The sequence below is a fragment of the Pseudomonadota bacterium genome (assembly GCA_041395565.1).
Lineage (GTDB): Bacteria > Pseudomonadota > Gammaproteobacteria > UBA9214 > UBA9214 > UBA9214.
In genome coordinates, this window is sequence record JAWLAI010000007.1 from 1 (window position 1) to 57,671 (window position 57,671).

Below are 57,671 nucleotides of genomic sequence, written 5' to 3' on the forward strand. Positions count from 1 at the left end.
CTGCATCCCATCTCACAAGAAAGGGGCCTGATGGCCCCTTTCTTGTGAGATGGCGGAGAGGGAGGGATTACTCGCCCCTGCGGGGCTCACCCTCCGGGCCGGCCTGCGGCCGTTCCCTCGCCTGCACTGCAGGCTCGGGTCGAACCCGTCCTGATCGATATCGAGGGTTCGAATCCGCTGCATCCCGTCTCACAAGAAAGGGGCCTGATGGCCCCTTTCTTGTGAGATGGCGGAGAGGGAGGGATTCGAACCCTCGATGGGCTTTTGACCCATACTCCCTTAGCAGGGGAGCGCCTTCGGCCTCTCGGCCACCTCTCCAGGATGTATGTTCGCGCATACTCGCATATTCCGGTGCGGGACGTGCCTTTCGGTCAGCGACCGGATACCACACCGGCGGTCGGCAGCAACAGCCCGATCCGCAGCCGGGATTATAACGATATTCAGGCGCCCGTGTTCAAATCATTCGGTCCGGGCTGCGCTGGCGCCAATGCGGCTGCTCCACCGCGGTCACTGCAGGCGCCTTGCCGCACACGTCTTCGCTGCGGGTAACGCACGGCCCCGGTTTGCGCAGTGCTGACGGCACGGCAGAACCGCCGTGATGTCCGCAGGCGGTCATTGCACTTGTGACTGGGAATCGAACGCATGCAGCAGATGCACGGCGGCTGGATGCCGCATATCAGCAGGAAAATCCCGTTTGCAGCGGACCGGGACCGACCGATCAGCGTACTGCCGGTATCCGGCCCGGCAACTCAGTTGGTCCCGTCTTTCTTGCTCTGCTCGTCCTTGATCCGGGTATAGATCTCCTCGCGATGGACGGCGACGTTCTTGGGGGCGTTCACCCCGATCCTGACCTGGTTTCCCTTCACACCCAGGACCGTGATCGAGATGTCGTCACCGACCATCAGGGTTTCTCCAACTCTGCGCGTAAGTATCAACATCTTCTCAACCTCTTGTTATCGTGTTTCCCTGTCAAGGCTTGTGCAATTCGTGAATTGTTATTATGACTTCCGGCCGGAGTGGTTGATGCACCGGCGTCGTCAGCGGCTGCCTGAGCAGCACACTGCTTTAGGAGTATATATGAAAGTCGCGCCGTGAGAATATCCTTGAAACTGTTTTAGTTTCCAATTGCATCACAATGATTTTTACTATTTCTTTACCGTGGGCGCCTGGTCCAGGTGGAAGGCGTCGTGCAGCGCCCGCACACCCAGCTCCAGATATTTCTCATCGACCACCACGGAAATCTTGATCTCCGAGGTCGAAATCATGCGGATGTTGATACCCTCGCGCGCCAGGGCCTCGAACATGGTCGAGGCGATGCCGGCATGCGAGCGCATGCCCACACCCACCAGCGAGATCTTGACGATCTTGTTGTCCCCGGTCACCTCGCGCGCACCCAGCTCGCGCGCCGTGCTCTGCAGGGTCGACATCGCACGCTTGTAGTCGTTACGGTGCACGGTGAAGGTGAAATCCGTGGTGGCACCGTCCGGGGCGATGTTCTGCACGATCATATCGACCTCGATATTGGACTCCGCGATCGGCCCCAGGAGCTTGTAGGCGACACCCGGCGTATCCGGTACGCCGAGTACCGTCAGTTTCGCTTCGTCCCGGTTGAACGCGATGCCGGAAATCAGTACGTCTTCCATCTCTTCTTCCTCGTAGGTAATCAACGTGCCCTCGCCTTCCTCGAACGAGGACAGCACGCGTAGCGGAACATTGTAGCGGCCGGCAAAGCTGACCGAACGGATCTGCAGCACCTTCGACCCGAGGCTGGCCATTTCCAGCATTTCCTCGAAGGTGATGCGATCGAGCCGGCGCGCGTTCGGCACCACGCGCGGATCCGTGGTGTAGACGCCGTCCACGTCGGTATAGATCTGGCATTCGTCCGCCTTCAGCGCGGCGGCCAGCGCCACCGCCGTGGTGTCCGAGCCGCCGCGGCCCAGCGTGGTGATATTGCCGTGTTCGTCGGCGCCCTGGAAACCCGCCACCACCACGACGCGCCCGCCCGCCAGATCCTCGCGGATCCGCCGGTCGTCGATCTCGCGGATGCGCGCCTTGTTGTGCGCGCTGTCGGTCAGGATGTGCACCTGCGATCCGGTATAGGAACGCGCGCTGCAGCCACGCTGCTCCAGCGCCATGCTGAGCAACGCGATCGTCACCTGCTCGCCGGTCGCCAGCAGCACGTCGAGCTCGCGCGGACTGGGCGTTGCGCTGACCTGGCCGGCCAGGTCGATCAGCCGGTTGGTCTCGCCGCTCATCGCGGACACCACCACGACCAGGTCATTGCCACGGTCGCGCCAGTCGAGGACCTTGTCGGCGACGTGGCCGATACGCTCGGGAGAGCCGACCGAAGTGCCGCCATATTTCTGAACGATAAGTGCCATATCGGGAATATTCCTGAGGTAATACCTGAAGTGCCGGGCCGCTACTGCAGTCGTTCGCGCACCCACTCCGGCACGGCCTGCAGCGCCGCATCCAGCTGTGCCGGCTGGTTGCCGCCGGCCTGGGCCATGTCGGGGCGGCCGCCGCCCTTGCCGCCGACCCGGCTCGCGACCATGTTGACCAGCTCACCGGCCTTGATCTGGCCGGTGCGGTCCTTGGTCACGCCGGCCACCAGACTGACCCGGTCGCCGTCCACCGCCGCCAGCACCACCGCGGCGGAACCGAGCTTGTTCTTGAGCTGGTCCAGCGTCTCGCGCAGCACCTTGCTGTCGGCACCGTCCAGGCGGGCCGCCAGCACCTTCACCCCGTCGATCTCGACGGCTGCGGCGGCGAGGTCGCTGCCCTGACTGCTGGCGAGTTTGCCCTTGAGCTGCGCCAGCTCCTTCTCCAGCGCGCGGGTCTTCTCCAGCAGCGCGCCCACACGCTCGTCGGCGTCGTCGCGGCCGCCCTTGACCAGCTCGGCGATACGACCCAGGCGCTGCTCGTTGTCCCGGACCCAGGCCAACGCGCGGGCGCCGGTCACGGCCTCGATCCGGCGCACGCCGGAGGCGATGCCGGTCTCCGCGGTGATCCGGAACAGGCCGATATCGCCGGCGTGGTCGACATGGGTGCCGCCGCAGAGCTCGACCGAGAAGTCGCCGATCGCCAGCACCCGCACCTCGTCGCCGTATTTCTCGCCGAACAGTGCCATGGCGCCGGACTTGATCGCATCGTCCATCTGCATCAGGCGTGTCGTCGCTGCCGCATTGGCGCGGATCTGTGCATTGACCAGATCCTCGATCTCGGCAAGCTGCGCGGGCGTGACCGGCTCGTAATGCGCAAAATCGAACCGCAGCCGCTCCGGCTCGACCAGCGAGCCCTTCTGCTGCACGTGCGTACCGAGCACCTGGCGCAACGCGGCATGCAGCAGGTGGGTCGCCGAATGGTTCAGCACGGTGGCCTGCCGGCGTTGCGTATCGACCAGGGCATTGACCCGGTCGCCCTTGCGCAGCACGCCCTGGGTCACGGTGCCGACGTGCGCGCAGGCCGTACCGCTGTGCTTGCGCGTGTCCTCGACCTCGAAGCGCGCATTGGCGCTCTCCAGGCGGCCGCGGTCGCCGACCTGGCCGCCGGACTCGGCATAGAACGGCGTCGTGTCCAGGAACACCATGCCGCTCTGCCCGCTCTCCAGCGCCGCCACCGGCTTGCCTTCCTGCAGCAACGCGGTGACGGTGGCCGCGCCGTCCAGCCGTTCGTAACCAGTGAACACGGTGACCGCATCGATCCGGGCATCGCCCGAGTAGTCGGCGGCAAACTGGCTGGCCGAACGCGCCCGGGCGCGCTGCGCCTCCATCGCGGCCTGGAAACCGGCGCTGTCGACGGTCAGGCCGCGCTCGCGCGCGATATCCGCGGTCAGATCGACCGGAAAGCCGTAGGTGTCGTAAAGCTTGAATACGGTATTGCCCGGGATGACCGTGGCCTGCAGGCCCGCCAGGTCCTCCTCCAGGATGCGCATACCCTGCTCCAGCGTTTCGGCGAAGCGCTCCTCCTCCAGGCGCAGGATGCGCTCGACGTGCGCGCGCGCCGCCGGCAGCTCGGGGTAGGCATCGCCCATGACCTCGGCCAGCGGGCCGACCAGGCGGTGGAAGAACGGTTCGTTGAGGCCGAGCTGGTAGCCGTGGCGCACCGCGCGCCGGATGATGCGCCGCAGCACGTAGCCGCGCCCCTCGTTCGAGGGCAGCACGCCGTCGACGATCAGGAAGGCGCAGGAACGGATATGGTCGGCGATGACGCGCAGCGAGGTGTGCGTGAGATCAGCCACCCCGGCGATGCGCGCGGCCGCCTCGAGCAGGTGGCGGAACAGGTCGATCTCGTAGTTCGAGTGCACGCCCTGCATGACCGCGGCCAGGCGCTCCAGCCCCATGCCGGTATCCACCGACGGCTTGGGCAAGGGCTTGAGGTTCCCGGCCGTGTCGCGGTCGTACTGCATGAACACCAGGTTCCAGATCTCGACATAGCGGTCGCCGTCTTCCTCCGGCGTCCCGGGCGGGCCGCCGGGTATCTCGGGGCCATGGTCGTAGAAGATCTCGGTGCACGGTCCGCACGGGCCGGTATCGCCCATGGACCAGAAGTTGTCGGACTTGTACTGCTCGCCGCCCGGCTTGTCGCCGATCCGGGAGAAGCGCGCCGGATCGACACCGACCTCCTCGAGCCAGATGCCGGCGGCCTCCTCGTCGTCACTGTAGACCGTCACCCACAGCCGCTCCGGCGGCAGCGCCATCACGCCGGTCAGGAATTCCCAGGCGTAATGGATTGCCTCGCGCTTGAAATAATCGCCGAAGCTGAAGTTGCCAAGCATCTCGAAGAAGGTGTGGTGACGCGCGGTATAGCCGACGTTTTCCAGATCGTTGTGCTTGCCGCCGGCACGCACGCAGCGCTGGCTGCTGGCGGCGCGCGGGCAGGCGCGTTGCTCGTTGCCGAGGAACACGTCCTTGAACTGCACCATGCCGGCATTGACGAACAGCAGGGTCGGGTCGTGCTGCGGCACGAGCGGGGCCGAGGCCACGACCTCGTGGTCGCGCGCCCGGAAGAAGTCCAGGAAGGCCCGGCGGAGTTGTGCGCTGGTATGCTTCAAGTTGATTCTGACCCGGATGGATTGGGGACGTTATTATTCAGGGATTTGGGGACGATTGGAAGATGCCGCTGCTGTGGCGGTGACTGATCCTGGCAAACCGGTCACAGCCGCCCGTTCCCGAACCGGCCGGCCCGTCAGCCTTCGTCGTCGCGGAACACCCGCCCGATCTGTTCCGCGGTGAAGCCGCGCTGCTGCAGAAACCGCATCTGCCGGCTGCGCTCGCGCAAATCGCGCGGGACGGCCGCACCGAACCGCTTCTCGCGCACCGCGCGCAGCAGCGCCAGCCAGTCTTCCGCCAGGGCCGCGATGTTGTGCTCGATCAGCCCCTCGCCTATCCCCCGTTCGCGCAGCTCGGCGCGGATCTTCTGCGGCCCGGACCCGCGCTGGTAACGCGACCAGACGAACTGCTCGGCGAAGCGTGCATCGCTTTGCAGCCCTTCCGCCGCCAGGGCCGCGACGGCGTCAGCGACCGCATCCCCGTCGAAGCCGCGCGCCGCCAGCTTGCGGGCCAGCTCCTGCGTGCCGTGCTCGCGGCGCGCCAGCAGGTCCAGCGCCGCGCGCCGGATGGCGCCGTCGTCCGCCGCCTGCTCAGGCCTCGGCTTCAAGCGCCTCCGCTTCCTCCGCTGCCGCCCTGGCCGGCTTGGCCAGCAGCAGCGCCCGCAGCTTGCCCTCGATCTCGCCGGCGATGTCCGGGTTCTGCTTCAGGAACTCGCGCACGTTGTCCTTGCCCTGGCCGATGCGGTCCTTGCCGTAGCTGTACCAGGCCCCGGACTTCTCGACGATGTCGTGCTGCACGCCGAGGTCGATCAGTTCGGCCTCGCGCGAAATGCCCTCGCCGTACAGGATCTGGAACTCGGCCTGCTTGAACGGCGGCGCCATCTTGTTCTTGACCACCTTGACGCGGGTCTCGTTGCCGATGACCTCGTCGCCCTTCTTGATGGAACCGATGCGGCGGATGTCCATGCGCACGGAAGCATAGAACTTGAGCGCGTTGCCGCCGGTGGTCGTTTCCGGGTTGCCGAACATGACGCCGATCTTCATGCGGATCTGGTTGATGAAGATCACCATGGTGTTGGAACGCTTGATGTTGGCGGTCAGCTTGCGCAGCGCCTGCGACATGAGGCGCGCCTGCAGGCCCATGTGCGAGTCGCCCATGTCGCCCTCGATCTCGGCCTTGGGCGTCAGCGCCGCCACCGAGTCGACCACCACCACGTCGATGGAACCGGAGCGCACCAGCATGTCGGTGATCTCCAGCGCCTGCTCGCCGGTGTCCGGCTGCGACACCAGCAGTTCGTCGACGTTGACGCCGAGCTTCTCGGCATAGATCGGATCGAGCGCATGCTCGGCGTCGATGAAGGCGGCCGTACCCCCCGCCTTCTGTGCCTCCGCGATCACCTGCAGCGTCAGCGTGGTCTTGCCGGACGACTCCGGGCCGTAGATCTCGATCACCCGACCGCGCGGCAGTCCGCCGATGCCGAGCGCGATATCCAGTCCGAGCGAGCCGGTCGAGATGACCTCCGCCTCGCGCACGGCGCTGACGTCCCCCATGCGCATCACGGCGCCCTTGCCGAACTGCTTCTCGATCTGCCCGAGCGCCGCGCTCAGGGCCTTGCGCTTGTTGTCGTCCATCAATCTCCTCCGCATCCGGTTCGTGGCATGCCGCTCCCTGGCGCGCCGGTGCCGCGGATTATCACACAGAAGTCAGCCACCCTCTAGCGGCCAGCAGGCGAGCGGACGATAGCTGCTGCCGTTTTCGGCAGGCACCGACTCCACCAGACAGAAATCGCTGACAGGCCAGTTCACGACAGGAAAATCCGGCACTGCCGCAGGCTGGCTGCAGCGCCGCGCGACGGTGATGTGGGCCTGGAAAGCGCGCGCCTCCGGCACCAGCCCGCAACCGGCAAGACAAACGCGCAGCGCGCCGGCCAGTTCCCACAACGGCGGCGGCATGTGAGCCGGGCCGAGCCAAAGTATGCGCGGCCGCGGCCAGTAACCGGCGTGATCGATGCAGAGTTCGAACGGCGCGGCGCGGACGGCGCCGGCGTTGCGCGCCAGACAGGCGGCCACCTCCGCCGTGACCGGACCCGCGAAAGCCAGGGTCAGGTGCAGATTGTCCGCGGGCACGCGCTTGATGCGCTTGCCGGCCAGCGCCTGGCCCGCAGCCGCCAGCGCCGCCCGCACAGCGGCATCCGGCCACAACGCGAAAAACAGCCGGCGCCTGGCTTCAGGCATCGGCGCTGAGTTCGATCAGCCGGGTGATGCCATGGATCACCGCGGCCCGCCGCACCTGTTCGCGCCCCCCGGCGAACAGCCGCGTCTCGATACGGGTAGCGCCGCGCCGGGTTGCCCAGGCGAAACACACCGTGCCCACCGGCTTGCCCGGCACTGCGCCGCCCGGCCCGGCGATACCGCTGATCGCCAGCGCCAGATCGGCTGGACTGTGCCCCAGCACGCCGGCGGCCATGGCCGCGACCGTCGGCTCGCTGACCGCGCCATGCTGTTGCAGGGTCGCCGCCGGCACGCCGAGCATCTCCTGCTTGGCCGCATTGCTGTAGGTCACGAAGCCGCGCTCGAACCAGCGCGAGCTGCCGGGTACGTCGGTCAGGCATTTCGCGACCCAGCCGCCGGTACAGGACTCGGCCACGGCCAGCCACATGCCGCGCGCCTGCAGCTGCGTTCCCAGACGCTCGGAGAGTTTGAACAGGTCGGACATGCTGCAGTCATTGTAACGGGAACCAAAATGGGGTCAGTACCCTTTTTCGTGCACCGGACGCGCTGCAAGGGGGCGGCGCGCACCCGGGTGGCAGCGCCTGTGGCTGCACCGCCGCACGCGCAAGGGGCGGCGCCCAGGCCGACAAGAACCGATCTCACGAATGCATTACAGGAACATGTTTTTCCTTGAGTTGTTATCGAGCCCGATCTCCGTCCGCGGCGCGCTGCGCAAATCACGCACAATCGGGTAGACTTGCCCGCCATGACCGCCGCCCCGTCCGCCCATACCCCGATGATGCAGCAGTATCTCGGCATCAAGTCGGAGCATCCGGATATCCTGCTGTTCTACCGCATGGGCGACTTCTACGAGCTGTTCTACGACGACGCCAAACGCGCCGCCCGCCTGCTCGATATCACCCTGACCGCCCGCGGCAAGTCGGCCGGCGAGGCCATCCCGATGGCCGGTGTGCCGGTGCACGCCGTCGACCAGTACCTGGGCCGGCTGGTGCGCCAGGGCGTTGCGGTCGCCATCTGCGAGCAGGTCGGCGATCCTGCCGCCAGCAAGGGTCCGGTCGAGCGCAAGGTGGTGCGCATCGTGACGCCGGGCACGCTGACCGACGAAGCCCTGCTCAGCGAGCGCCAGGACAACCTGCTGGTCGCGGTCAACCCGCTTGGCGGGGACTGGGGCATCGCCGTGCTCGACCTGGCCGGCGGCCGTTTCACGGTCCAGGAATGCCGGGGTGACGAGGCCCTGCTCGGCGAGATCACCCGGATCGACCCGGCCGAACTCATCACCGGCGAGGACGTCAGGCTGCCCCCCGAACTGGCGGGCCATCCGCGCCTGCGCCGCCAGCCGCCGTGGCTGTTCGAAACCGACAGCGCCACGCGCCAGCTCAACGCACAGTTCGGCACCCGTGACCTGTCCGGATTCGGCTGCGCGCGCATGACGGCGGCGATCGGCGCGGCCGGCGGTCTGCTCGAGTATGTCAGGAACACCCAGCGCACGGCCCTGCCGCACCTGCGCGGACTGCGCGTCGAGTCGCGCGCGGACAGCCTGGTACTGGACGCCGCCACCCGCCGCAACCTGGAGCTGGAAAGCGCCGGTTCGGGACAGCGCGAACACACCGTGGTCGGCGTGCTCGACCGGACCGCCACGGCGATGGGCGGCCGCCAGCTGCGCCGCTGGCTGCACCGCCCACTGCGCGACCGCGCCGCGCTCGAGCAACGCCACCAGTGCGTCGCCGCGCTGGGCGAGAGCGCGCTGCACGAATCCCTGCACGAACTGCTGCGCGGCTGCGCGGATATCGAGCGCATCCTGGCGCGCGTCGCGCTGAAGTCGGCGCGCCCGCGCGACCTGTCCGGGCTGCGCGACAGCCTCGCGCTGCTGCCGGCGCTGCAGGCGGCGCTGGCGCGCACCGACGACCCGCTGGCGCGCGACCTGGCGGCGCGCATCGGTGTGCATGCGGCTACCCACGAGCTGCTGGCGCGCGCCATCCGGGAACTGCCGCCGCAGCTGCTGCGCGACGGCGGTGTCCTGGCCGCCGGCTATCACGCGGAACTCGACGCCCTGCGCGAGCTGAGCGAGCACGGCGATGCCTGCCTGCTGGACATGGAGGCGCGCGAGCGCGAGCGCACCGGCATCGCGAACCTGAAGATCCGTTACAACAAGGTGCACGGCTACTACATCGAGGTCAGCCGCCTGCAGGCCGACAACGTGCCGGACGACTACCAGCGCCGCCAGACCCTCAAGGGCGTGGAACGCTACATCACGCCGGAGCTGAAAACGCACGAGGACCGGGTGCTGAGCGCGCACGAACGCGCGCTGGCGCTGGAGAAGGCGCTGTACGACGCGCTGCTCGATGCGCTGATCGAGCGGCTGGATCCGCTGTCGCGCACGGCCGAGGCCATCGCCGAACTCGACGTGCTGGCCAATTTCGCGGAACGCAGCCGCACCCTGGGCCTGTGCCGGCCGCAACTCGCGGCGCGCAGCGGCATCGATATCAGCGGCGGCCGCCACCTGGTGGTGGAATCGCTGCTGGACGCGCCGTTCATCCCCAACGACGCCCGGCTCAACGACCGCCAGCGCATGCTGATCATCACCGGGCCGAACATGGGCGGCAAATCGACCTATATGCGCCAGACCGCGCTGATCGTCTTGCTCGCGCACATCGGCTGCTTCGTGCCCGCCGACAGCGCGGTGATCGGCCCGGTCGACCGCATCTTCACGCGCATCGGCGCGGCCGACGACCTCGCCGGCGGTCGCTCCACCTTCATGGTCGAGATGACCGAGACGGCGAATATCCTGCACAATGCGACGGCACACAGCCTGGTGCTGATGGACGAGATCGGCCGCGGCACCAGCACCTACGACGGGCTCGCGCTGGCCTGGGCCTGCGCCGTGGACCTGGCCGTACGCATCAAGGCCTATACCCTGTTCGCGACCCATTATTTCGAGCTCACCGCCCTGCCGGAGCAGTATGACGGCATTGCCAACGTGCACCTCGACGCCACCGAGCACGCCGACCGCATCGTCTTCCTGCACAGCGTGCGCGCGGGCGCCGCGGACCGCAGCTACGGCCTGCACGTCGCCGCGCTGGCCGGCGTGCCCCGGGCGGTCATCCGCCAGGCGCAGGCGCGGCTGGCGGACCTGGAACGGCGGCAGCAGGCTGCCGCGCCTGCTTCGCCGCAGATGCCGCTGTTCCAGGCCGCGGCCGAACACCCGGCGCTGACCGCGCTGGACGCGCTCGATCCGGACAGCCTGTCGCCGCGCGAAGCCCTCGCGCAACTGTACGCGCTCAAGGCGCTGGTACAGCCGGAACCCGTCTCATAATCGAACCGTTTTGCGGGTATACTGGCGCGGTGCACGTTTCCCCGCGCCGGTCGATGACATGGAGCTGCGCGGTGCGTACCCTGCATGTGCTAGAGCAGTGGCCTGAAACTGGAAACATGGCGGCGCCGATTGCGCCGCCGCAGACAGACTGGAGCGTGGTATGACATTCGTGGTGACCGAAAACTGTATCAAGTGCAAATACACGGACTGCGTGGAGGTGTGTCCGGTCGACTGTTTTCACGAAGGGCCCAACTTCCTCGTTATCGATCCGGACGAGTGCATCGACTGTACGCTGTGCGAGCCGGAATGCCCGATCGGCGCCATCTTCGACGAGGGCGACCTCCCCGCCGGCCAGGAGCAGTTCCTGGAACTCAATGCCGAACTGGCGAAGGCATGGCCGGTCATCACGCAGATGAAATCCGCGCCGCCCGACGCCGACGAATGGAAGGACAAGCCGAACAAGCTGCAGTACCTGGAGCGCTGAGGATGCCCCGGCGCACCCTCCGGGATGGAGCCGACAGCCCCCGTCATCCTGTATCCGTGCCGGGCTGACCTGCTGGCGGCCGCCGCCCGCCAGATCCTTGCACACGCCGCCACCGAGCTGCCGGACCTGACCGGCAGCGTGGTGCTGCTGCCCGATCTCCTGTTCGCCGCCGACCTGCGCCGGCACCTGCTGGCGGCGGCCTCCAGTCAGGGGCACGATGCCCTGCTAGGTCCGCTCATCACCACACCGGAACAATGGCTCAACGAGCAGGTCCCCGTCGGCACGCGCGTGCCCGGACGCGCCCGGCGTGAACTGCTGCTGGTCGAGGCCATACTGGAACACCGCGCCGTGTTCGGCACGGATGCGGACCCCTGGACACTGGCCGCCAGCCTGCTCACGTTGTTCGACGAACTGACCCTGCACCGCGTACCGGTCGACGCCGATCCCGCCACCTTCCGCGCACGGCTGCAGTCCGCCTACGGACTGGCTGGCACGCCGCCGCAGCCATTCGACCGCGAGGCGCGTATCGTGCAGACCCTGTGGCAGGCCTGGCACCAGCAACTGCAGGCCCACGCCTTGCTCGATCCGGCCGCGGCCCAGCTGCAGCAACTGGCCACCCTGCGCGAGCACCCCGACCGGCGCATGCTGTTCTTCGTCGGGATCGATGCACCCGCGCCGGCCATGGCCGAATGGATCGGCGCGGTCACAGCCGGCGGCGGCGGCCGGCTGCTGCTGCATCGTCCCCTGCCCGGCAGCACGCTGCCGCAGTCGCTCGCCGGATTGCTGCACGGTGCGCCGCAGCCGGACACGACGGCGCATCCGCTCGGCGACACGCTCGACGGCATGCTGGGCGCTGCTGCGCAGCCGCTGCAGCAGCGCGCCGGGGCGATCCGGGAGCGCATAACTGCATCCCCGCTGCGGGAGCGGATCTCTGTCTGCAGCGCCGCCTCGCCGGAACAGGAGGCGCATGCCATCGAACTGCAGGTGCGCCGCTGGTTGCTGGACGGTATCAGCCCGATCGCCGTGGTCACCGAAGACCGTCGTCTTGGCCGGCGCGTGCGTGCACTGCTCGAGCGTGCCGGCATCGTCCTGCAGGACCCGGGCGGCTGGGCCCTGTCCACCACACGCGCGGCAGCCGCGCTGGAACGCTGGCTGCAGACGGTCGAAGAGGACTTCGCGCACGAACCGCTGCTGGACACACTGAAATCCCCCTTCACACTGCCCGACGAGGACCGCGAGCGGCTCGAACGCAGCGTGTTCCGCTTCGAGACCGACATCGTGCGCCGCGAACAGATCGCCAGCGGGCTGCAGCGCTACCGCCGCCAGATCGATGCCCGTCAGCGCCGCCACAGCAATCCATGGAGCAGCGCAACGGCGACACACCTGCATACGCTGCTCGACCTGCTCGACCGGGCGGCCGCGCCACTGCGTGGCTGTCTGCGCGGTACGCACCGTCCCGGCATGCTGCTGGAACGGCTGCAACAGAGTCTCGCAACAATCGGCATCTGGCAGGCCTTCGACGCCGACCCCGCGGGACAGCGGATCCAGCACGAATGGCGCCTGCTGCATGACGCTGCACGCGAGAGCACGCTGGCCATGGACTGGAACACCTTCCGCGCCTGGTTCGGCAGTGCGCTCGAACAGCATGATTTCCGCCCCGCCCTCAACCGTAGCCCGGTCTGGCTGCTGAACCTGGCACAGGCCCAGCTCGGCCGCTTTGCCGGCATCGTCATCGGCGCCTGCGACAGCGCCCATCTGCCGGCCATGCCGGCACGGGCACCGTTCTTCAACGACAGGGTGCGCAGTGCGCTCGGCCTGCCCGGCTGGCCGCAGCAGCATGCCCGTCAGCTCCGGCAGTTCCGCATCCTGCTGGAGAGTGCGCCGCACATCCTGCTTGCCTGGCACCGCGAGGAGAATGGCGAACCGCGTACCCCGGCAAGCTGGCTGGCGCAAATCGAGGTGTTTCACCAGCTGGCCTGGCAGCACGGCCTGCAGGACCCGGAACTCAGCACACTGCTGGATCACCCCGGCACCCGCGTGAACGGCCGTCATCCCCTGCCCGCACCGCGGCCCTGCGCACAACCCCGCCCGACGCTGCCGGCCGGGACGCTGCCCGGGGAACTGTCGGTCAGCGCGCATGGCACACTGATCGACTGCCCTTACCGTTTCTACGCCGGCAGCGCCCCGCAGCTGCGCGCGAGGAAGTCAGGCAGGCCCTGGAAAAGGCCGAGTTCGGCAGCCTGGTGCACCGCGCGCTGGAAATCTTCCAGCGCGGCGGGGACGGCTATGCCGCACCGCTGCCGCAACCCATCACCGCCGCGCAGCGCGCGGCCGCCATCGAACAGCTCGAGGCCGTCTCCCGGCAGGTCTTCGCACAGGAACTGGATGACAACTTCGAGCACCGCGCCTGGTTGCGGCGCTGGCTGGCGCTGGTGGCGCCCTATATCGACTGGCTGATCGGCCACCAGGCGACCTGGCGTTTCGTGGACAGCGAAGTCGACGGCCGGCTGGAGCTGGCAGGCGGACGCATGCTGGGCGGGCGCATCGACCGGATCGATCAGGGGCCGTCCGGCACGCTGATCATCGACTACAAGACCGGCCGGGCGCCGCAGCAGGCGGACGTCGACAGCGGCGAGGCCGTGCAGCTGCCGAGCTACGCCCTGTTGTCGCGGCAACCGCCGCAGGCCGTCGAATACGTGCTGATCGGCAGGATCAACAACCGCAACACGGTCAGACCCGGCAGCCGGCTGGAAGGCGCCGCGCTGGCGTCCCTGGCCAGTGCAGTGCGGACCCGGCTGGAAACCGTGCTGGCGGAAATCGCCGCAGGAACGCCGCTGCCGGCCTGGGGCGACGAAGACACTTGTCAATACTGCGACATGGACGGTCTGTGCCGCAGACAGGCCTGGCCGCAGTCATGAGCGAGCACCCGTCACTCGCGGCCACCGACCCCCGCCGGGATGCCAGCGTGCATGCCTCGGCCGGCACCGGCAAGACCTGGCTGCTGGTCACGCGCGTGCTGCGCCTGCTGCTGGCCGGCGCACGCATCGACGGACTGCTGGCCATCACCTTCACGCGCAAGGCCGCCGCGGAAATGGAACAGCGCATCATGGAACGGCTGCTGGATCTGGCCGTGGCCGATGACCATGCCCGGACCGGCCTGCTGGAACAGGCCGGGATCGCGCCGGACAGAACGACCTGTGACCGCGCCGCACAGCTTTACGAAACCGTGCTGCGCGCACCGCAGCGGCTGCGCTGCACCACCTTTCATGCCTTCTGCCAGGACCTGCTGGCACGTTTCCCGCTCGAGGCCGAAATCGCGCCGGGCATGGAGCTCCGGGAGGCCACCGGCCAGCTCGAACAGGCCGCCTACGATGCCCTGCTCGCCGACAGCATCCGCCAGCCGCAGGCGGCACTCACACAGGCGCTGGACGCACTCACCGTCGCCTGCGACAGCCTGGACAGCGCCCAGAAGTCGCTGCGCGCCTTCCTGAACCAACGCAGCGACTGGTGGTCCTGGACCGACGGCGCGGACGATCCGGTCGCCTTTGCCGGGGACGCGCTCGCGGGATTCCTCGGGATCGATCCGGGCGCGGACCCGCTGGCCGGTTATCCGGACGCCAGCGCGCGCGCGCGTCACCGGTCGTTCGCGGAACTGCTGCGCGCCAATACCGCCACCGATGTAAAACTCGCCGCGCCTATCGATCGTGCACTGGAACAGCAACTGACCGGCCAGGCCTTTCTCGAGCGCATAGTGCCCGCCTATCTCACCGGCGCGCACGAACCGCGCAAACGCAAGGCATCCCCTACCCTGGCAAAACGGCTCGGTCAGGCGCGCGCGGCGCAATACCTCGACCTGCATGCCCGGGGCTGCGACGAGGTACAGGAACGGCTCGATCGCCTGGCGCGTCACCAGTCCTATTCGCTCAACTGTGCGTGGTACCGTTCCGGCCAGGCGCTGCTGGACCATTACCAGCGCATCAAACGCGAACAGCGCGTGCTGGATTTCACCGACCTGGAGTGGCTGGCCTGCCGCCTGCTCAACCGCAGCGCGCACGCGAGCTGGGTGCAGTACAAGCTCGACGCGCGCATCGATCACCTGCTGGTGGATGAATTCCAGGACACCAATCCCACGCAATGGCGCCTGCTGCTGCCGCTGCTCGAGGAAATGGCCGCCGGCGATGCCGGCAGGACCCGTTCCGTCTTCCTGGTCGGCGACCGCAAACAGTCCATCTACAGCTTCCGGCGCGCCAACCCGGCATTGCTGGAAAGCGCCGCAGTCTGGCTGGAACGGAAGCGCGCAGCCACACGCTATCCGCTCAACCGCTCGCGCCGTTCGGCACGCGCCGTCATGGAATGCGTCAACCGTGTGTTCCTGCATCCCGACATGGCCGGGCTGCTCGCCGACTTCGCCAGCCACGACACCCATCTCGATGCGGTCTATGGCCGCGTCGAGTTGCTGCCCCTGTGCAGCAGCCCGGACGAATCCGGCACACCGCCGCCGCTGGCGGACAGTGCACTGCGCAATCCCCTGCGCGCGCCCCGTATCTGCCGCAGCAACCGCCCCTTCCACGACGAGGGACGGCAGCTCGCCCGGACCATCCAGCGCCTGATCGCGGACGGTGCCACGACCGAACACCAGGGTGAGACCCGGCTGCTCGGTTACGGGGACATGATGATCCTGCTGCGCCAGCGTACCCACGCCGCCTTCTACGAGCAGGCACTGCGCGAGGCCGGCATTCCCTGCCTGGGCGCGAGCCGCGGCCTGCTGCTGGAGAATCTCGAGGTGCGTGACCTGATCGCCCTGCTCGAGATCCTGGTTACGCCGTTCGACAACCTGGCACTGGCGCAGGTACTGCGCTCGCCGCTGTTCGGCCTGGACACCGAAGCGCTGCTGGCGCTGACCGGCGCGGACGCCAGCCACTGGTATGCGCGCCTGGCACAACTGGCCAGCACCGGGAACGCCCCCTGGACGGACGTGCACACGCTGCTGACGCGCTGGCGCGGACTGGCCGGCCGCCTGCCGGTGCACGACCTGCTGGACCGCATCTTCCACGAAGGCGAACTCCTGCAACGCTATGAGCGCGCCTTTCCGGACGTCCTGCACCCGCGGGTGCGCGCCAGCTTCACCCGTTTCATCGAGCTGGCCCTGGAGCTGGACAACGGGCGTTACCCCAGCCTGCCGCGCTTCCTCGACCGGCTCGCGCGTCTGCGCCAATCCGATCAGGACCAGCCGGACGAAAGCCCGCCCGATGACGGCGCCGGCGGCCGCGTCCGCCTGCTGACCGTGCATGCCGCCAAGGGACTGGAGGCGCCGGTGGTGTTTCTCGCCGATGCCGCCACCGTGCCCCAGGACCGGAGCGCCTGGAGCAGCTGCATCGACTGGCCGCCCGAGCGCGACCGGCCACGCATGATCGTGCTCGCGCCCGGCAGCCGGCAGCGCGACAGCCGGACCCGGGGTCTGCTCGACCTGCAGGCCGGCGCCGCCCGCAGCGAGAATGCCAACCTGCTCTACGTGGCGCTGACCCGGGCACGCCAGTACCTGTTCGTCACAGGCAGCGTCACGGGTAACGGCAGTGACACCGGCTGGTACGGTCTCCTCGAACGTGCACTCGCGGACTGCCCGCGCAACAGTGCGGGCCACGCAGTGATCGAATCCGGTCGCTCGCAGCCCGCCGCAAGCGCGGCTGCTACGACCACGGAAACCCGCAGCGTCGATCCGCGCCTGTCGCAACCGGTTGCCTGTCCGGAACGGGACCTGCCGATCGCGCCCAGCCGGCTGGCACTGGCAGACGAGCATACCCACACCGACGCCGACGGCCGCGAGCGCGGTATCGCCCTGCACCTGATGCTCGAATACCTGACACGCACGCCGGCCGGCACCGCCAACGACGCACTCGTCGATATCGCCAACCGCCTGCAGCGTGATCCCGACGACGCGCAACTGCAGGCGTGGTGGCACGAAGCGCGCACCATCGTGACGCTGCCGGCATTCGCCCTGCTGTTCGACCCGCAGCGCGTTACCCAGGCGTGGAACGAAGTGCCGGTACAGTATCTCGAGGGTGAACACCTGGTGCATGGCGTCATCGACCGCCTGGTCATCAGCGACGGTGAAGTGCTGGTCATCGACTACAAGTCGCACCGGCATGCGAGCCCGGCGAGTATTCCGCAGCTGGCCGCGGAGTATCGCCCCCAGTTGTCCTGTTACGCCGAGGCCGCGCGCCGGCTCTGGCCGGGTCGCCGGCTGCGCGCCGGCCTGCTGTTCACGGCCTGCGCTGAACTCGTCTGGCTGGATGCGTTAGAATCACGGCCCTGATCCGTGCCCAACGCCGCCAGGCGGGCGCTGACAACCTGGGATGAATTGCATGAACAGCTTGCTAAAATGAATCAGTTACCAGACATTTCCGACGTAACATCCGACTCCTTCCCGGCCGCGGTGCTCGAACGCTCGCGCCAGGTGCCGGTACTGGTCGACTACTGGGCGGACTGGTGCGGCCCCTGCCAGATGCAGATGCCCGTATTGCAGAAACTGGTCGCGGATTACGCCGGCAAGTTCGCGCTCGCGAAGGTCAATACCGACGCGGAACGCGCGCTGGCCGCGCAGCACAACATCCGCAGTCTGCCTACCATGCGCCTGTTCAAGGACGGCGCCATGGTCGAGGAAATCCTCGGCGCCCAGACCGAATCGACCCTGCGCAATCTGCTCGACCGCTATGTCGAGCGGCCCAGCGACCAGGCACGCCGGCAGGCGCAGACCCTGCTGGACCAAGGCGAACACGGGCAGGCGCTGGCGCTGCTGGCGGCGACCCATGCCGGGGCACCGGATGATCATCAGGTCACCCTGGACTATGCCGAGGCCAGCCTGGCGGCCGGCGACACCGCGCAGGCGGAACAGCTGCTCGGCGCATTGCCGTTCGACGTACGCCAGGAACCCGGGGCGTTGCGGCTGGCCGCGCTGCTGGAATTCACGCGCGCGGCCGGCACGACGGACGATCTCGCCGTACTGGAACGCAGCGTGGCCGCGCATCCGGACGACAGCGCGCTGCGATACCGGCTCGGCGCCGCCTGTGCCGTGGCCGGCCGTCCCGAGACGGCGCTGGAGCAGTTCCTGTACCTGCTGCAGCACGACCGCAAGTTCCAGGACGACGCCGGCCGCAAGGCCATGCTCGCCGTGTTCGCATTGCTGGGCAACGAGGGCGAACTGGTCAATACCTACCGGCGGCGGCTGTCCGCGGCACTGCTGTAAGCGCGCCGCCTGCCTCGACGACCCTCACACCGGGGGTGACATGGATGGTTCGAACCCGGTTGCGGTCTAGCCCGACACGCCGGGTACCGCGCGGCATGGATGAGCCACTGGCCCGGTGTCCTCGGCCGCGACAGTTGCTGACTGGTGATTGTTGGCGCCGGCGCGCCAGTGGCGGATGGCGCCGACACCGCCCGCGACGTCTCCGCGCGCGGTGCTGGCGCCGGTTGCAGGATTGTTCAGCCAGTCACCGCGGCGCTCACAGCCCGTACTTTTCCAGCACCTGGGCCAGCTTCTTCGGCGGGACATAACCCGGCAGCAGCTGACCGTCTTCCAGGACCAGGGCCGGGGTACCGCTCACGCCGAGTTCGTGTCCGAGTTCCAGGCTGGTCAGCACCGGATTGTCGCAGGTGGTACGCGGGATGTCGGCGCCGGACTTGGCGCGCGTCAGCGCATCGCGACGGTCCTCACTGCACCAGACCGAGACCGCCTTGTAGTACGACGGGGTGTTGGGCCCGGTGCGCGGGAACGGCAGGTAGCGCACGGTGATGCCTTCCGCGTTGTAGCTGGCGATGTCGTTATGCAGCTTGCGGCAGTAGCCGCAGTCGATATCGGTGAACACCGTCAGGGTGTGACGCGGTTTGTCGGCGGGAAAGATGATCATGTCCTTCTCGCTCACCTTCTTCATCAACTCGTGACGGACACTGCTCAGGCGCTGGGCGCTCAGGTCGGTGCGGGTCGCGAGCTCGATCAGCGTGCCGTCGATGATGTACTTGCCGTCGTTGCTGACGTAATACAGCTTGGTGCCGAGCAGGACTTCCGAGATGCCGGGTATCGGCGCCGGCGTGATCGCATCGATGGTCGCATCCGGCAGCACGTTGCTGACCGCCTTGCGGATGGTGTCGTCGAGTCCAGTGCCGGCATTGACGAAATGCATCGCCAGCGCCCCCAGCGCCAGCAAGCCGGCTGCAGTGATCTGTCTTGTTTTCATAAGGATGGTTACCAGGTTCGATTTCAGGACAAGCGCAGGATAAGACAGCAAACCGGCTGGCAGGTTTCATACCGGTGCCGGATCCGGCAGCTGCTCCGCGGGCCGGTCAGCCCCGCGGGTGGTGTTGCGCATGCAGATCCTTGAGACGCTCGCGTGCCACATGAGTATAAATCTGCGTCGTCGACAGGTCACTATGGCCCAGCAGCATCTGCACCACGCGCAGGTCGGCGCCGTGGTTGAGGAGGTGCGTGGCGAAGGCATGCCGCAGGGTGTGTGGCGACAAGTGCTTGTTTATACTTGCTTTAATGGCATGCTGGCGGATGCGGTGCCAGAACGTCTGGCGCGTCATGCCCTGGCCGCGGCGGGACACGAACAGGTGCCGCGAGCCGCCCGCGGCCAGTTGCGCCCGCCCGTCCTCGAGGTAGCGCTGCAGCCAGTCCACGGCCTCCTCGCCCAGCGGCACCAGACGCTCCTTGCCCCCCTTGCCCCGCAGCCGCACGACACCCTGCACCAGGTTGACCTGGTCGAGGGCCAGGCCGACCAGTTCCGAGACGCGCAGCCCGCAGGCATAGAGCAGTTCCAGCATGGCGCGGTCACGCAGACCCAGCGCATCGCCCGTATCCGGGGCCTGCAGCAATGCCTCCACCTCCTGCTCGCTCAGGCTGTCCGGCAGCGGCCGGCCGATGCGCGGGGCGTCGATACGCACGCTGGGGTCTTCCTGCAGCCGGCCCTCGCGCACCTGGTGACGATAGAAGCGGCGCAGCGCGGACAGCAGCCGCGCCGTGGTGCGTGGCCTGGCGCCCTCCGTCACCCGTGCCGCCAGATAGTCGAGCAGATCCTGGCGCCGTGCCGTCAGCAGGGTACGCCCCTGCGCCAGCAGCCACCCAGCCAGACCGGCCAGATCGTTGCGGTAGGCCGCCAGGGTGTGTTCACTCAGGCCGCGCTCCAGCCACAGCGTGTCGGTGAAGCGCGCGATCTCGCGCAGTTCCGCCTGCAGCGCCGCAGCGGCGCTGTCAGACGCGTCCTCAACGGTGCGGGTTCGCTTCACGGCGGGGCGGGATCAGGATATTCTGCACCCGTGAACAATACGATCAGCGCTACCTGACCGCAACCATGACCGACCGACCCCTGCCAAGCGCAACCGGGCGCACGCCGCCGGAGATGAGTGCCCTGCTCGCGATCGTCCGTGACATGGTGGGCCAGGTGCATCCGAAGTGGCGGAACCTGCACTTCACGCCGGACACCCACCTGGAACGTGAGCTCGGTCTCGACAGTATCGCGCGCTCCGAATTGCACGTGCGGATCGAGCAGGCGCTCGACATCGCGCTGGCCGATGGCGCCGGCGTCTGCGCCGCCACGCCCGGCGACCTCATGCGGGCCGTGCGCGCCGCGTTTGCCGACGATGGCGGCTATCGGCCCTGTCCGCAACCGAACGGCAGCAATGCGGCCGCCGACCTGCTGATGGGGGATTTCGGCAACCCGGCAGCCGCCGCGACGAGCGGGACGGGCCACAGCCTCGGCGAGTGGCTGTATGCGATCTATACCTGGCCCGTGTTCACGGTCCTGGCGCTGCTGGCCTGGGTGCTCGTGGTCTGCACACCGTTCGAGCACGGCCGGCGCAAGCTGGCGCACTGGTGCGCCCGGATGCTGATGTACTGCACCTTCACGCCGCTGGAAGTCAGCGGCCACGAACACCTCGATCCCGACCGGGCGCAGATCATCGTCGCCAACCACGCCAGCTACCTGGACGGGTTCATCGTCACCGCGGCGCTGGACGTGCCCATCCACTTCATCGTCAAGGGCGAGCTGGCGCGCAACCTGCCGGTACGGCTGATCCTGCAGCGTTTCGGCGTGGAGTTCGTCGACCGCTTCAACGCCAACAAGGGCAGCAGCGACGTCGCGCGCATCGCCAACAAGTCGCGTAACGGCCAGTCCATCGTATTCTTCCCCGAAGGCACCTTCACGACCTTCGCGGGCCTGCAGCCGTTCCGCATGGGCGCCTTCGTCACCGCCGCGCGCGCGCGCGTACCGGTGGTGCCCGTGGCCATCAGCGGGGCCCGGGACATGGTGCGCGGCGATGACTGGTTCCCGCGCCGTGGTCGTCTCAAGGTCACGATCTGCCCGCCGATCGAGCCCCAGGGCGAAGGCTGGCAGGTCGCTCTGGACCTGCGCGACGCGGCCCGCCACGAGATCGCGAAATACTGCGGTGAGCCGGACCTGGTCGGGGAATAGCACCGCGCCAGCCAACCTGGTCACGCCGCGCGCACCCCGCTGCCGGGATCGACATTGCCTGCTACGGCTTGGCGTGGCCGCTGCCCCGCCCCAGCAACTCCATTGCCATGCCCGCCGCCTCGCGCATGTCGCGCGCATACTGCAGCACCCCGGGTGCGGGGCGCATGCCGGCCCGCCCCAGTTTCAGGATGATGCGCGGGAGCAGGTTGCTGATCACCAGCCCGATGCCCTTCTTCCTCAAGTACTCGGTAATGCTTTCCAGGGCGACGATCGCGCTCATGTCGAGCATGGTGACCTCGGTCATGTCGAGGATCACGACCCTGATATCGGGTGAAGCCGCCGCGACGATCCGGATCGCCTTCTGGGCGGAGCCGAAAAACAGCGGCCCGTTGATGTCATACACCGCGATCTGCGCGGGCAGATCGATGTCGTGACCGTAGCCCGAGGTGACCAGCCGGCTTTCGGTCAGGCTGATGCTGCGGCGAATGAACAGCACCGCGGCCAACCCCATACCGACTGCCACCGCGATGGTCATGTCGAACACGATGGTGAGCGTGAAACAGGTCAGCAGCGCGATGGTATCGTCCCGCGGCGCGATACGGATGATGCGCAGGAAGTGTTTGGCCTCGCTCATGTTCCAGGCCACCATCAGCAGCAGGGCCGCCAGCGATGCCATCGGGATGTACGCCAGCAGCGGCGCCAGGGCGATGATGGCGGTGAAGATGAACAGGCCATGCACGATGGCAGCCAGCGGCGAGGAGCCGCCGGCGCGCACATTGGCCGCCGTGCGCGCGATCGCCGCCGTTGCCGGGATTCCGCCGAACAGCGCCGCGACCATGTTGCCCAGACCCTGACCGATGAGTTCGTCATTCGGGCGGTGGTGCTTGCCCGACAGGCCGTCGGCGACCACCGCGCACAGCAGCGATTCGAGCGCGCCCAGCATCGCGATGGTGATGGCGGAGCCCAGCAGGGTATTGAGCAGCGCGAAGCTGAATCCGACCGGCTGGCCGTCTGCACCCGGCAGATTCCAGGGCCAGGCGAAGGCCGGCAGCAGCGGCGGGATCCCGTTGCCCGCGATGCCAGCGATATCATAGTGGAACCGGCTACCGATGGTCGCGATGCTGTAATCGCCGCCGAGCCGGCCCAGCAGCCAGGCGACCAGGCTGCCGGCCAGCAGCGCGACCAGGTGACCCGGGAAGCGCGTGCGCAACCGCGGCCACAGCAGCAGGATGGTCAGTGTCACCATGCTGACCAGCAGCTCGCGCCACGCGAGCGTCGGCAGGGAGCGGACGATCAGCGCCAGCTTGTCCAGGAAATGCCCGTCCAGCGACGGGATGTCCAGGCCCAGGAAGTCCTTGACCTGCAGCGTCGCGATCACCACCCCGATGCCGGCCGTGAAGCCGATAATGACGGGATACGGCACGACCTCGATCAGGCGCCCGAAGCGCGCCAGGCCCATCAGCACGAGGATGATCCCGGCAAGAAAGCCGCTCACCAGCAGGCCGCCAAGCCCGTACTGGTGCACGATGGGTAGCAGCACCACGACGAAAGCCGCCGTGGGCCCGGAGATATTGACCTGGGAGCCGCCGGTCAGGGCGATGACGCTGCCCGCGATCATGGCGGTGTAGAGGCCGTGCTGCGGCGGCACCCCGACCGCGATGGCCAGCGCCATCGACAGCGGCAGCGCGATCACGCCCACGGTCAGACCGGCCAGGATGTTCGAACGGATGCTCGCGAGCGAACGCTCGGTCTTCAGGGATTCGCTCAGCGCGGAGAACATGGGCAGCGGAACCGACAGGCAACCAGAACGCGACGTTTATAGCAGGAAACGGCGGCAACAGATACCGGTACTGCGGCTATCCGTACGGCCGGGCGCGCCGCCCTGGCCGGGAAGGATACGCTGCACGGCGGCACCGGCGCCTGTGAGGCTGCTGAATCAGCGGGCAATTCCCGTCATAGCGCACGGCGCGATGCAATCTCTGCATGGTATCGACCGCTAGGAGATCGCTGCGTCACCGCGCTTCCCGCAACGACAAGTTGAGCAGTGGTTCCCCGTCTCACGCTCCCGCGCGCGCCGCGCTGCAGCCGCACAGGCGCGTCCGCATACGGCAGCATGCCAGGGACAGCACCGCGCCGGTGGGCGGCCGTTACGGCAGCTCCAGTTCCACCGTACCGCTCACCGTCACCCTCACCTCGCTCTCCCCGCCTTCCACCGCAACCGGCGCGTCCGCGGCCTCCGTGGCCATGGCGGCGACACGTGCGCGGTACATGATCGGCGGCTGTTGCCCCGCGGTGCCGATCGTGATGGTGACGATCTTGTAACCGCCGGCCTTGAGGTTCGCGCTGACGATGCCCGCGCGGGTCTTGAATGCTTCCAGTGCCGTGTCGATGAGTCGGTTCTCGACCGCTGCGCGCTGCTCGTCGGACACGGTGAAGTTCATGGCATCGAGCTTCAGGCGTTGCTGCAGCTGCCCGACCAGCTGGCTGAGGACATCGCTGTCGCGGCTCTCCAGCGTCAGCGTCTGCTGGCCGCGCCAGCCCCGGGTGCTGAGCCCGTCCTTGGACGACAGCGGCCAGGTCTGGTACCCACCGGTGCTGACCTTGACCGCCTGGTACTGCCGTGCCAGTGCCAGCGCCCATTCCATGTCGCCGTTGATCTGCGCCGCCAACTGCGCCGCCTCACGGTGCTCGCCCCAGGTGTGCATGCTCACGTTCATGGTGTCATTGCTGACCTGTGCGACGGCCTGCGCGTCGAGGTTGACCTGGTGATAGCGCGGTTCCTCGGCGCCGAGGACCGCCGCGGCACCGCCCAGGCCGAACAGTAACAGCAGGATCACTGGCATCCGCTTCATGCCCGCCCGCCTTCCCCGGCAGACTGTTCCGCGATCTGGCGACGGACATCGTCCATGTCGAGCGCCTTCACCTTCTCGATGACGGAGGCCAGCGCCGCCGGCGGCAGCGCGCCTGGCTGCGCGAACACGATGATCTGCTGGCGGAACGCCATCAGCGTGGGTATGGACCGGATCTGGAAATGCGCCGCGAGTTCGCGCTCCTCCTCGGTATTGATCTTGGCGAATACGACATCCGCGTGGCTGTCCGACATGCTCTCGAACACCGGCGCGAACTGCCGGCAGGGACCGCACCAAGGGGCCCAGAAATCCAGCAGCACGATGTCGTTTCCGGTGATGGTGCTCTCGAAATTGTCTTTGCTGAGTTCGATCACTGCCATAACGGTTCTCCGCGACTGTCCTTGCGCCACAGTATATCGCAGTCACCATGAAAAACCCGGTACCGGGTTCAGGCCCCTCGCATGTGTCGCCCGGGTCGCGGCAAGGCTGCCGGCTCTGCCGGGTCGCGGCCGCGGGGAATGCAGAGACAGGTTCTAGTCTGAACTGCGACGTCGCGGAGTCACGTCGCTGCTTTCCTGCTGATAGGTCATGTCCAGCTCGATGCGGTTGCGGCCGAGCCGCTTGGCCCGGTACAGCGCCTTGTCGGCGCGTTCGATGAAGGCGCTCGCCGATTCGCCCGGCTTGTAGAGCGAGACGCCGGCCGAGAAGGTCGGCACATCACGTACCGTACCGTTGGTCTGCCAGCGCGTCTCGTTGGCGCGGCGCCGCACCTTGTTCAGCGCGCGGATGGTGCCGTCCGAATCGGTGTTCGGCAGCAGTACGGCGAATTCCTCGCCGCCGTAACGGGCGACCATGTCGTGATGACGGAAGATGGACAGGATGTTGCGCGAGTAGACGCGCAGCACCTCGTCGCCGGCGGCATGGCCGTGCTCGTCATTCACCGCCTTGAAGTGATCGAGATCGATCAGCACGAACGACAGCGGGAAACCATAACGCTGCACGCGTGCCACCTCGTCCTCCAGCCGGCGCATCAGGGCACGCCGGTTCGGCAGGCCGGTGAGTTCGTCGGTCAGACTGAGCAGGCGCACGCGCGTCAGCTCGTCGCTGAGCTTGCGGCTGTCGGATTCGTACAACTGCAGGTAGTGATGCGTGGTGTCGAGCTTGTCCGCCAGATCGTGATGGCCGCCGAGCGCCTTCTCCACCTCGCGGATCAGCTTCCAGCGCAGATTTTCCAGCTCCGCGCCCTCATCGACCTGGCGCAGTTCGTCGAGCGTCTTTTCCAGTACGATGCCGAACTCCTCGTTCTTGGAAATGGTATCGATCACCTGTTCGCCGAGGGTCGCCTGCAGCTTGGCGATATCCTCGCGCCGCGCCTCCAGCGCACTGCGATGCAGGCTCTGGAGATCCGATCCGGCCGGTATGTCGGTGCCGATCTCGGCGGTGTCAGCGGCAGCGCTGTCGGCTGGCGGCACCACGGCCTCCGGCGCCGGCGTGGCCGCGGCGGCGTCGCTCCCGGCCACGCCCTCGGCAGCCGCACCGATCCCGGATTCGATCCCGGCTGCCGTCTCCTCTGCCGGTGCCGGTGTGATCGGTGCGGGTGCCGCGATTGGCGCTTCCGCCTCGCCAGCCGCGGCCGCCTCGAATTCGGGCGGCCCTGCAGGCTCGGCTGCCGCCGGCGTCGATGCCGCTGCCAGCGGCTGCGCAGGCAGCTCGGCAAGATGTTCGACCACCTCCAGGGCGGCGTCGTCCTCCGGCTCCAGCCCGACATCCGGCTCCGGTGCACTGGCCGTTGGCTCCTGGACGAAGCTTTCCACTGCGGGGTAATGCTGCGGGGCCTCCGGCACGGCGTCGATGCCGAATGCGGCCAGCAGGGGGCGGATGGCATCGAGCATGGCAGCCGAATCGAACGCCGTGGCCGCATCCATGTCGCGGGCGCAGTCGTCGATGCTGGTGCGCAGCGTGGCGAGTTCGGTCGCCGTGAGCGGCGGTTGCAGGCGGGCCTGCAGGAGCTTGATCTGCAGATAGGCCGAGGTCCCGGGCGCATTGTGCGCGTTCCAGGCATCCAGCAGCACGTTCACGAAACCCGCGTAGGCCATCTCGGATGCGAGATGACTGGCCGCCATGTCCTCGAGCATGCCCTCGACCTGGCGGTAGATGACCGCGCCAGCGGGCGAATTGCGCAGCGACCCGAGCAGCTGCAGCAGCTTGCGCATGCCGCTGGGGTCGATTTCCTCCGGTCTGTCCAAACCCGCCATAAAGTCTCCTGCCTGTCCATGGGTCAGTGCAGGACACTCCCTGTCCTGTTTTATTCTTGGCCCAACCTTACAGGGTGTTCAGTTGCACGCCCAGCCCGTCATTTGCATTGTTCGTTTAAACAGGTGCTTAGCGTACTTTGCTACAACAGGATGTCATCTATTTGACGGTCAGAGTGTAACAGCTAAGGCAGGCCAAGGGACAGAGGTACGAAGGTACTAACCGCGCGCGCCGCGCCACGAAAAAAGGCCGGCATTGCCGGCCTCGTTTCGAGATAACTGACACAACTAGTTGTCCAGTCCCTTGAAAATGGCATCGCGGATCTGATCGACCTTGCCGATGCCGTTGATCTTGACGTACTTCGGCGCGCCGGCGCCGCCCGCCGCAGCCCACTTGGAGTAGTAGGCGATGAGCGGCTCGGTCTGATCGTGGTAGACCTTGAGGCGGGCGCGCACGGTCTCTTCCTTGTCGTCGTCGCGCTGGATCAGCGGTTCGCCGGTCTCGTCATCCTTGCCTTCCGCCTGCGGCGGGTTGAACACGACGTGGTAGGTACGGCCGGAGGCCAGGTGCACGCGGCGGCCGCTCATGCGCTTGATGATCTCGTTGTCATCGACGTCGATCTCGACCACGGCGTCGATGGCAACCCCCTTGTCCTTCAGCGCATCGGCCTGCGCCAGGGTGCGCGGGAAACCGTCGAAGAGGTAACCGTTCTTGCAGTCGTCGGCTTTCAGCCGCTCGTCGATCAGGCCGAGGATGATGTCGTCGGAGACCAGGCCGCCGGCGTCCATGACCTTCTTCGCCTCGATGCCCAGCGGGGTGCCGGCCTTGACCGCGGCGCGCAGCATGTCGCCGGTGGAAATCTGGGGAATGTTGTAGCGCTCTTTGATGTAATTGGCCTGTGTGCCCTTACCGGCGCCCGGCCCACCCAGCAAGATAACCCGCATAATGTTCTCCTTAGAGGTTCAGGAATTCGCGTTCGAAAAGTGGGCGTATTATCCCTGCCCGCCTGCGACATGACCAGTCAGCAGAATAAATGGGGGGATACATGGTATTCATGGAAATGGCGCCGCAGAATTCACATCCGGCGCGAGTGCACGAGATATTTATTACTTTATTACTAATACGATAGGTAATCTTTCTCGATCAGGCGTCACAATCAGCCGTATCCCTGCAGCGGTGCCGTGGCCGCCACGGAGCGTATCGGACAGCTGATCCACGTTACCGGGCCCCGGGGTGTGCGCCTCAATTCAGCTGGATGCGTTGCCCCCACGGCACCGTCGCGCGCCCCTTCACCAGCCAGAGCACCGGGAAGCCTGGCTCGCGGGCGGGAAACTCGCCCTCGGCATCGGTGAAGTACACCAGCAGGTCGGGGCAGCGCTGCCTTTCCTCCAGCCAGGCGAACGGCGGGGTGAAGCGGGTGCCGCCGCCCCCGCGGATGTCGGCCGGCAGCGTGAAGTTCTCCCAGGGCTCGAATACCCAGGGCCCCCCGGGCGAGAGCGCCGCGTCGCAGGCCAGCAGGGTGATGCGCGCCCGCACCTGCCCCTTGATGGCGTCCACCTCGGTGACGAACTCGCGCATCTCCTGGGCCCTGATCGATCCGCTGGTGTCGAGCACCACCACGATGTCTGCCTGTGCGCTGCGCAGGCTCGGGAATATCGCATCGCCCTCGCGGCGTGAAGGCCGCATGTAACTGTAATCGTCGCGCGCGGCGGCGGTCATGTAACGCGCCAGCAGCATCCGCCAGGGCAACTGCGGCTGCAGCAGGTGGTCGACCAGGCGGCGCAGCGAGCCGCCAAGCTTACCGGCCTGCATGGCCTGCTGCGCGGCGCCGGCCAGGCGCTGGCGCCACTGGACGGCCAGCTGTTCCTTCTCCGCCTCGCCGAGCGGTGCGGGTGCGCCGCTGTCGGCCTCCTCCGGCGCCGCGCCGGCACCGCCGTCACCGCCTTCCTCGCGCTCATCATCCGGTTGCCCGGCCCCGCCGCCCTGCCCCTGTTCCGGCTGCCGGCTCGCCTGCGAGTCCTTGCCGTAGAGGTGTTCGTCATGCGGCTCCTGCTCGGGATTCTCCTTGATCAGCGGGTAGATCTCCTCCGCCATCATGCCTTCGTAACCGATGTTGTACAGCGCGCCGGGCACCGCCGTCATGCCTTCCTTGATGAGGATCGGGTTGATGGCGAGGTCACAGGCGATGTCCCAGCGCTGCACGTCGCGGTGCTCGCGGCGCGCGAAATGCGACAGCGCGCAGTGCAGCGCCTCGTGCGCCAGCGCGAACTGGGTCTGTTCCAGGGTGAGGCTCTCTATGTAGGCCGGGTTGTAGTAGAACGCGCGCGCATCGGTACCGATGGTACTGCACCATTTCGGATCCGCGGCCTGCATCGGCATGCGCAGCACCAGCGCCCCCAGAAACGGCCGGTCGAGGATCAGGCGCGTACGCGCGGCGGAGAGCTTGGTTTCGATGTCATCGGGCATGAAAACATATTGCCACAGAGGGCACAGCGGACACAGAGACTATTTGAGTGGATGAAAACACTAGAACCAATCTCACAATCCCGATTCACGTAGCAGGAACAACTTATTGTCATTCCCGCGCAGGCGGTCATGACGGCTTCTAACTGAAAAACCAATTTTGAGATAGGTTCTAGTGATACAAGAAAAACCGGGGGTAGCTATGAGTGACAGTTAAACTGTTTACTACCGTCATTCCCGCGCAGGCGGGAATCCAGATTTGCACTATATTTACTGGATTCCGGCTCGCGCTCGCCAAGCTCGCTTGGCCGGAATGACGGTAAAAATCGTCAACCATTTATGTAATTCCCAGTAATCTTTGCGCCCTGGGGTCCTGGCGCGAAAAAATCATTACCCGTCGTACAGCATCACGTCCGCGACGATGTTCGCCCACTTCGAGAACTGCGGCACGGCGAAGATGTCCTGGCCGATGGCGCGGTACATGTCGGAGACCAGCATCACGCCCATCTCGCGATGGGGAAAGGTGCCGGCGTAGTCGAGGATGTTGCCGTATACCAAGGCGGCATCGTCCGCGCTGCGCGCCCGGATGGCGCGCCCGACCAGCGCCGCGGCGACCGCGTACTGCAGGTCGGTCTCCTTCGGTACGCGCACCTTCTCGCCGCGCACGATGGCGTCGATGTCGGGCAGCTTGTCGAGGTGTTCGATGAAGGCAGACAGCTCGATACCTGCGGCCTGACCGACGCATGCCTGCAGCGCCTCGGTGAGCAAGCCCGGCAGATCACCGAACTTGTGCAGCGCGCGGTGCGCGAATTCCCAGGAGCGCGGCGACGGAAACGCCACCGGGTTGTGCGCCGGGTCGAACTCGAACAGCAGCTCCGGTCGGAAGCGCAGAAAGGCGATCAGGCGCTCGTCGATGTCGTGCGCATAGGCCCAGGCCACCCAGTCGTCGAGGTTGACGTCGACCTCGAAATGCGAGAACCGGTTGGCCAGCGGCGCCGGCATGGTATAGGTGACGCCGCGATCGCCCTGGCGGTTGCCGGCCGCGAAGATCGCCCAGCCGTCCGGCACCGTGTAGGCACCGAGCCGGCGATCCAGGATCAGCTGGTAGGCGGCGGCCGAGACGCTCGGCGGCACCGAGGTGATCTCGTCGAGAAACAGGATGCCCTGGGCGCCGTGGCGCTGTGCATCCGGCAGCATGGCGGGCACCGCCCACTCCACGTGACCCTCGGCACGGAACGGGATGCCGCGCAGGTCGCTCGGCTCCATCTGCGACAGGCGGATGTCGATGACCGGCATGCCGTGACGCTCGGCGACCTGTGCCACCATCTGCGACTTGCCCACGCCCGGCGGCCCCCACAGCATGACCGGGGTGTGTTGACCGTGGACGGCGGCCTGAAACTCGCGTTCAAGCACGGTGAGCAGCTGGGCTGGACGCATGGAATTTCCTTGATACTGGCGTTTCGCAAACTCGTTCCGAACGCTGCATTCTACTGGCTTCGCGCCACAAAATCATGGCATCGCCGGACCCTGGCTGCCTGGCAGACTAGGCCTGTCCGCACAGGCGCGCGATGCCGTCGCGGAGCTGCCGGCTGACGTCGCCGGGTTCGTCGAGCAGCGACTGGACCAGCCGGAACAGGGGATACCGCCGCGTGTCGAGCAGCCGGAACCGGGCAACCATTTCGAGGGTGTGGATGCCTTCCCCCGCCAGCCGGCCGCATTCACCGTGCGCCAGCCGGCGTCCGAGCGCGCGGTGGTGGGAACCCGCGCTGGTGGCGGTGGTAATGAGATCGCCGAGCCCGGCCAGCTGCTGCGCGGTTGCCGCCTGCCCGCCCCTGTCCGCGACGATGGCCTGCATCTCGCGCAATGCCGCGACGGCGAGGAAGCCGCGCACGTTGTCACCCAGTCCGAGCTCGTCCGCGGCGCCGAACAGCATGGCGTAGACATTCTTCAGCACCGAGGACCAGGAAATCCCGGTGATGTCCGCGCTGTATTCCAGCGCCAGGCCGCTGCCGGCGAACAGGTCGGCGATCACGACGAAATCCGCCGCTGCCGCAAGCCCCGTCTGCGCGAAGGCGGGACGGCCGGCGCGGATCTCTTCCGCGATCATCGGACCGTACAGGACACCGTAACGGCGCGCGCCACCGTACACCTCGGCCAGGATCTGCGCCGCCGGTCGCGCCTGGTCATCCAGACCCTTCGCGACGCTGAGCGAGATGCTATGCGGCGCCAACGCCGGCAGCACGCGGGCCGCGAGGGCGCCGAGCGGCGTGACCGGCACGCAGTAGATGACGAAATCCGCGGCACCCGCGGCCGCCTCCAGTGCGACCGGGGGATGGCCCGCCGGCGGCCGGATGTCCCAGAACGAAAGCCGGTGGCGCTGGCCCAGCAGGGACTCCATGGCATGCCCCATCTCGCCATAGCCGATGACGAGCACGGCTTTACCGGCGGCGGCCACGTGCGCGTCCGGAATCCGGGGCGTTACCGGAGGAAACTGCAGATGTAGTCGGTGGGGGTATGGACCCGCACGGTGAACGCCGCGGCACCCGGCACGCTGAAGGATTCGCCGGCGCCGACAGCTTGCCATGCCGTGCTGCCCGGCAGCAGCACCTCGAGCTCACCCGACTGGATCTCCATGACCTCCGGATCCCCGGTATTGAATTCGTATTCGCCCGGCTGCATGAAACCGAGCGTTTTCAAGGAACCGTCGGGGAAATGCAGGGTACGGCTGGTCACCCTGCCGTCGAAGTAGATGTTGGCGCGTTTCACGACCGTGACGTTGTTGAATTCAGACATGCGCGTGTTCCTTGTTTGTGGCGTGGTCAGGCCCGGATAGTGTAGGGAATCGGCCGCGCGAACTCCATGCATGGCCGCCGCGTCAAGGCGTCCGGAACCGGTAGGAATAGGACGATGGCGAGGTCAGGCGCTCCTGTGCCAGGTAATTGGTCGTCGCCCACTCCGTCACCCGCTCCCGCCCGTCCAGATCGAACCGGGCGCGGACGGTCCAGAAATAGCGGCTGTCGGCCTGCAGGCCGTCCTGCACCGTGTGGGCCGCATCGAGCAGACCCTCGCGCCAGTACACGATCGCGGCCGGCGCCAGGTTGCGTTCGCGCGCGATCACCAGATCGTAACGCACGTTGCGGATGCGGCCAGCCAGGTCCGGCGCCTGTTCCAGGTCGCCCGCACGCGGAAAGGACTGCCAGCGCAGCGTCGGATGCAGGCTGTCGACGCGGGTCCACTCGAACGCGTCGCCGATCAGCGCCGTCCCGGTCAGCTGGCCGCGGGTGGCCGGCGCCAGCGGCGCCAGCCCGAAGGCACCCGCCAGTACGCCGGCGGCATGCATGGACCGGTCGGGAAAGGGATACAGCAGGAAGATGCTGTCGTGAATGTGGCTGCCCAGGGCCGCGTAGCCCGCCTCCAGGCCCGCCTGCAGCGCCCGTCCCCGGTCGGCCGACCAATCCTGCAGTTTCAGCGCCGGTCCCGCGTATTCGTAATCCGCACTGAAGCGCGCGCTGTTGTCCGCGGTGCGCACGACCCGTACCTGCGCCTGCATGACCAGCCTGACGGGGGCGTTGATACCGCCTCCCGCCGTACCCGCGCGGGTCAGCGCCACCTCCACCACCGTGTCCACGCCGGCAGCGGCCAGCACCCGGTAGTCCTGCCCGGCCCGGGCCTGCTCCAGCAGCGCGACCGGTGGTTGCGCCAGATTTCCACCCGCCGCCGTGACCCGCGTCGCGACCCGGTGCACCAGCGTGTCCTGGATCGTGGCAGGCTGCAGCATACCGGCCAGCAGCTGCTCGCGCTGCTGCACTGCGCCGGCGCCCTGCGCCGTGCCGGCACCCACGACGCCACCGATCACGCCGGCCGTTGTGCAGATGCCGAGCATGATGATCATGACCGCGCCGCAGAATTCTCCGGAACAGCTGCCGCCCTGCCCCAATCCGCCCATGCAGGCGAGGAACGTGGTTCCGGCACCCTGCGCGGCACCCTCGCCCCTGCCGTGCGCGAAACCCTCGAAGCGGATGTCCGCGGCATGTCCGGCGCTGACCACGGCCACGCGCCCGAGCGTATCCTGCCAGTCTGTGGTCGGCACGCGTACCTGCAGGCCGGCGCAGCCGCTGTGCAGGACAAATACCGGCAGCAGCAACCAGACGGCGATACGCCGCACCGGCAGCTGCAGCAATGTCATGCGTCGGTGCAAGGGCATGCGAACCGCGACCGGATCGTCGCGCTCAGCGCAGCGGCGCGACCCGGCCGGTTGCCAGGAACGCGAGGTAGTCCGCGATGATCAGACCGTGATCGAAGGCCAGCGGCGGACACGCGTGCGGATCGTACAGGGCGAGGTGACGGGCGTCATCAGCCGCGCGCGGATCACCGCGCGCCTCGGCGATGTAGACCGGACTGACGGTGTGTCCGCGTGGATCGCGATCCGGGGCCGAATAGTTGCCGAGCAACAGCCTGAGCGTGACCTCCAGCGAGGTTTCCTCGCGCGCCTCGCGCACGGCGGCTGTTTCCAGCGTCTCGCCAGGATCGACGAAGCCGCCCGGCAAGGCCCAGCCGTACGGCGGATTGCGCCGCCCGATGAGCACGATAGGACGGCCGGGCCGATCGGCCATCTCGATGATGATATCCACGGCCAGGGCCGGTGTGACAGGTCGTGTCATTCGCTACCGCGCTGCTTGAACCGGTGAATCAGGCGCCGCGTGCGCTTATCGGGGCGGCGCGCGCGCTGCACGGGATTATGCCCTTCCAGCCGGCGCTGCGCATACAGGTCGTGCCGCACCGCGGCGCTCCGCTCCGACTCCGAATACAGGGTACGCGCCTCCTCCGCCGGGCGGCGCTGGCTGGACAAGCGCACCACGCTGATCTCGAACCGGTAGGGTCCTTTCTGTATGGCGAGCACGTCACCCGCCTCGATCTGGCGCGAAGGCTTGATGCGGTTGCCGTTGACATGCACCTTGCCCCCGTTGATGGCCTCTGTGGCCAGCGCCCGGGTCTTGTAGAACCGCGCCGCCCACAGCCACTTGTCGATGCGCATGGTCGCGCGGTTGTTGTCCATATATACAGTTTCGCGCAAAGGCGCAAAGAAATACATCGCACCACAGCCAGCACAGGGTTGATTCACGGCGTACGGGGATGCGGTCCGCTGCCATGCCCCGTTTCCGCACGGGAGGTAGCGTTTGGAGCTCTCTGCTACCAACCGCCTGGGGCGCCAGCGCGCCCAAGCATTCGCGGTGTACCCTGCGACCTGCGCGGCATGCCAAGCTTTGCGCCCCGGCGCTTTGCGCGGGACCGCTGTTGCAGATTGGACCCAACGCCTATTGCTGCTGCGCCTGCTGCTGTTGCAGGGCATAACCCGCGCGGGCGGCCGCGACGAACCTGTCGTACGGCAGCGCGCCGTCCAGGCGCAGCTGCTCGCTGAAGAAAACGGTCGGTGTCGCCCGCACGCCGTACCGACCGGCCGCGACGAGGTTCTCTTGCAACCGCGCGGCATGGACGGGATCGGACCAGGCCTCCTCGACGACACCCGACGGCAGCCCGCAACCGGCCGCCAGCTCGCGCAGCACCCGTTCGTCGCCGATATTGCGGCCCTGTGCGAAATAGGCCTCGAACAGGCGGCGGTGCAAACGGTAGAACAGGTCGGCGCCGGCGTGCTTGGCGGCCTCGGCCAGCAACAGCGCCAGATGCGAATTCGCGTTGAACGGCGGCTGGCGCAGCGCTACGCCCTCCTCCGCCGCGAGCCGCGTCAGGTTGTCCAGCATCAGCCGCCAGCGTTCGTCACTGTAGCCGAGCGCGGCCACGGGCATCCCCGCCGCTGGAGTATCAGGATGAATTTCCAGCAGCATCCAGTTGATCTTCAGGTCGAAATGCTCACGCAGTCGATCGAGGCGCAGGTCACCGATGTAGCAGAACGGGCAGATGTAGTCGGAGAAGACGGTGACGAGAAGCGCGGGCTTGCCGGTGTCGGTCATGACAACCTCACAAAAAAACCCCCTCTCCCGTTACGGGAGAGGGTGACAGAGAGCGGCCATGTCACAGGGGAGAGATGGCCGGCTTTGCGGGGAGTCACGATGCCCGGGGGGACGGTATCACCCGCCGGACGCTGTATTAGTCATCGTCTCCAGCAAATGGTTCAAGCGGTTCACGAAGGCGACCGGGTCCTCGAGCTGGGCACCCTCGCTGAGCACGGCCTGATCGAGCAGGATATGCGACCAGTCGCCGAATCGGCCGTCGTCAGGCTCCGACTTGAGCCGGCTGACCAGCGCATGACCCGGGTTGATTTCCAGCACCGGTTTGCTCACCGGCACCTCGTGGCCGGCCTGGCGCAGCATCTGCTGCATGTGCACCGGCATGTCGTGCTCGCCCATGACCAGGCACGACGGCGACTCGGTCAGACGCTGGCTCACCCGCACCTCGCGGACGCGTTCTCCCAGGCTGTCCTGCATGCGCCGGACCAGGTCGGCATATTCCTCGCCGGTTTTGCGGGCCGCCGCCTTCTCCTCCTCGTCGGCCAGCCGGTCGAGGTCCAACTCGCCCTTGGCCACCGAGGCCAGCGGCTTGCCGGCGTATTCCTGCAGGTGCGAAACCAGCCATTCGTCGACACGGTCCGACAGCAGCAGTACCTCGATCCCCTTGCGCCGGAAGATCTGCAGATGCGGGCTGTGCTGCGCCGCGGCGAAGCTGTCCGCCGTGATGTAGTAGATCTTATCCTGGCCGTCCTTCATGCGCGCGATGTAGTCGTCCAGCGCGACCGTCTGTTCCGCGCCGTCGCTCGCGGTACTGGCAAAGCGCAGCAGCTTCCCGATCCGTTCGCGGTTGGCGTAGTCCTCGCCCGGACCTTCCTTCAGCACGCGGCCGAACTGCTGCCAGAACTGCGCGTAACGCTCGGGATCGTCCTGCGCCATGCTCTCCAGCATGCCGAGCACCTTCTTGACCGAGGCCGAGCGGATGGTATCGATCAGCCGGTTATGCTGCAGGATCTCGCGGGACACGTTCAGCGGCAGGTCGTCGGAGTCCACCAGCCCGCGCACGAAGCGCAGATAGTACGGCATGAGCTGCTCGGCGTCGTCCATGATGAATACGCGCCGCACGTAGAGCTTGATACCGTGCCGGCTGTCGCGGTCGTAGAGATCGAACGGTGCGCGCGCCGGCAGGTAGAACAGCGAGGTGTAGGACTGCCATGCCCTCGACGTGGCTGTGCACCCACTGCAGGGGATCCTCGAAATCGTGCGCAACGTGCTTGTAGAACTCCCGGTATTCCTCGTCCGCGATCTCGCTGCGCGGCGGCGTCCACAGCGCCAGGCCTTGTTGACCGCCTCGTATTCATCGCCATCCTCCTGCTTCATCTCGATCGGCAGCGGGATGTGGTCGGAATACTTGTGCACGATGCCGCGCAGCCGGTAGCCGTCGAGGAACTCGTCCTCGCCCTCGCGCAGGTGCAGCACCACCTCGGTGCCGCGCGCCGCCTGCTCGACCGTCTCCAGGGTGTAGCTGCCGTCTCGGCCGAGATCCAGCGCACGCCCTGCCCAGCCGGCAACCCGGCCCGGCGCGTAGTCCAGGGTGACCTTGTCGGCGATGAAGGCGGGTAGAAGCCGACGCCGAATTGTCCGATCAGCTGCGTGTCCTTCGCCTGGTCTCCGGTCAGCGATTCGAAGAACTGGCGGGTGCCGGACTTGGCGATGGTGCCGATATTCTCGACCACCTCGTCGCGTGTCATGCCGATGCCGCTGTCGCTCACGGTGACGGTACGAGCGTCCTTGTCGATGCTGATACGGATACCGAGCCGGGTATCACCGTCGTACAGCTTGTCGTTGGCGAGCGCCTCGAAGGCGCAGCTTGTCGCAGGCATCCGAGCCGTTGGACACAGTTCGCGCAGGAAGATCTCCTTGTTCGAGTACAGCGAGTGGATCATCAGCTGCAGCAGCTGCTTCACCTCGGTCTGGAATTCCAGGGTTGCTTTGTGCGTCAACCGTCATGCGTCTTCTCCTGAAAATGCTGTGGGTAGTCGCGCCTGGGGGCGATTCGGCGCGTTTCCAAGTCCTCAGGAAACGACACCCTCATGCGCCAGCAGCCAGCGCTTGCGGCGCAGCGGCGCGCCCGACATGTGGCCGGCATAACTTCCGGGGCCTGGTACTGACGACCCGGTGGCAGGGCACGACGACCGGTACCGGGTTGCGGCGGCGCAGGCATTGCCGACCGCGCGCGCGCCGCTGCCGAGCTGCCGGGCCAACTCGCCGTAGGTCCGCGTCTCGCCCGGCGGGATCGCCTGCAGCGCATGCCAGACCCGCTGCTGAAAGTCCGTGCCCGCGAGCGCCACCTCCAACCCGAAGCCGCTGCCGCCGTCGGCGAAATAGCGCGTGAGCGCCCGTGCCGCCCGGCGCGCGCCGGGGCTGCCGTCATCCGCAGTCGGGCGCGATGCCGGCAGATAGTCGATGCAGGTCACCGCCCCGCGCATCAGCCGGATCCCCAGCGGGCCCAGCGGCGAGGCGAACACGAGTGCATAATCACCAATCGGCTTGCTGCGTTTCGATGTCGTCACGGCGGAATCCTCCTCGCGTTACAGCGATTTTCAGGGACAGGCCCGCATTTCCGGACGGTCTCGCGCACAGGCGCAAAGACGCCAAGAATATGCATGTCACGAACATGGAGCCTGCACCAGATTCATTGACCCAACATGTTACAAAGCCTACACGCCAGTGATCCTGATTCAATGGATATCTGTCCAGGTAAAATCCGCTCGCATCCGATGATTCCGAGGGATCCACCAGATCGGGATAATCGCAGAACCCGGGCTGCAACTTGAGTCGCACTATTGCCGCCAGCGCAGATTCCCTGGCGTCGTAAATACCGATGACTTTGACATCTTCGCCGCCGTCATCAAAAGAGTGGACCTGCGGGAGCAGCCATACGCCTTCCATTTCAGAGCCTAACCGTTTCGTTCCTCTGCACGTACAACCCGGCGATTGGCCTGCGAAGTCGCGTTCCCGCCTCGGGACTGGATTCCCGCCTGCGCGGGAATGACATCAAAACCCGCTGTGATCTCCGTGGTGGGATCTTTTCGTGCCCGCGAACGCAAACGGGCATCCCGCAACCGGGATGCCCGTCAGTATAGACCGCGCGCGGCGCGCGCGGGACCTCGGCACAGGATCTAGAGCTTTTCCTTGATGCGGGCAGACTTGCCGGACAGCTCGCGCAGGTAGTACAGCTTGGCGCGGCGCACGTCGCCCTTGCGCTTGACCTTGATCGAGCCGATCGCGGCACTGTGGGTCTGGAACACGCGCTCCACGCCCTCGCCATGGGAGATCTTGCGTACCGTGAAGGCCGAGTTCATGCCACGGTTGCGCTTGGCGATACACACGCCTTCGAAGGCCTGGAGCCGCTCGCGGTCGCCTTCCTTTACCTTCACCTCGACCACCACGGTATCACCGGGACTGAAGTCCGGTATGTCCTTGCGCATCTGTTCCTGTTCCAGCTGTTCGATAATGTTGCTCATGGCTCGACCCTCGGTTTAAAGACGGCGATTGATCACTCAATTGCCCGATTCGTATTCACTGATAAATTCATCCAGCAGCCGCTGCTGCTCGTCACTCAGGCGCAGTTGCGCCAGCAGGTCCCGGCGTCGCAGCCAGGTCCGGCCCAGCGCCTGCCGGTGCCGCCAGCGCCGTATCGCGGCATGGTCACCGCTCAGCAGCACCGCCGGCACTTCCCGGCCGTCGACCAGTTCGGGCCGGGTGTAATGCGGATAGTCGAGCAGGCCATCCATGAAGGAGTCCTGCTGCGCGGAATCCGCCGCACCCAGCGCACCGGGCAGCAGGCGCGTCACGGCATCCATCACCAGCAAAGCCGGCAGCTCACCGCCGCTCAGGACGTAGTCGCCGACCGACAGCTCTGCATCCACCTCGAGCTCGATGAGGCGCTCGTCGATCCCCTCGTAGCGTCCCGCCACCAGGATCAGCCGTTCGCGCCCGGCCAGCTCGCGCACCCGTTGCTGATCGAGCCGCGCCCCCGCCGGCGAGAGGCAGATCACCGGTGCCGCCGGCCCCGCGGCACGCGCCGCGCGGATGGCGTCGCGCAGGGGCTGCACCTGCATCACCATCCCGGGACCGCCGCCGTAGGGGCGGTCGTCCACCGTGTGGTGCCGGTCGCCCGCGAAATCGCGCGGGTTCCACGTCGCCAGCTCCAGCAGGCCGCGCACGATCGCGCGCCCCCTGGACCCGCAGTCACTGCATGCCCGGATCATGTCCGGGAACAGGGTCACGACATCGATGCGCATAGCGTGCGCTCAGTAATCCGGATCCCAGTCGACCCGGATCACGCCCGCGGCGAGATCGACCGCCTTGACCACCTGGCCCGTTACGAACGGCACCAGTATCTCGCGCTCGCCCCGCACCACCAGCACGTCATGGGCGCCGGTCTCGATGAGGTGGTCCACACTGCCGAGTTCACGGCCTGCCTGCGTCACGACCTGCAAGCCGATCAGGTCGTTCCAGTAATATTCGTCGTCACCCGCCGCCGGCAGCTGGCTGCGGTGAACACCGATCTCGGTACCGGTCAGCGCCATCGCGGCATCGCGGTCCGCACACCCGGCCAGCTGCGCCACCAGGCCCTTGCCGTGCGCCCGCGCGTCGATCACCTCGGCTTCGTGCCAGTCACCGTTACGCCTCAGGAACCACGGCGCATAGTCCAGCAGGCCGTCGGGTTGCTCGGTGAACGCGGTGATGCGCACCCAGCCCCTGACGCCGTAGGCGCCGGCGATCCGCCCCATGACCAGCATCCTGTCATGCGCAGCGGCGTCGCGGTCGGCATTCCCGGGCATGACGGCCACCCGAGCCAGGAAGTTACTGGGCCCGCTGATCCTTCAGCAGTCGAGCCACGCGTTCGGACAGTACGGCACCCTGGCCGGTCCGAGTGGTCGGCGCGTTCGGCATCGATGTGAACGCACCTCGCCGCCGGTCGCAACCGGGTTGTAGAATCCGATACGCTCGATATAGCGTCCGTCGCGTCGGTTACGGCTGTCGGTCACCACGATGTGGTAGAAAGGGCGCTTCTTGGCGCCGCCGCGCGACATTCTGATCGTCACCATAAAAACCAGTCCTCTGCTTGAAAATCCGCCGCGGCAGCCTGCCCCAGCAGCGGCTGCCTAAAGCCGGGCAATTCTACGCGAATTCCGGGAAATGTGAAGGCTTGCAGGCAATTATCCCGGCACGGGCGCCCGCCGGGTGACGCTGCCCCGGGCAAGGTTCCGGCACGACCGCCCGCCGCCCCGTTCCCGCGTCCACTGCGGCACATCTGCCCCGCCCTGCGCCTGTCGAAAATGATTACAACACCGTCGGGTTTTACGCTTTCCCGGAGCCGGGCTTCCTATTCATTGTTTTTCATGAATTTTTCTGGCGGCGGCAGGCGCCGGCGGCGATCCCAGTCTGTCGGCATTCCTTACGCTGCGACGTGAAAGCCCCGTTGCCGCCACCGCCAGACCCGGCCAGACACCTGTTTTCGCTTGTCATTTCGGAATTGGCATGGCAATTGCCTTTATTACCTGCGAGCGCAGAACAAGAGAACAGAGAGGGGGGAGGTCGTTCTGACATCAGAAGAACAGAACAACAGGAGCTCAATAACATAACAATCACAATCCGGCTTGCGCAGCGGTATCTGCAACAGCAGTTGAAGAATAAAAAATTCTATACCCGTATCGCGCAAAGTTTGACGGTGGCCCAGGCCACCGTTTTATTTTGTCCCGCGGCAGGAGCAAACAGGATCTAGAACGGCAAGCCCATCGGTCCCTTGCCCTTGATACCGCGCAGCAGCTTGCCCATCCCGCCCTTCGACATCTTTTTCATCATCTTCTGCATCTGCATGTGCTGTTTCAGCAGGCGGTTCACATCCTGCACCTGGGTGCCGGAGCCGGCGGCGATCCGGCGCCGTCGCGAGCCATTGATGACGGCCGGGTAGCTGCGCTCGTGCGGCGTCATGGAATTGATGATCGCCTTCATATGATGAATCTGCCGGTCGTCGGCCATGGCGTTCTTCGGCAGCTTGTCCATGCCAGGCATCCCCGGCAGCTTGTCCATCAGACCGGCCAGACCGCCCATGTTCAGCATCTGGTCAAGCTGGTCCCGGAAATCGTTCATGTCGAAATTCTTGCCCTTGGTGATCTTCTTCGCCAGCTTGGCGACGGCTTCCCGGTCGACCTTCTGTTCGGCCTCCTCGACCAGGCTCAGTACGTCGCCCATGCCGAGGATGCGCGAGGCCACACGCTCGGGATAGAACGGCTCCAGTGCCGCGGTCTTCTCGCCCACGCCGATGAACTTGATCGGCTTGCCGGTGATGTGGCGTAGCGAGAGCGCCGCACCGCCGCGCGCATCGCCATCGGTCTTGGTCAGCACGACGCCGGTCAGCGGCAGCACCTCGTTGAAGGTGCGCGCGGTATTCGCCGCATCCTGGCCGGTCATGCTGTCGACCACGAACAGGGTCTCGATCGGGTTGATCGCGGCATGCACCCGCCGGATCTCGTCCATCATCGCATCGTCGATATGGAGCCGGCCGGCGGTATCGATGATCACCACGTCGATATGCTGCTTGCGTGCGTGGCTGACGGCATCGCGCGCGATGGTGACCGGGTCCTGGTCCGGGCGACTCGGGAAAAACACCGCGCCCACTTCGCCCGCCAGCGTCTGCAGCTGATCGATGGCGGCCGGGCGGTAGATGTCGCAACTGGCGAGCAGCACCGTCTTCTTCTCGCGCGTCATGAGCATGCGCGCCAGCTTGGCGCTACTGGTGGTCTTGCCGGAACCCTGCAGGCCGGCCATGAGGATCACCGCGGGGGGCTGCACGTTCAGGTTGAGCGCGTCGTTGGCGTCCCCCATTACGTGGATAAGCTCGTCGTTGACCACCTTGACCAGGACCTGGCCCGGGGTCAGGCTCTTCAGGACGTCCTGGCCGAGGGCACGCTCGCGCACCCGGTCGACGAATTCCTTCACCACCGGCAGGGCCACGTCCGCCTCCAGCAATGCCATGCGCACGTCGCGCAGGGCGTCGCGGATGTTGTCCTCACTCAGGCGGCCCTGTCCGCGCAGGTTGCGGATGGTTTTCGAGAGGCGTTCGGTAAGGTTGTCAAACATGGCGGTCTTCCCGGGTGGCGGCCGGCTGGCAGGAAGCGGATTATACCCGCATTTTCCGGCATATGCGGGCGAGCGACCGACTCTTCAATGCCTGCAGCAGTTATGCGATGATTCCGCCATGATCCCGATACTGCCCGGCCTGCTGTCCGTCATCCTGTACCTGGCGGCAAGTTCACTGCTCGTCATGCGCCTGGCGCGCGGCGGCGTTCAGTTCAGCTGCCGCCGCCATCAGATCCTCGCCGTCAGCGCGGGCGCCATCATCATCCACGCAGCCTTTCTCTACCCGCAGGTCATGCGCGCCGACGGCCTCAACCTGGGCTTCTTCTACGCGGCATCGCTGATCGCACTGACCACCGCCCTGCTGCTGGCGCTCGCCGACCTGTTCCAGCCGGTCGACAACCTCGGTATCGGCGTGTTTCCGCTCGCGGCGCTCAGCATCGTGCTGCTGCTGCTCAACCCGGCCGAACGCATCATCACGGATGCCTCGTCCTGGCAGCTGGACAGTCACATCCTGCTGTCGCTGCTCGCCTACAGCATCCTCGGGCTGGCCGTGGTGCAGGCGATACTGCTCACGATCCAGGACCGCCACCTTCACAACCGCCAGCCGGGTGGCTTCATCCGCGCCCTGCCCCCGCTGGCCGTCATGGAGACCCTGCTGTTCCAGATGATCGCCGCCGGTTTCGTCCTGCTGACCCTGGCACTGGTGACAGGCGCCCTGTTCCTGGAGGACATCTTCGCGCAGCACCTGGTGCACAAGACCATCCTGTCGATCGTGGCCTGGATCGTGTTCGCCATCCTGCTGTGGGGGCGCTGGCGCTTCGGCTGGCGCGGCCGCACGGCCCTGCGCTGGACCATAGGCGGCTTCATCTTCCTGATGCTGGCCTATCTGGGCAGCAAGTTCGTGCTCGAGCTGATCCTGCACCGCTGACCGGCCCGCCTGACACACCCCGCGCTTTTGCGTACACTTGAGCCACGTCAATCAACCTGAGGCTGTCCCCGTTTGGATGACACCCCGCTGAGCGTGCTGCTCGCAGCACTGTTTTTCCTGATCCTGTTGTCGGCCTTCTTCTCCGGCTCGGAAACCGGCCTGATGACGCTGAACCGCTATCGCCTGCGCCACCTCGCGGAGAAGAGTCATCCCGGCGCGCTGCGCGCGCAGCGGCTGCTGGAGCGCCAGGACCGCCTGATCGGCCTGATCCTGCTCGGCAACAACTTCGTCAACATCCTGGCCTCGATGCTGATGACCCTGATCGCACTGCGCATCAACGACGACGCCGGCTTCATCTTCGCGGCCGGCATGGTGCTGACCATCGTGGTCCTGCTGTTCGCCGAGGTCACCCCCAAGACGCTGGCCGCGCTGCAGCCCGAGCGCATCGCCTTCCCGGCGGCCTTCGTGTATATCCCGCTGCTGCGGCTGCTGTATCCGCTGGTGTGGGTGGTGAACGTGGTTGCCAACGGCCTGCTGAAATTGCTGGGGGTATCGCCCGAGGAAGGCGCCTCGCAGGCCCTGACCAAGGAGGAACTGCGTACCGTGGTGCTGGAAGCCGGCGCCATGATCCCGGAGCGTCACCAGTCGATGCTGCTGAACCTGATGGACCTGGAGCACGTCACCGTCGAGGACATCATGGTGCCGCGCAACGAGGTCACCGGCATCGACATCAACGACGATTGGGGCACCATCAGCAAAACGCTGAGCGACAGCCAGTACACACGCATGCCGCTGTACGACGAGAATATCGATCACGTCGTCGGCATCCTGCACATGCGCGACGTGTTGCCGCATCTCTACCGCGGCGAGCTCGACCACGCCGCCCTGAAACGCATCGCGCGCGAACCCTACTTCATCCCCGAGACCACCTCGCTCAACCGGCAGTTGCTCAATTTCCAGCGCGAGCGCCGCCGCATCGGCTTCGCGGTCGATGAATACGGCGATATCCAGGGCCTGGTGACGCTGGAGGATATCCTCGAGGAAATCGTCGGCGAGTTCACCTCGGATCCGTCCGCCCAGTTCGAGGATATCCGCCCCCAGGAAGACGGCACCTGGCTCGTGGACGGCACCGTCAGCATCCGCACGCTGAACACGGCGCTGAAGATGTCGCTGTCCACCACCGGGCCGAAGACACTGAACGGCCTCATCATGGAAGAACTCGAGATGATCCCCGAGGCCAACACCAGCCTGTTGCTCGACAACCACCCGGTCGACATCATTCAGATCAAGGACAACAGGGTGAAGACGGTACGTATTCATCCGCGCCTGGAACGCCCCAGCGCCAGCGAAGCGCAACCCGGGGCCTGAACTACCGCGCTGCAGCGATGTCACTCAGAAGTGACGGCACCGGCGCACGGCGGGTGCCCAGCCCTTGGGCCGCGCAGGAGGACAGACGATGAGCGACAAGATCCACAGAAGCGACGACGAGTGGCGCAGCCTGCTCACTCCGGAACAGTACCGGGTCACGCGCTGTCACGGCACGGAACGCCCGTTCACCGGCACCTACCTCGACTGCAAGGATGACGGCACCTACACCTGCGCCTGCTGTGGCGCGGAGCTGTTCCGCTCGCAGGACAAGTTCGATTCCGGCAGCGGCTGGCCCAGCTTCCTGCGCGCCGGCAACAATGCCAACCTGCGCACTCGCACCGATACCAGCCATGGCATGGTACGCACCGAGGTCCTGTGCGCACGCTGCGACGCGCATCTCGGCCATGTCTTCGAAGACGGCCCGGCGCCCACCGGCCTGCGCTACTGCATCAACTCGGTCTCCCTCGGCTTCGAGCAGGATCCGGACTGAGGCGGCCGGCACCGCCCGCACGGCATTGCCGCGCATCGATCCCTGGACACGGAACGGATGCCGCGCCCCCCGATCCGGTGTATGGTAGCCGTAGGCGGTCAGGAACCGCACGGACACCCGCCGGGGTTGTCCTGCAGCCGCAGGCCAGGCCGCCGCTCACCCGGCCCGGCGCGCGGCAGGGCCGCTGCCATTACCCGATGATGAGCGCTGCAGGAGGACATTCCATGCGCATAACAACACTCAGGAACTGCGGGCTTGTCGCAGCCAGCCTGTTGCTTGCCGGCACCGCGCAGGCATTCGATTTCGGCAACATGATGAACCCGTCCAAGTGGATGGGCGGAAAGGACAAGAACGATCGCTACTACGACGATTACGGTCCCGGTTATGGTTATCCGGGCGGCTACGGCCCCGGTTACGGCGGTCCCGGCCTCGAGTACGGGCCCGGTTACGGGTATGGCGAGCCCGGCTACGGGCCGGGCTATGGCGGGCCGGGTTATGGCGCACCGGGCTATGGCGGGCCGGGCTACGGCGCGCCCGCCTATGGCAACGACCCGGGTTACGGCTGGAGTTACGGACCGGACTACAGCGCCCCGGCCGGGGGCGCGCCGGCCTACAGCGCCCCGCCGCCCGCCGATACCGGCAATGCGGAGGAAATCAAGCGGTTGAAGGAACGTATCCGCAAACTCGAGCAGTCCAGTCAGCAGCAGCCGGCCGTGTGGGGACAGCCGGGCTACGACTACCGCTGACCCGTAGACAACAGCAATCGGCCGGCGTACCCAGCCCGGGTGCGCCGGCCGGCGCAGTACCGGCCAGAACTGCCTCCGTCATGCCGGCCGCTATTCGCGGATCAGCGTGAGCTTGCGCCCGTCATCCAGCCCCCCTTGCAGGGTGTTGTCGTCGATGCGCTGCAGGGTCGCGACATTGTTTTTGCAGCCCTTGAGGACGCGGGATCTGTCGATTTCGAATACCAGCGCATCCGCTGTCGCACTTCTGATGACGATGGGGGCCGGCATCCCGACACAGGGATTCTTGTATACCTGATGCTCGAAATCCCAGTTACCGTCCGTTTCACCCAGCACCACCTTACCCTTGCGCTGCTCGCCCTTGTTGTTCACCAGGTGCGCCTGCCAACTACCGCTGTAGGGGTTCGGCTCTTGCGCCCAACAGAGACTGCTCGCCAGCAGGACACCGCAGGCCAGCATAAGGAAAGTTCGCATACAGGGATCTCGCGCAAGATCGGACTGGAACAAACTGCATACCTGTGCCACGGCAGACGCAGCGCAGGAACCAGCGGCCTACGATATCCCTGTTACCGGCGCCTGTCATTGATCCCCGTCAGCATGCGCCGGCAGCCGCGCATGCGCCTTCGCTACGCCGCCGACGGCCCGGCGCTTCAGCTACGCAGGCATGTCCGGTGGGATGTCACACCAGCAGGGTGATATCGGCACCCCGGGCACTGGCCAGGTAGGTCGCGGCCCCGGCCCATTCCGCAATCTCCGGGATGAAGTCCTCCTGTTTCCAGCCGAACAGGTCGACCGTCATCTGGCAGGCCACCATTTTCACATCCGCTTCGATGCACAGATCGCGCAGTTCCGGAACGGTCGCAACCCCGTGATTCTTCACGGTCATTTTCATCAGCGACGTGGCCAGCCCCTCGAACCCGGGCACGCCCGCCATGAGGAGATTGGGCATGTTCCAGTCGATGCCCTGGAACCATTTCGGCCCGAACGGCATCTTCATCGGCATCGCCGGGTTGCCCAGCGGACTGATGTGCAGGTCCAGGTCCTTCTTCAGCAGGGCCAGGCCGTAGAAGGTGAAAAACAGCGTCGTATCCCAGCCCATGGCCGATGCGGTGGAACCGACGATGAATGGTGGATAGGCCCAGTCGAGCGTGCCTTTCGTCACCATGATGGAAAGCCTGGGGACCTGGTTCTGCCGCTGCTCGCGCTGCTTCTCCTCGTAGCAGCGGTCGAACCAGGATTTCAACTCATCCGCCGACATGCCGGCAAGCATGCTGCCTGAAATTTCGTTGCTAGTGGTCATGGAAATCCCTTCAGTAATGAACCGCACACCGGGCCACTGCGACTGCCCGGCCGGAACCGGCAGCACGGCGGAATCCGCCGCGCTGCCGGTTGTGAACCATGGTTATCAGATCGGACCGATCAGTCTGGCATCCAGATGCAGCGAGGTAAAACTCTTCAGGACCTGTTGCGACGAAAACAGGTGCCTGTCGTATTTTACCAGCAGCAGATGATTGCGCAGCGGGCAGAATTCCGCGCCCGCGATGACATCCATCCGGTCCAGCGCCGACACCACTTCATTGCGTTCTTGCTCACCCAGCTCTTCCTTCACATATACGACGACTTCGACGATATTATTATTGGCTTGTTCCAACGGCCGTACCTGCGCAATCGCGTTCATAATATCTCCTCCTTGTCTCTCGCAAACTGATTCAGCCATCCGGCTGTGACACCCCCGACTGCATGACTGCAGACGCAATCCTATCCGACTCGCAGCATTTCACAAAATGTTGATACAGGAATACAGCGCCAACGGGCAGGATAACGGCCTGCTGCCGCTCCGCGCCAGCGCGAGCCGGCTGCCGCCGCGCGGCAAACGACCCGTGCACCGGCCCGGCACTGCTACTGTTCCAGGAAGGGATAATCGGTGTAGCCGTGTTCGTCGCCACCGTAGAAAGTGGCCGGATCGGGCTGATTGAGCGCGGCAGCCGCCCGGAAGCGTTCCACGAGGTCCGGATTGGCGATATAGAGTTTGCCGAATGACACCATATCGGCGGACCCGCTGCGCACGGCCTGCTGCGCGCGCGCCAGGTCATAGCCGCAGTTGGCGAGGTAACGCCCGCTGAACCGGGCGCGGATCCGGTCGTAGTTCAGCCTGCGACTGCCGTCGCTCATGTCGCCCTCGACCACATGCAGATAGGCCAGGCCGAAACCATCCAGCAGTGTTGCCACCTGCTCGAATGTCGTCTGCGGATCGCTGTCATGCATGTCGTTGAAGCTGTTCTCGGGCGAAATGCGCACACCGACCCGATCCGCAGCAATGACGCCGCACACCGCCGCGGTCACTTCCTGCAGGAAGCGCAGGCGCTTTTCCCTGCTGCCGCCGTAGGCATCGGTGCGGTGGTTGCTGCCATCGCGCAGGAACTGGTCGATGAGATAGCCGTTCGCGGCATGGATCTCGACACCGTCGAATCCTGCCTGCATGGCGTTGTGGGCGGCCTGCGCATACTGTTCAACCAGCGCCTGGATCTCGCCCGGCTCCAGCGCGCGCGGCGTCACGAAGGGCTGGATGCCGCTGTAGGTGACGGCTTCGCCGGCCGGGCATAGCGCCGAGGGCGCCACCGGCAGCGCGCCACCGGGCTGCAGCGAGGGATGGGAAATACGCCCGACATGCCACAGCTGCAGCAGGATACGTCCGCCGCTGCCATGCACGGCCAGCACGACGTCCTGCCAGGCCTCGATCTGCTGCTGGCTGTGGATACCCGGCGTGTGCGGATACCCTACCCCCTGCGGCGAAATCTGCGTCGCCTCGGCGATGATCATGCCGGCGCTTGCGCGCTGACGGTAGTATTCCACGTGCAGCACCGTCGGCACTTCGCCCTCACCCGCGCGATTGCGCGTCAGGGGCGCCATGACGATCCGGTTGGGCAGTTCCAGGGCGCCCACCCGCAGCGGTGAGAATAGATCCTCGCTCATCTCGTGCGTACTCCGGTCAGTTGTCCTGATCCGCAGGAGGATACGGCGGCGCGCTCGCTGAAAAAAGGGGGGATACTACGGAGGATCGGCCACGCCCTTGGGCGACCGGCGCGCTATCCCGGCTGCCGGTGGTTGGCAGCCGGGCGTGGAACCTTAGACGATACGGTCAGCGTCAGGCGGCGACCGTACCCTCCGCCAGCTGCATTTCCATGATCTTGCGGATGCAGCTCTCATCCACCTCGTCCAGATCCGCGATCATCTCGAGTATGGCGTCTGCGTTCTCGGGCCTTTCCTGCAGCATCTGCAGGATCGATTCACAATCAAGTTCAGTCGAAATCCGGTCCATGACCGTTGCCTCCGGTGCGTGAGAAAACTAAGTATTAGTGTATTAGTATTTAATTATTTGTCAATTGACTCTGGTGCCTAGCCAGGCACAGAACACGCGTTGTTTGATCTCGGTCAAGAGGGCTGCACGCCAGGCGAGATCATTGCGCGCGCGGGCGCTATCGTGACAAGTGAGCCGGACGGCGGACAGCCGGATCTGTACCAATGCGAACCGGCGGCAGCCGCTTCCCGCAACGGGGTTATGGTTGCCGCGCGCCGGTTCGGCTTGCTTCAGAACGACGGTTGCAACCGCGAGGATGATCATCATGGCTTTCATAAGAAACCGGCGGATCGAACCTGAAATCCTGACCAGCACCCGCTGTGAGCGGGGCTTTGCGTGCCTGTCAACGGACGCGGCCTGCAACGTGGAACCGTTCGAGGACCGGGATGTGCAGTTGCTCAGGTGCCGGGATGACAAGGCTTGCGCCTATCGCCGCCAATACCGCGACCGGTTCATCTGCACCTGCCCGGTCAACCGCGCATCGTTCGGACTGAATTGAGCAGTGCCCGCTGCCGATCCGTGCAGCGCGGCGGGTATCAGTAGGCCGCGCGCTTCCTGATCAGTTCCCGCTCCAGCGCGATGATGTATTGCGTGATCATGCGCACTTGCTGCGGTGCAAGCGCACGGAAGCTGACACCGAGCAACACGCGGTCGCGCCCGCGGATGGTGCGCTGGTAACGCAACTCCACGGTGCAATACAACCACCCGGCCGCAGGCAGCTCGATCGCGCAGGCGCAGGTCTGGCCCGCCACCAGGGCGGACGACACGTCGGGCAGTATCACGCCCGCTCCGCCGTGCGACAGATCGTGCAGCTCGCCCTCGTACAAGACCCCGTCCCTGCCTTCTAACAGTACCCGCAGCCGGTGCGCCATCGGCACGGGGGCGCGGAAGTCCTGACGTCGTTGCCGGTAGTCGAGCTGCGCCGGCAGCCGGGTACGATAGGTCACGACACCATCGTGGCTGTCGCAGGAATCCAGTGTGGTGCGGAAGCGGATGTCGATGCCGTCGAGCTTGCCGGTGACCCGCAGGCGGCGCTCCGCGAGCAGTATTTCGTGCCCGCTGGCGGGCAGCAGTTCATCCAGCAGCACGTGCGGCCCCTCGACCCCGACGATACAGCTGGTGAAACGGTCCGTGTATCCGGGTATGTCGATGGTCAGCAAGGCATGCTGTCGGGCCACGCGCTCGAGCAGCCGGGCGACCCGCACCGGGTTCGAGATGCGCTCGCTGTCGGGCAGTTTCGGCTGCGCGCTCGTTCCTGTAGTCCTTGCCATCCTGACTGGCCTGTCCACCGTCCGTTGCCGGGGGGCACCGCGCCATCACCTGCCGGCGCGCACGGGCGCCATCCCGGCATCCGGCCCCGTACCCCGGAAACGGCCGCCGTGAGCGGTTCTTGAGCGAACAGCCGCCTGATTTCCCGGTGTTTTCGGCCGGCTCCACGGGCAAGCGCCGGATCGCGCGGCGCAAAAAAAGGCAGCCGGGGGGGCCGGCTGCCACTAGGATGGAAAGATCCAATCAGAAACACCAAATTTGTACGCTAGGGGATTAACGTACGGTTACTACAGTAACCGGGCGGTCTTAAGGCAGTCTTAAGCCGCAATCCCGCGCTGACAGCGCCGGGATGAACCGCCCGCCCCGGACCTGCACTACAGTGCGACAACACGCACCGCAAGCCATCAGGTCAAACCCGCCGCGACCGCATCGAGCACCTGTGACAGACGCCCGAGCGCGATCACCTCGAGCCCGGACGGCGGCTTGCGCGGTCGGTTCGCGGCCGGGATGACGGCGTGCGTGAAACCGTGCTTGGCCGCCTCGTGCAACCGATCCTGGCCATTCGGCACCGGCCGCAGCTCGCCCGACAGGCCCACCTCGCCGAAGACGATCAGGCGTTCCGGCAACGGGCGGTCGCGGAAACTCGACAGCACGGCGAGCAGCACGGCCAGGTCGGCGGCGGTCTCCGTGACGCGTACGCCGCCCACCACGTTGACGAACACGTCCTGATCGCCGAGTGCCAGTCCACCGTGGCGGTGCAGCACCGCAAGCAGCATGGACAGCCGGTTCTGTTCCAGGCCGAGCGTCACGCGCCGGGGATTGCCGAACTGACTGGCATCCACCAGCGCCTGGACCTCCACCAGCAACGGCCGTGTCCCCTCCCAGGTCACCATCACCACGCTGCCGGGCACGGGCGTCTCGTGGCGCGACAGGAAGATGGCCGACGGATTGCTGACCTCGCGCAGCCCCCGTTCCGACATGGCAAATACGCCGAGCTCGTTGACGGCGCCGAAGCGGTTCTTGATCGCGCGCAGGATGCGGTAGCGGTCGCCGGGATCGCCCTCGAAGTACAGCACGGTATCGACCATGTGCTCGAGCACGCGCGGACCGGCCAGCGTGCCTTCCTTGGTGACGTGACCGACGAGAAACATCGCGATGCCGCTCTGCTTTGCGAAACGTACCAGTTGCGCCGCGCTCTCGCGCACCTGCGCGACCGAGCCGGGCGCAGACTGCAGCAGTTCGGTGTACAGCGTCTGGATGGAATCGAGCACCATCACCTGCGGCTGCTCGCGCTGCGCGGTGGCGATGATGCGCTCCACCGAGGTCTCCGAAAACAAGCGGATGTCGCGGCCGTCGATTCCGAGCCGGGCAGCGCGCAGCGAGATCTGCTCCAGCGATTCCTCGCCGGTGACGTAGAGCGAGACCAGCTTGCCGGACAGCGCCGCGAGCACCTGCAGCAGGAGGGTGGACTTGCCGATGCCCGGATCGCCGCCGAGCAGCACGACCGAACCGGTAACCAGGCCGCCGCCGAGGACGCGATCGAGCTCGTCGAGCCCGACCGAACTGCGGACATGGGCATCCGGCTGCACTGCCGAGAGCGGCGTGACCACCCCGCCGCTGCCGCCACTGTAGCTCGCGAAGCGCGTGGCACCGGCAGGGGCCGGCGCCGCCGTCACGCCTTCCACCAGCGTGTTCCAGCTGCCGCAGCCGCCGCACTGCCCCGCCCACTGCGGATACTGGCTGCCACAGACACTGCAGGTATAGATTGTTTTCGCTTTCGCCATGATCGCGGCTAGGGTAACCGGAACGGCGAACGGCGTCATCCCGAATGCCGCGGCCGCAGCTGCGGCAGAGTGGACATCGCCCGCGCTGGCGGGGTATAAGCGAGAGCTTGTCTCCAGCTGCCATTCCGACCCGAGGTAAGCAGATGCCCTGTCAACCGCGCGCCGCCTGCCCGGCTTCACCGCATGCATGCTGGCCCCGTCTCCTGCTCCTGCTGCTGACAGTGCTGACACTCGTGCCGGCCGGCGCCGGCCGTGCGGAGGATGCCCCGACGCCCCGGGATGCGCAGGTCACCGAAACCATCAATACCCTCACATCGCTGCAGCGCCTGCAGACCCAGTTGCGCAAGGACATGGAACTGCTGAGCGCGGCGCTCGAGGAAGCCCAGGGCACCGCGGAAAAGAAGGAGATCCAGACCCAGATCGACAAGCTGGACAAGGACCTGCAGGCAACCACGAAGAACCTGAAGGAGATCGCGGCCGGCGCGGACATCACCAGCCTGCGCGCCACCGAGGAAACCAAGTTCGACTTCCAGGCCGAGCTGTTCTCGCTGCTGCGCCCGGCCCTGAAGGAATTGAAGGAGATGACCAGCCATGTGCGGCAGAAGTCCGATCTCAAGGACAAGATCGCCTACTACAGCGCCAAGCTGCCGGTCACCGAACGCGCGGTCGCCAACATCACCCGCCTGTTGCAGGCCACCGATGACCCCGACCTGGAAAAGCACCTGCAGGGCATGCTGGCCGACTGGAACAAGCAGCTCACCTTCATGCAGAGCGAACTGCAGTCTGCGCAGCTGCAGCTGGAAAAACTGGAACGCTCCGAGGCCACTCTGGCGGAGGCCTCGCAGAGCTATCTCAAGTCGTTCTTCCAGGCCCGCGGGCTGTACCTGATCGAGGCACTGCTCGTTATCATCGGCATCCTGGTCCTCTCCCGGCTGTCCTATCGCCTGATGGTCCGGATGATTCCCGGCTACCGGGCGGAGCACCGCAGCTTCCGCCTGCGCCTGCTGGACCTGGTGCACCGCATGGTGACCACGCTGCTGGTGATCATTGGACCGATGGTGGTGTTCTACGTGGTGGAGGACTGGGTGCTGTTCAGTCTCGGCATCCTGCTGCTGATCGGCCTCGGCCTGACCCTGCGCCATGCCCTGCCGCGCTACTGGCAGCAGATCCAGCTGTTCCTCAATGTCGGCTCGGTGCGCGAGGGCGAGCGCATCGACATGGACGGCCTGCCCTGGCTGGTCAGGCAGATCAACATCTTCAGTATCCTGGAGAACCCGACCGCCGGCATTTGCCAGCGGGTGCGCATCGACAGCCTGGTGGACCTGAAATCGCGCCCGTGTCACAAGGACGATCCCTGGTTCCCGTGCGTTCGCGGTGACTGGGTGCTGCTGAGCGACGGCATGCGCGGTAAGGTGGTCGGCATCACCCAGGAGCTGGTCGAACTGGTCGCCCGCGGCGGCGCGCACCGTACCTATACCACCGGTGATTTCCTCTCGCTGTCGCCGCTCAACCTGTCGCGTAATTTCCGGCTCAAGGAAACCATCGGCATCAGCTACGGTCTGCAGCAGGACAGTGTGACCACCATACCGGAGCAGCTGAAGACCTTCGTGGCACGGCGCATCGAGGAATCGGGGTACGGCGAACAGCTGCTCAATCTGCGTGTCGAGTTCCAGCAGGCGAACACCTCCTCGCTCGATCTCGTGGTGATTGCAGATTTCGATGGCATGCTCGCCGACCTGTACAACCGCCTGCGCCGCTCGATCCAGGGCTGGTGTGTCGAGGCCTGCACGGCGCATGGCTGGGAGATACCGTTCACCCAGGTGACCCTGCACCAAGCCGACGCCGGCGCCTGACCCGCGCCCGGCCTGATGCCCGCATCCTGATCGGAATCGCCATGCTGCGGGACCAGGGATCGGAGCACTGCCGTGCTCGCTACCAGCCGGCTGCGTATGGTCGGACAGCAACGCGCGGTATACGCGCGCATGCCCGCCATTCGACAGGCATGCCGCCGCGCGAGTGACCGCCAGTGAACCCGGCGCGCTGCCCGCACCCGGGCGGGGCAGCGCACCCGGCCCGGATTTACATCGGGCCGATCAGCTCGGCATGCACGTTGCGGGATTGCACCCGCCCCAGCACCTCGCGCGAATTCATGCGCTCGCGATCGTACTGCACCAGCATCAGGTGATAGCGCAAGGGACAGAATTCGGCCGATTCGATCCCTTCGGAAGACTCCAGAAAACTCACCAGTTCCTGCCGCTGCCACTGATCGAGCGTCTCATCCACGTGCACCAGGATTTCCACGTTATTGCCCGGCCTGGGAAAAATACTTGCTGCTGCCTCTGCCATGACTCACACCCTCCTGTTCGGGTCTGCGCAAGACCCACCCGTTTGCCGTCGTCACCACTGTTGTCAACGCACTGTCACACCGATCGCGAAACCCCGTGGTTCCCGGAAATCCCCGGGTAGACAGTGCGCTCCCGTACTCCTGTCCCATGAACAGACCGGTTGTGCCGGCGCTTCGACAACGCCTGCGCCCGCATCCTCCGATGTCATGTACCACTGCAGCATCCCGCCAGCTTGACGCACAGCGCCGGAAGTCTTGCAGGCTGCATGGCACCGAATGCCTGTCCCTACAACACAGCTATAGTCAATTTCCCAGCACACATGTCCCGAAACGACGCGTATTGCCGACTCCATCACATAACCGTGACTGACAGCACGCCTGGGTGTCATCGTGATAAAAACACAGTAAGACAAACGTAGACGCTTATCCCGAACAGTCAAGGCAGACGGATGTACTAGAACCTTTCGCAAAACATGTCGTGCCGTTAGACAAACACATGTCCGCGGTGGCTGCCATCCAGCAATGGCTGTGAATGCCGGATTCCCGCCGACACGGGAATGACGAGCGGATGCGCCTGCAATGCAGATCGGAATGTCGAGATGGGCGCTGGAAACCAACGCGAAACTCCACGCGGTCGCGGCTTGACGGGATAACTAACGGCACCGCGCCTGCGGGACCAGCCTGCGCGCGGCAGCGGCAAGCTCAGCGATAGCGGTACTTCACCCGCCTGCTGATGCCGCTGAGGAGTTCGTAGGAGATGGTGCCGGCGGCATGGGCAACATCATCCACCGGCAAACCGTCGCCCCAGAGGATGACATCATCCCCGATGACGGCATCGGGCTGCCCGCCAAGATCGATACAAATCATGTCCATGGAGACGCGACCCGCAAGTGCCGCGTGCCGCCCCTTCACGAGCACCGGCGTACCGGCGGGCGCATGACGCGGATAACCATCGCCGTATCCGATCGCGGCCACCCCGATGCGCATGTCAGCGGGACACATCCAGTCACCGCCGTAACCGACTGCATCCCCCCGGCGACAGTCGGTGATGGCGATCAACGCGCTGCGCAGGGTCATTGCCGGTTTGAGCCCGAGCGCGGCGGCACTCTGACCCTGCAGCGGCGAGGCGCCGTAGAGCATGATGCCCGGCCGCACCCAGTCGGCGTGCGCGCCCGGCCAGGCCAGCACGGCGGCGGAATTGGCCAGCGTGCGTTCGCCATCACGATCACCCAGCGCCGCAGCAAACGTCGCGATCTGGGTTGCGGTGTAATCCGCCTCCGGCTCATCGGCGCGCGCGAAATGGGTCATGTAGCGCACGGTACCGATATGTGGTGCGGCGTGCAGTCGCGCCAGCACGGCGTCAAGGCGTGCCGGTGCGAAACCCAGCCGGTGCATACCGGTGTCGAGCTTGAGCCACACATCGACGGGCCGGGTGAGCCTGCCCTGCTCCAGCAGCGCCAGCTGATATTCGGAATGCACGACCAGGTCGAGCCGGTAACCGCACACGAGCGCGAGATCCGCGGCCGTGAACAGGCCCTCCAGCAGGACAATGCGCTGTTCCAGGCCGGCCTCGCGCAGGGCGATCGCCTCCTCCAGCCCGACCACGCCGAAGGCATCGGCGCCTGCCAGCGCCTGCGCGGTGCGCACCAGGCCATGACCGTAGGCATTGGCCTTGATGACGGCGATGACGCGGCTGGACGGCGCGGCCTGGCGTACGCGGGCGAGGTTGTGTTGCAACGCGCCACAGTCGATGTGCGCGTACGCGGGTCGCGTCATGCGTATTCGTTACCCGTGTAATAGGTGTCGCGGGCACAGTTCTCGAAGCGGGTGAACTGGCCGCGGAAGGTGAGCATGACCTTGCCGATCGGACCGTTGCGCTGTTTGCCGATAATGACCTCGGCCAGCCCCTTGTGCGGGCTGTCCTCGTGGTAGACCTCGTCGCGATAGATGAACATGATCACGTCCGCATCCTGCTCGATGGCACCCGATTCGCGCAGGTCCGACATCACCGGACGGCGGTCGGTCCGCTGCTCGAGGCTGCGGTTGAGCTGGGACAGCGCTATCACGGGAACGCTGAGCTCCTTCGCCAGCGCCTTCAGGTTACGTGAGATCTCGGAGATCTCGGTGGCGCGGTTCTCGCGGGAGTTGGACACCTGCATGAGCTGCAGGTAGTCGATCACGATCAGCCCGAGGTCGTGTTCGCGCTTGAGGCGGCGCGCGCGAGCGCGTAGTTCCACCGGCGTCAACGCCGGCGTGTCGTCGATGAAGATCGGCGCCGCGTCGAGCAGGCTGACCGCCGAGGTCAGGCGCGGCCAGTCGTCGTCGTCCAGCTTGCCGGTGCGGATCTTGTGCTGGTCGATATGCCCGAGCGACGACATCATGCGCAATGCCAGATGCTCGCCGGGCATTTCCATGCTGAAGATGCCGACCGGCACCTGGTTCTTGATCGCGGCGTTCTCGGCGAAATTGACCGCCAGCGTGGTCTTGCCCATCGACGGCCGCCCGGCGACGATGATGAGATCCGCGGGCTGCAGGCCGGCCGTCATGTTGTCGAGATCGGCAAAACCGGTGGACACGCCGGTGATATGGTCTTCCTGCTGCGACAGCATGTCGATGCGGTCGACGGCGGTTGCCAGGAGGGTACGGATGTTGATGAACCCGCGCTTGCCGCGCTTGCCCTGCTCGGCGATCTCGAACACCAGCTTCTCGGCGTGGTCCAGCAGGGCGCCCGAATCACGCCCTTCCGGCATGAAGGCGCTGCTGGCGATGCGGTTGCCCACCTCGATGAGCTGCCGCATCACGGAATTCTCGCGCACGATATCGGCATAGGCCTTGATATTTGCCGCGCTCGGGGTGTTCTGCGCGAGACGGCCGAGCGCGCTGAGGCCACCGACCTCGTCGAGCAGTTTGTTCTGCTCGAGCCACTCCGACAGCGTGACCGCATCCAGCGGATTGTTTCTTTCCGCGAGCTGCGCAATGGCACGGAAGATGAGGCGGTGGTCGCGCCGGTAGAAATCCTGTTCGCCGACCGCGTCGGCGACCGTATCCCAGGCGGAATTGTCGAGCATCAGTCCGCCGAGCACGGCCTGCTCCGCCTGCAGCGAATGCGGCGGCACCTTGAGCGCACTCGTGTCAGTGTGCAGGATGTCTGCAGAGCGAAGCGTA

General features: G+C 66.2%; 52 protein-coding genes, 1 tRNA gene, 1 other RNA gene and 2 pseudogenes (1 of these 56 running past the window's edge). 13 read left to right on the plus strand and 43 right to left on the minus strand.

The window, feature by feature from the left end:
• Positions 1-50: 50 nt before the first annotated feature.
• The 9 genes from R3F42_11770 to R3F42_11810 all read right to left on the minus strand — a co-directional run bounded on the left by R3F42_11770 (position 51) and on the right by R3F42_11810 (position 7,766).
• Positions 51-200: non-coding RNA, RtT sRNA (locus R3F42_11770), on the minus strand.
• Positions 201-227: 27 nt separating this feature from the next.
• Positions 228-318 (minus strand) — tRNA-Ser (locus R3F42_11775).
• A gap of 431 nt (positions 319-749) precedes the next feature.
• Positions 750-938 carry a carbon storage regulator CsrA gene (csrA, locus tag R3F42_11780; GenBank protein ID MEZ5542710.1) on the minus strand — a complete coding sequence of 63 codons (189 nt, stop codon included), beginning with the start codon at positions 936-938 and terminating at the stop codon, positions 750-752.
• A 207-nt stretch (positions 939-1,145) separates the two neighbouring features.
• Positions 1,146-2,381 carry an aspartate kinase gene (locus tag R3F42_11785; GenBank protein MEZ5542711.1) on the minus strand — a complete coding sequence of 412 codons (1,236 nt, stop codon included), beginning with the start codon at positions 2,379-2,381 and terminating at the stop codon, positions 1,146-1,148.
• Between the two features lie 41 nt (positions 2,382-2,422).
• Complete coding sequence (gene alaS / locus R3F42_11790; GenBank protein MEZ5542712.1) at positions 2,423-5,053, minus strand: alanine--tRNA ligase; 2,631 nt, start codon at positions 5,051-5,053, stop codon at positions 2,423-2,425.
• 134 nt (positions 5,054-5,187) lie between these two features.
• Positions 5,188-5,658, minus strand: coding sequence for a regulatory protein RecX (locus R3F42_11795; GenBank protein MEZ5542713.1), 471 nt, complete (start codon positions 5,656-5,658; stop codon positions 5,188-5,190).
• Entirely contained in the window at positions 5,642-6,682 is a 1,041-nt protein-coding gene (recA, locus tag R3F42_11800; GenBank protein ID MEZ5542714.1) for a recombinase RecA, read from the minus strand. The genes R3F42_11795 and recA overlap by 17 nt, the downstream gene beginning before the upstream one ends.
• Positions 6,683-6,754: 72 nt before the next feature.
• Positions 6,755-7,285 (minus strand): RNA 2',3'-cyclic phosphodiesterase, encoded by a 531-nt coding sequence (gene thpR, locus R3F42_11805; protein MEZ5542715.1) that lies wholly within the window; start codon positions 7,283-7,285, stop codon positions 6,755-6,757.
• Positions 7,278-7,766: a CinA family protein gene (locus R3F42_11810; GenBank protein ID MEZ5542716.1), complete on the minus strand. Its 489-nt coding sequence runs from the start codon at positions 7,764-7,766 to the stop codon at positions 7,278-7,280. The genes thpR and R3F42_11810 overlap by 8 nt, the downstream gene beginning before the upstream one ends.
• Positions 7,767-8,027: 261 nt before the next feature.
• On the opposite strand from R3F42_11810, the gene mutS reads away from it, so the two are divergent.
• From mutS to trxA (R3F42_11835), 5 genes are all read left to right on the plus strand, one after another.
• Positions 8,028-10,595 (plus strand): DNA mismatch repair protein MutS, encoded by a 2,568-nt coding sequence (mutS, locus tag R3F42_11815; protein ID MEZ5542717.1) that lies wholly within the window; start codon positions 8,028-8,030, stop codon positions 10,593-10,595.
• 160 nt (positions 10,596-10,755) lie between these two features.
• On the plus strand, positions 10,756-11,079 hold the full coding sequence (locus R3F42_11820) for a ferredoxin family protein (protein MEZ5542718.1): 324 nt from the start codon (positions 10,756-10,758) through the stop codon (positions 11,077-11,079).
• 2,243 nt (positions 11,080-13,322) lie between these two features.
• A complete protein-coding gene (locus tag R3F42_11825) occupies positions 13,323-13,997 on the plus strand; it encodes a PD-(D/E)XK nuclease family protein (protein ID MEZ5542719.1) in 675 nt (224 codons plus the stop codon).
• The gene (locus R3F42_11830) at positions 13,994-17,392 is read left to right on the plus strand and encodes a UvrD-helicase domain-containing protein (GenBank protein MEZ5542720.1); all 3,399 of its coding nucleotides are present in this window, start codon (positions 13,994-13,996) and stop codon (positions 17,390-17,392) included. The genes R3F42_11825 and R3F42_11830 overlap by 4 nt, the downstream gene beginning before the upstream one ends.
• A 66-nt stretch (positions 17,393-17,458) precedes the next feature.
• Entirely contained in the window at positions 17,459-18,322 is an 864-nt protein-coding gene (gene trxA, locus R3F42_11835; protein MEZ5542721.1) for a thioredoxin, read from the plus strand.
• Between the two features lie 256 nt (positions 18,323-18,578).
• On the opposite strand, the gene R3F42_11840 is transcribed toward trxA (R3F42_11835), so the two are convergent.
• Positions 18,579-19,310, minus strand: a complete 732-nt coding sequence (locus R3F42_11840; protein MEZ5542722.1) for a thioredoxin fold domain-containing protein — start codon at positions 19,308-19,310, stop codon at positions 18,579-18,581.
• A gap of 106 nt (positions 19,311-19,416) precedes the next feature.
• Positions 19,417-20,307 (minus strand): site-specific tyrosine recombinase XerD, encoded by an 891-nt coding sequence (gene xerD / locus R3F42_11845; protein ID MEZ5542723.1) that lies wholly within the window; start codon positions 20,305-20,307, stop codon positions 19,417-19,419.
• A gap of 116 nt (positions 20,308-20,423) precedes the next feature.
• Here xerD and R3F42_11850 point away from each other — a divergent pair, with 116 nt between their 5' ends.
• Positions 20,424-21,542 (plus strand): 1-acyl-sn-glycerol-3-phosphate acyltransferase, encoded by a 1,119-nt coding sequence (locus R3F42_11850; protein MEZ5542724.1) that lies wholly within the window; start codon positions 20,424-20,426, stop codon positions 21,540-21,542.
• A 61-nt stretch (positions 21,543-21,603) separates the two neighbouring features.
• Here the strand turns inward: R3F42_11850 and dauA are convergent, their stop codons facing one another.
• The 20 genes and pseudogenes from dauA to rpsP all read right to left on the minus strand — a co-directional run bounded on the left by dauA (position 21,604) and on the right by rpsP (position 40,187).
• A complete protein-coding gene (dauA, locus tag R3F42_11855) occupies positions 21,604-23,322 on the minus strand; it encodes a C4-dicarboxylic acid transporter DauA (protein MEZ5542725.1) in 1,719 nt (572 codons plus the stop codon).
• 367 nt (positions 23,323-23,689) lie between these two features.
• Positions 23,690-24,394, minus strand: coding sequence for an SIMPL domain-containing protein (locus R3F42_11860; GenBank protein MEZ5542726.1), 705 nt, complete (start codon positions 24,392-24,394; stop codon positions 23,690-23,692).
• On the minus strand, positions 24,391-24,771 hold the full coding sequence (gene trxA, locus R3F42_11865; protein MEZ5542727.1) for a thioredoxin: 381 nt from the start codon (positions 24,769-24,771) through the stop codon (positions 24,391-24,393). Before trxA (R3F42_11865) ends, R3F42_11860 begins: the two co-directional genes overlap by 4 nt.
• 153 nt (positions 24,772-24,924) lie before the next feature.
• Positions 24,925-26,646: a GGDEF domain-containing protein gene (locus R3F42_11870; GenBank protein ID MEZ5542728.1), complete on the minus strand. Its 1,722-nt coding sequence runs from the start codon at positions 26,644-26,646 to the stop codon at positions 24,925-24,927.
• Positions 26,647-26,931: 285 nt separating this feature from the next.
• The gene (gene adk, locus R3F42_11875) at positions 26,932-27,588 is read right to left on the minus strand and encodes an adenylate kinase (protein MEZ5542729.1); all 657 of its coding nucleotides are present in this window, start codon (positions 27,586-27,588) and stop codon (positions 26,932-26,934) included.
• A 298-nt stretch (positions 27,589-27,886) separates the two neighbouring features.
• Complete coding sequence (locus R3F42_11880; GenBank protein MEZ5542730.1) at positions 27,887-29,110, minus strand: VWA-like domain-containing protein; 1,224 nt, start codon at positions 29,108-29,110, stop codon at positions 27,887-27,889.
• A 387-nt stretch (positions 29,111-29,497) separates the two neighbouring features.
• Positions 29,498-30,544: a MoxR family ATPase gene (locus R3F42_11885; protein ID MEZ5542731.1), complete on the minus strand. Its 1,047-nt coding sequence runs from the start codon at positions 30,542-30,544 to the stop codon at positions 29,498-29,500.
• A 106-nt stretch (positions 30,545-30,650) separates the two neighbouring features.
• Complete coding sequence (locus R3F42_11890; protein ID MEZ5542732.1) at positions 30,651-31,562, minus strand: hypothetical protein; 912 nt, start codon at positions 31,560-31,562, stop codon at positions 30,651-30,653.
• Between the two features lie 23 nt (positions 31,563-31,585).
• A complete protein-coding gene (locus R3F42_11895) occupies positions 31,586-31,900 on the minus strand; it encodes a pyrimidine/purine nucleoside phosphorylase (protein MEZ5542733.1) in 315 nt (104 codons plus the stop codon).
• Between the two features lie 82 nt (positions 31,901-31,982).
• Positions 31,983-33,293: a hypothetical protein gene (locus R3F42_11900; protein MEZ5542734.1), complete on the minus strand. Its 1,311-nt coding sequence runs from the start codon at positions 33,291-33,293 to the stop codon at positions 31,983-31,985.
• Between the two features lie 43 nt (positions 33,294-33,336).
• Positions 33,337-33,768, minus strand: a complete 432-nt coding sequence (locus tag R3F42_11905) for an NUDIX hydrolase (GenBank protein MEZ5542735.1) — start codon at positions 33,766-33,768, stop codon at positions 33,337-33,339.
• Complete coding sequence (locus R3F42_11910) at positions 33,765-34,163, minus strand: S4 domain-containing protein (protein ID MEZ5542736.1); 399 nt, start codon at positions 34,161-34,163, stop codon at positions 33,765-33,767. Before R3F42_11910 ends, R3F42_11905 begins: the two co-directional genes overlap by 4 nt.
• Positions 34,164-34,422: 259 nt before the next feature.
• Complete coding sequence (locus R3F42_11915; GenBank protein MEZ5542737.1) at positions 34,423-35,076, minus strand: DsbA family protein; 654 nt, start codon at positions 35,074-35,076, stop codon at positions 34,423-34,425.
• A gap of 117 nt (positions 35,077-35,193) precedes the next feature.
• Positions 35,194-37,016, minus strand: a pseudogene (gene htpG, locus R3F42_11920) (molecular chaperone HtpG).
• Positions 37,017-37,145: 129 nt separating this feature from the next.
• Positions 37,146-37,643, minus strand: a complete 498-nt coding sequence (locus R3F42_11925; protein ID MEZ5542738.1) for a methylated-DNA--[protein]-cysteine S-methyltransferase — start codon at positions 37,641-37,643, stop codon at positions 37,146-37,148.
• Entirely contained in the window at positions 37,609-38,022 is a 414-nt protein-coding gene (locus R3F42_11930) for a hypothetical protein (GenBank protein MEZ5542739.1), read from the minus strand. Before R3F42_11930 ends, R3F42_11925 begins: the two co-directional genes overlap by 35 nt.
• Before the next feature lie 230 nt (positions 38,023-38,252).
• Positions 38,253-38,597 (minus strand): 50S ribosomal protein L19, encoded by a 345-nt coding sequence (rplS, locus tag R3F42_11935; GenBank protein MEZ5542740.1) that lies wholly within the window; start codon positions 38,595-38,597, stop codon positions 38,253-38,255.
• A 36-nt stretch (positions 38,598-38,633) separates the two neighbouring features.
• Positions 38,634-39,377: a tRNA (guanosine(37)-N1)-methyltransferase TrmD gene (trmD, locus tag R3F42_11940; GenBank protein MEZ5542741.1), complete on the minus strand. Its 744-nt coding sequence runs from the start codon at positions 39,375-39,377 to the stop codon at positions 38,634-38,636.
• Positions 39,378-39,386: 9 nt separating this feature from the next.
• Complete coding sequence (rimM, locus tag R3F42_11945; GenBank protein MEZ5542742.1) at positions 39,387-39,920, minus strand: ribosome maturation factor RimM; 534 nt, start codon at positions 39,918-39,920, stop codon at positions 39,387-39,389.
• A 22-nt stretch (positions 39,921-39,942) separates the two neighbouring features.
• Positions 39,943-40,187 (minus strand): annotated as a pseudogene (gene rpsP / locus R3F42_11950) (30S ribosomal protein S16).
• 362 nt (positions 40,188-40,549) lie between these two features.
• Here rpsP and R3F42_11955 point away from each other — a divergent pair.
• Complete coding sequence (locus R3F42_11955) at positions 40,550-40,864, plus strand: hypothetical protein (GenBank protein MEZ5542743.1); 315 nt, start codon at positions 40,550-40,552, stop codon at positions 40,862-40,864.
• Here the strand turns inward: R3F42_11955 and ffh are convergent.
• On the minus strand, positions 40,861-42,222 hold the full coding sequence (gene ffh, locus R3F42_11960) for a signal recognition particle protein (protein MEZ5542744.1): 1,362 nt from the start codon (positions 42,220-42,222) through the stop codon (positions 40,861-40,863). The genes R3F42_11955 and ffh overlap by 4 nt on opposite strands.
• Before the next feature lie 118 nt (positions 42,223-42,340).
• Between ffh and ccsA the strand changes: the two genes are divergently transcribed.
• The 4 genes from ccsA (at position 42,341) to R3F42_11980 (ending at position 45,754) form a co-directional block, all read left to right on the plus strand.
• Positions 42,341-43,150, plus strand: coding sequence for a cytochrome c biogenesis protein CcsA (gene ccsA / locus R3F42_11965; protein MEZ5542745.1), 810 nt, complete (start codon positions 42,341-42,343; stop codon positions 43,148-43,150).
• Between the two features lie 72 nt (positions 43,151-43,222).
• On the plus strand, positions 43,223-44,518 hold the full coding sequence (locus tag R3F42_11970) for an HlyC/CorC family transporter (GenBank protein ID MEZ5542746.1): 1,296 nt from the start codon (positions 43,223-43,225) through the stop codon (positions 44,516-44,518).
• An 88-nt stretch (positions 44,519-44,606) separates the two neighbouring features.
• Positions 44,607-45,008, plus strand: coding sequence for a peptide-methionine (R)-S-oxide reductase MsrB (msrB, locus tag R3F42_11975; protein ID MEZ5542747.1), 402 nt, complete (start codon positions 44,607-44,609; stop codon positions 45,006-45,008).
• Between the two features lie 224 nt (positions 45,009-45,232).
• Positions 45,233-45,754 (plus strand): hypothetical protein, encoded by a 522-nt coding sequence (locus R3F42_11980; GenBank protein MEZ5542748.1) that lies wholly within the window; start codon positions 45,233-45,235, stop codon positions 45,752-45,754.
• 90 nt (positions 45,755-45,844) lie between these two features.
• Here the strand turns inward: R3F42_11980 and R3F42_11985 are convergent, their stop codons facing one another.
• From R3F42_11985 to R3F42_12010, 6 genes are all read right to left on the minus strand, one after another.
• The gene (locus R3F42_11985) at positions 45,845-46,225 is read right to left on the minus strand and encodes a hypothetical protein (protein ID MEZ5542749.1); all 381 of its coding nucleotides are present in this window, start codon (positions 46,223-46,225) and stop codon (positions 45,845-45,847) included.
• Between the two features lie 205 nt (positions 46,226-46,430).
• The gene (locus tag R3F42_11990) at positions 46,431-47,051 is read right to left on the minus strand and encodes a DsrE/DsrF/DrsH-like family protein (GenBank protein ID MEZ5542750.1); all 621 of its coding nucleotides are present in this window, start codon (positions 47,049-47,051) and stop codon (positions 46,431-46,433) included.
• Between the two features lie 105 nt (positions 47,052-47,156).
• Positions 47,157-47,429, minus strand: a complete 273-nt coding sequence (locus R3F42_11995) for a hypothetical protein (GenBank protein MEZ5542751.1) — start codon at positions 47,427-47,429, stop codon at positions 47,157-47,159.
• Positions 47,430-47,650: 221 nt separating this feature from the next.
• Positions 47,651-48,724, minus strand: coding sequence for an alkene reductase (locus R3F42_12000; protein MEZ5542752.1), 1,074 nt, complete (start codon positions 48,722-48,724; stop codon positions 47,651-47,653).
• Between the two features lie 172 nt (positions 48,725-48,896).
• The gene (locus R3F42_12005) at positions 48,897-49,070 is read right to left on the minus strand and encodes a hypothetical protein (GenBank protein ID MEZ5542753.1); all 174 of its coding nucleotides are present in this window, start codon (positions 49,068-49,070) and stop codon (positions 48,897-48,899) included.
• Between the two features lie 60 nt (positions 49,071-49,130).
• Positions 49,131-49,376, minus strand: a complete 246-nt coding sequence (locus tag R3F42_12010) for a hypothetical protein (protein ID MEZ5542754.1) — start codon at positions 49,374-49,376, stop codon at positions 49,131-49,133.
• On the opposite strand from R3F42_12010, the gene R3F42_12015 reads away from it, so the two are divergent.
• A complete protein-coding gene (locus R3F42_12015) occupies positions 49,375-49,608 on the plus strand; it encodes a hypothetical protein (GenBank protein MEZ5542755.1) in 234 nt (77 codons plus the stop codon). The genes R3F42_12010 and R3F42_12015 overlap by 2 nt on opposite strands.
• Before the next feature lie 37 nt (positions 49,609-49,645).
• Here the strand turns inward: R3F42_12015 and R3F42_12020 are convergent, their stop codons facing one another.
• Both R3F42_12020 and radA read right to left on the minus strand, forming a co-directional pair.
• Positions 49,646-50,380: a flagellar regulator YcgR PilZN domain-containing protein gene (locus tag R3F42_12020; GenBank protein MEZ5542756.1), complete on the minus strand. Its 735-nt coding sequence runs from the start codon at positions 50,378-50,380 to the stop codon at positions 49,646-49,648.
• A 402-nt stretch (positions 50,381-50,782) separates the two neighbouring features.
• Positions 50,783-52,162: a DNA repair protein RadA gene (gene radA / locus R3F42_12025; protein ID MEZ5542757.1), complete on the minus strand. Its 1,380-nt coding sequence runs from the start codon at positions 52,160-52,162 to the stop codon at positions 50,783-50,785.
• Between the two features lie 221 nt (positions 52,163-52,383).
• On the opposite strand from radA, the gene R3F42_12030 reads away from it, so the two are divergent.
• Positions 52,384-54,015 (plus strand): hypothetical protein, encoded by a 1,632-nt coding sequence (locus R3F42_12030; GenBank protein MEZ5542758.1) that lies wholly within the window; start codon positions 52,384-52,386, stop codon positions 54,013-54,015.
• Between the two features lie 226 nt (positions 54,016-54,241).
• On the opposite strand, the gene R3F42_12035 is transcribed toward R3F42_12030, so the two are convergent.
• The 3 genes from R3F42_12035 to dnaB all read right to left on the minus strand — a co-directional run.
• Entirely contained in the window at positions 54,242-54,508 is a 267-nt protein-coding gene (locus tag R3F42_12035) for an ATP-binding protein (GenBank protein MEZ5542759.1), read from the minus strand.
• A 700-nt stretch (positions 54,509-55,208) separates the two neighbouring features.
• Positions 55,209-56,282: an alanine racemase gene (gene alr, locus R3F42_12040; protein MEZ5542760.1), complete on the minus strand. Its 1,074-nt coding sequence runs from the start codon at positions 56,280-56,282 to the stop codon at positions 55,209-55,211.
• Positions 56,279-57,671: the 3' portion of a replicative DNA helicase gene (gene dnaB, locus R3F42_12045; protein MEZ5542761.1), read on the minus strand. The gene runs 8 nt beyond the window's last position; only the last 1,393 of its 1,401 coding nucleotides appear in the window; its start codon lies off the right edge, out of view — the gene reads right to left on this strand; its stop codon occupies positions 56,279-56,281. The genes alr and dnaB overlap by 4 nt, the downstream gene beginning before the upstream one ends.

What these genes read in the sequence shown, in the direction of transcription:
- csrA (MEZ5542710.1), bottom strand. Translation starts at nt 938, where the DNA reads ATGTTGATACTTACGCGCAGAGTTGGAGAAACCCTGATGGTCGGTGAC.
- R3F42_11785 (MEZ5542711.1), bottom strand. Translation starts at nt 2,381, where the DNA reads ATGGCACTTATCGTTCAGAAATATGGCGGCACTTCGGTCGGCTCTCCC.
- recA (MEZ5542714.1), bottom strand. Translation starts at nt 6,682, where the DNA reads ATGGACGACAACAAGCGCAAGGCCCTGAGCGCGGCGCTCGGGCAGATC.
- thpR (MEZ5542715.1), bottom strand. Translation starts at nt 7,285, where the DNA reads ATGCCTGAAGCCAGGCGCCGGCTGTTTTTCGCGTTGTGGCCGGATGCC.
- R3F42_11810 (MEZ5542716.1), bottom strand. Translation starts at nt 7,766, where the DNA reads ATGTCCGACCTGTTCAAACTCTCCGAGCGTCTGGGAACGCAGCTGCAG.
- mutS (MEZ5542717.1), top strand. Translation starts at nt 8,028, where the DNA reads ATGACCGCCGCCCCGTCCGCCCATACCCCGATGATGCAGCAGTATCTC.
- R3F42_11820 (MEZ5542718.1), top strand. Translation starts at nt 10,756, where the DNA reads ATGACATTCGTGGTGACCGAAAACTGTATCAAGTGCAAATACACGGAC.
- R3F42_11830 (MEZ5542720.1), top strand. Translation starts at nt 13,994, where the DNA reads ATGAGCGAGCACCCGTCACTCGCGGCCACCGACCCCCGCCGGGATGCC.
- trxA (MEZ5542721.1), top strand. Translation starts at nt 17,459, where the DNA reads ATGAATCAGTTACCAGACATTTCCGACGTAACATCCGACTCCTTCCCG.
- R3F42_11840 (MEZ5542722.1), bottom strand. Translation starts at nt 19,310, where the DNA reads ATGAAAACAAGACAGATCACTGCAGCCGGCTTGCTGGCGCTGGGGGCG.
- R3F42_11850 (MEZ5542724.1), top strand. Translation starts at nt 20,424, where the DNA reads ATGACCGACCGACCCCTGCCAAGCGCAACCGGGCGCACGCCGCCGGAG.
- dauA (MEZ5542725.1), bottom strand. Translation starts at nt 23,322, where the DNA reads ATGTTCTCCGCGCTGAGCGAATCCCTGAAGACCGAGCGTTCGCTCGCG.
- R3F42_11860 (MEZ5542726.1), bottom strand. Translation starts at nt 24,394, where the DNA reads ATGAAGCGGATGCCAGTGATCCTGCTGTTACTGTTCGGCCTGGGCGGT.
- trxA (MEZ5542727.1), bottom strand. Translation starts at nt 24,771, where the DNA reads ATGGCAGTGATCGAACTCAGCAAAGACAATTTCGAGAGCACCATCACC.
- R3F42_11870 (MEZ5542728.1), bottom strand. Translation starts at nt 26,646, where the DNA reads ATGGCGGGTTTGGACAGACCGGAGGAAATCGACCCCAGCGGCATGCGC.
- adk (MEZ5542729.1), bottom strand. Translation starts at nt 27,588, where the DNA reads ATGCGGGTTATCTTGCTGGGTGGGCCGGGCGCCGGTAAGGGCACACAG.
- R3F42_11880 (MEZ5542730.1), bottom strand. Translation starts at nt 29,110, where the DNA reads ATGCCCGATGACATCGAAACCAAGCTCTCCGCCGCGCGTACGCGCCTG.
- R3F42_11885 (MEZ5542731.1), bottom strand. Translation starts at nt 30,544, where the DNA reads ATGCGTCCAGCCCAGCTGCTCACCGTGCTTGAACGCGAGTTTCAGGCC.
- R3F42_11895 (MEZ5542733.1), bottom strand. Translation starts at nt 31,900, where the DNA reads ATGTCTGAATTCAACAACGTCACGGTCGTGAAACGCGCCAACATCTAC.
- R3F42_11900 (MEZ5542734.1), bottom strand. Translation starts at nt 33,293, where the DNA reads ATGACATTGCTGCAGCTGCCGGTGCGGCGTATCGCCGTCTGGTTGCTG.
- R3F42_11905 (MEZ5542735.1), bottom strand. Translation starts at nt 33,768, where the DNA reads ATGACACGACCTGTCACACCGGCCCTGGCCGTGGATATCATCATCGAG.
- R3F42_11910 (MEZ5542736.1), bottom strand. Translation starts at nt 34,163, where the DNA reads ATGGACAACAACCGCGCGACCATGCGCATCGACAAGTGGCTGTGGGCG.
- R3F42_11915 (MEZ5542737.1), bottom strand. Translation starts at nt 35,076, where the DNA reads ATGACCGACACCGGCAAGCCCGCGCTTCTCGTCACCGTCTTCTCCGAC.
- R3F42_11930 (MEZ5542739.1), bottom strand. Translation starts at nt 38,022, where the DNA reads ATGGAAGGCGTATGGCTGCTCCCGCAGGTCCACTCTTTTGATGACGGC.
- rplS (MEZ5542740.1), bottom strand. Translation starts at nt 38,597, where the DNA reads ATGAGCAACATTATCGAACAGCTGGAACAGGAACAGATGCGCAAGGAC.
- trmD (MEZ5542741.1), bottom strand. Translation starts at nt 39,377, where the DNA reads ATGCGCATCGATGTCGTGACCCTGTTCCCGGACATGATCCGGGCATGC.
- rimM (MEZ5542742.1), bottom strand. Translation starts at nt 39,920, where the DNA reads ATGCCCGGGAATGCCGACCGCGACGCCGCTGCGCATGACAGGATGCTG.
- ffh (MEZ5542744.1), bottom strand. Translation starts at nt 42,222, where the DNA reads ATGTTTGACAACCTTACCGAACGCCTCTCGAAAACCATCCGCAACCTG.
- ccsA (MEZ5542745.1), top strand. Translation starts at nt 42,341, where the DNA reads ATGATCCCGATACTGCCCGGCCTGCTGTCCGTCATCCTGTACCTGGCG.
- msrB (MEZ5542747.1), top strand. Translation starts at nt 44,607, where the DNA reads ATGAGCGACAAGATCCACAGAAGCGACGACGAGTGGCGCAGCCTGCTC.
- R3F42_11980 (MEZ5542748.1), top strand. Translation starts at nt 45,233, where the DNA reads ATGCGCATAACAACACTCAGGAACTGCGGGCTTGTCGCAGCCAGCCTG.
- R3F42_11985 (MEZ5542749.1), bottom strand. Translation starts at nt 46,225, where the DNA reads ATGCGAACTTTCCTTATGCTGGCCTGCGGTGTCCTGCTGGCGAGCAGT.
- R3F42_11990 (MEZ5542750.1), bottom strand. Translation starts at nt 47,051, where the DNA reads ATGACCACTAGCAACGAAATTTCAGGCAGCATGCTTGCCGGCATGTCG.
- R3F42_11995 (MEZ5542751.1), bottom strand. Translation starts at nt 47,429, where the DNA reads ATGAACGCGATTGCGCAGGTACGGCCGTTGGAACAAGCCAATAATAAT.
- R3F42_12000 (MEZ5542752.1), bottom strand. Translation starts at nt 48,724, where the DNA reads ATGAGCGAGGATCTATTCTCACCGCTGCGGGTGGGCGCCCTGGAACTG.
- R3F42_12005 (MEZ5542753.1), bottom strand. Translation starts at nt 49,070, where the DNA reads ATGGACCGGATTTCGACTGAACTTGATTGTGAATCGATCCTGCAGATG.
- R3F42_12015 (MEZ5542755.1), top strand. Translation starts at nt 49,375, where the DNA reads ATGGCTTTCATAAGAAACCGGCGGATCGAACCTGAAATCCTGACCAGC.
- R3F42_12010 (MEZ5542754.1), bottom strand. Translation starts at nt 49,376, where the DNA reads ATGATGATCATCCTCGCGGTTGCAACCGTCGTTCTGAAGCAAGCCGAA.
- R3F42_12020 (MEZ5542756.1), bottom strand. Translation starts at nt 50,380, where the DNA reads ATGGCAAGGACTACAGGAACGAGCGCGCAGCCGAAACTGCCCGACAGC.
- radA (MEZ5542757.1), bottom strand. Translation starts at nt 52,162, where the DNA reads ATGGCGAAAGCGAAAACAATCTATACCTGCAGTGTCTGTGGCAGCCAG.
- R3F42_12035 (MEZ5542759.1), bottom strand. Translation starts at nt 54,508, where the DNA reads ATGGCAGAGGCAGCAGCAAGTATTTTTCCCAGGCCGGGCAATAACGTG.
- alr (MEZ5542760.1), bottom strand. Translation starts at nt 56,282, where the DNA reads ATGACGCGACCCGCGTACGCGCACATCGACTGTGGCGCGTTGCAACAC.